At 70.7% G+C, this 44,317-nt stretch carries 37 protein-coding genes and 1 tRNA gene; 26 read left to right on the plus strand and 12 right to left on the minus strand.

From position 1 onward, the window contains the following. Window positions 1–151: 151 nt before the first annotated feature. The 3 genes from GQQ95_RS18035 to GQQ95_RS18045 all read left to right on the plus strand — a co-directional run bounded on the left by GQQ95_RS18035 (window position 152) and on the right by GQQ95_RS18045 (window position 4,820). Complete coding sequence (locus GQQ95_RS18035; protein WP_157428999.1) at window positions 152–352, plus strand: hypothetical protein; 201 nt, start codon at window positions 152–154, stop codon at window positions 350–352. 26 nt (window positions 353–378) lie between these two features. Next, window positions 379–1,833: a cardiolipin synthase gene (gene cls / locus GQQ95_RS18040; RefSeq protein ID WP_157429000.1), complete on the plus strand. Its 1,455-nt coding sequence runs from the start codon at window positions 379–381 to the stop codon at window positions 1,831–1,833. Window positions 1,834–2,237: 404 nt separating this feature from the next. Then, entirely contained in the window at window positions 2,238–4,820 is a 2,583-nt protein-coding gene (locus GQQ95_RS18045) for a M14 family zinc carboxypeptidase (RefSeq protein ID WP_170297120.1), read from the plus strand. Window positions 4,821–4,905: 85 nt separating this feature from the next. Here the strand turns inward: GQQ95_RS18045 and GQQ95_RS18050 are convergent, their stop codons facing one another. Next, a complete protein-coding gene (locus tag GQQ95_RS18050; protein WP_157429002.1) occupies window positions 4,906–5,961 on the minus strand; it encodes a pirin family protein in 1,056 nt (351 codons plus the stop codon). A gap of 56 nt (window positions 5,962–6,017) precedes the next feature. On the opposite strand from GQQ95_RS18050, the gene GQQ95_RS18055 reads away from it, so the two are divergent. After that, a complete protein-coding gene (locus GQQ95_RS18055) occupies window positions 6,018–6,488 on the plus strand; it encodes a hypothetical protein (protein ID WP_157429003.1) in 471 nt (156 codons plus the stop codon). Here the strand turns inward: GQQ95_RS18055 and GQQ95_RS18060 are convergent. Together GQQ95_RS18060 and GQQ95_RS18065 are read right to left on the minus strand one after the other, a co-directional pair. Continuing rightward, entirely contained in the window at window positions 6,481–6,723 is a 243-nt protein-coding gene (locus tag GQQ95_RS18060) for a helix-turn-helix domain-containing protein (protein ID WP_157429004.1), read from the minus strand. The two genes, GQQ95_RS18055 and GQQ95_RS18060, sit on opposite strands and share 8 nt — an antisense overlap. Continuing rightward, the gene (locus GQQ95_RS18065) at window positions 6,723–7,340 is read right to left on the minus strand and encodes a hypothetical protein (RefSeq protein WP_157429005.1); all 618 of its coding nucleotides are present in this window, start codon (window positions 7,338–7,340) and stop codon (window positions 6,723–6,725) included. Before GQQ95_RS18065 ends, GQQ95_RS18060 begins: the two co-directional genes overlap by 1 nt. 205 nt (window positions 7,341–7,545) lie before the next feature. Here GQQ95_RS18065 and GQQ95_RS18070 point away from each other — a divergent pair, with 205 nt between their 5' ends. The 4 genes from GQQ95_RS18070 (at window position 7,546) to GQQ95_RS18085 (ending at window position 12,008) form a co-directional block, all read left to right on the plus strand. Continuing rightward, window positions 7,546–10,065, plus strand: coding sequence for an ATP-dependent Clp protease ATP-binding subunit (locus tag GQQ95_RS18070; protein ID WP_157429006.1), 2,520 nt, complete (start codon window positions 7,546–7,548; stop codon window positions 10,063–10,065). Window positions 10,066–10,266: 201 nt separating this feature from the next. Further along, on the plus strand, window positions 10,267–10,773 hold the full coding sequence (locus tag GQQ95_RS18075) for an amino-acid N-acetyltransferase (protein ID WP_157429007.1): 507 nt from the start codon (window positions 10,267–10,269) through the stop codon (window positions 10,771–10,773). An 87-nt stretch (window positions 10,774–10,860) separates the two neighbouring features. After that, window positions 10,861–11,490, plus strand: a complete 630-nt coding sequence (locus GQQ95_RS18080; RefSeq protein ID WP_157429008.1) for a hypothetical protein — start codon at window positions 10,861–10,863, stop codon at window positions 11,488–11,490. Window positions 11,491–11,588: 98 nt separating this feature from the next. After that, window positions 11,589–12,008, plus strand: a complete 420-nt coding sequence (locus tag GQQ95_RS18085; RefSeq protein WP_157429009.1) for a dehydrogenase — start codon at window positions 11,589–11,591, stop codon at window positions 12,006–12,008. A gap of 20 nt (window positions 12,009–12,028) precedes the next feature. On the opposite strand, the gene radA is transcribed toward GQQ95_RS18085, so the two are convergent. Beyond that, window positions 12,029–13,390, minus strand: coding sequence for a DNA repair protein RadA (gene radA, locus GQQ95_RS18090; RefSeq protein WP_157429010.1), 1,362 nt, complete (start codon window positions 13,388–13,390; stop codon window positions 12,029–12,031). Between the two features lie 204 nt (window positions 13,391–13,594). Here radA and GQQ95_RS18095 point away from each other — a divergent pair. Beyond that, a tRNA-Ser gene (locus tag GQQ95_RS18095) sits at window positions 13,595–13,684 on the plus strand. Window positions 13,685–13,768: 84 nt separating this feature from the next. Here GQQ95_RS18095 and GQQ95_RS18100 read toward each other — a convergent pair. Next, window positions 13,769–14,605, minus strand: coding sequence for an alpha/beta fold hydrolase (locus tag GQQ95_RS18100; protein WP_246205788.1), 837 nt, complete (start codon window positions 14,603–14,605; stop codon window positions 13,769–13,771). 334 nt (window positions 14,606–14,939) lie between these two features. Here GQQ95_RS18100 and GQQ95_RS18105 point away from each other — a divergent pair, with 334 nt between their 5' ends. Continuing rightward, the gene (locus tag GQQ95_RS18105; RefSeq protein WP_157429011.1) at window positions 14,940–18,686 is read left to right on the plus strand and encodes a polysaccharide lyase domain-containing protein; all 3,747 of its coding nucleotides are present in this window, start codon (window positions 14,940–14,942) and stop codon (window positions 18,684–18,686) included. A 77-nt stretch (window positions 18,687–18,763) separates the two neighbouring features. On the opposite strand, the gene GQQ95_RS18110 is transcribed toward GQQ95_RS18105, so the two are convergent. Continuing rightward, complete coding sequence (locus tag GQQ95_RS18110; RefSeq protein ID WP_157429033.1) at window positions 18,764–20,290, minus strand: MFS transporter; 1,527 nt, start codon at window positions 20,288–20,290, stop codon at window positions 18,764–18,766. Between the two features lie 221 nt (window positions 20,291–20,511). On the opposite strand from GQQ95_RS18110, the gene GQQ95_RS18115 reads away from it, so the two are divergent. Further along, on the plus strand, window positions 20,512–21,672 hold the full coding sequence (locus tag GQQ95_RS18115; protein ID WP_212275579.1) for a DUF998 domain-containing protein: 1,161 nt from the start codon (window positions 20,512–20,514) through the stop codon (window positions 21,670–21,672). Between the two features lie 113 nt (window positions 21,673–21,785). Then, complete coding sequence (locus tag GQQ95_RS18120) at window positions 21,786–23,111, plus strand: DUF2252 domain-containing protein (RefSeq protein WP_212275582.1); 1,326 nt, start codon at window positions 21,786–21,788, stop codon at window positions 23,109–23,111. Between the two features lie 123 nt (window positions 23,112–23,234). Here the strand turns inward: GQQ95_RS18120 and GQQ95_RS18125 are convergent, their stop codons facing one another. From GQQ95_RS18125 to GQQ95_RS18135, 3 genes are read right to left on the minus strand one after another with little or no spacing between them, the layout of a single operon-like run. Then, window positions 23,235–23,942, minus strand: a complete 708-nt coding sequence (locus GQQ95_RS18125; RefSeq protein WP_157429013.1) for a DUF3618 domain-containing protein — start codon at window positions 23,940–23,942, stop codon at window positions 23,235–23,237. Further along, complete coding sequence (locus tag GQQ95_RS18130; protein ID WP_157429014.1) at window positions 23,939–24,376, minus strand: phage holin family protein; 438 nt, start codon at window positions 24,374–24,376, stop codon at window positions 23,939–23,941. The genes GQQ95_RS18125 and GQQ95_RS18130 overlap by 4 nt, the downstream gene beginning before the upstream one ends. Further along, a complete protein-coding gene (locus GQQ95_RS18135) occupies window positions 24,376–25,113 on the minus strand; it encodes a hypothetical protein (RefSeq protein WP_157429015.1) in 738 nt (245 codons plus the stop codon). The genes GQQ95_RS18130 and GQQ95_RS18135 overlap by 1 nt, the downstream gene beginning before the upstream one ends. Window positions 25,114–25,482: 369 nt before the next feature. Between GQQ95_RS18135 and GQQ95_RS18140 the strand changes: the two genes are divergently transcribed. Together GQQ95_RS18140 and GQQ95_RS18145 are read left to right on the plus strand one after the other, a co-directional pair. Then, window positions 25,483–26,364 (plus strand): manganese catalase, encoded by an 882-nt coding sequence (locus GQQ95_RS18140; protein ID WP_157429016.1) that lies wholly within the window; start codon window positions 25,483–25,485, stop codon window positions 26,362–26,364. An 83-nt stretch (window positions 26,365–26,447) separates the two neighbouring features. Continuing rightward, on the plus strand, window positions 26,448–27,260 hold the full coding sequence (locus tag GQQ95_RS18145) for a glycosyltransferase family 2 protein (protein WP_246205790.1): 813 nt from the start codon (window positions 26,448–26,450) through the stop codon (window positions 27,258–27,260). Here GQQ95_RS18145 and GQQ95_RS18150 read toward each other — a convergent pair. After that, window positions 27,223–28,119 carry an EamA family transporter gene (locus GQQ95_RS18150; RefSeq protein WP_157429018.1) on the minus strand — a complete coding sequence of 299 codons (897 nt, stop codon included), beginning with the start codon at window positions 28,117–28,119 and terminating at the stop codon, window positions 27,223–27,225. The two genes, GQQ95_RS18145 and GQQ95_RS18150, sit on opposite strands and share 38 nt — an antisense overlap. Before the next feature lie 225 nt (window positions 28,120–28,344). Continuing rightward, window positions 28,345–28,716 (minus strand): DUF2255 family protein, encoded by a 372-nt coding sequence (locus tag GQQ95_RS18155; RefSeq protein WP_170297121.1) that lies wholly within the window; start codon window positions 28,714–28,716, stop codon window positions 28,345–28,347. A 347-nt stretch (window positions 28,717–29,063) separates the two neighbouring features. On the opposite strand from GQQ95_RS18155, the gene GQQ95_RS18160 reads away from it, so the two are divergent. Beyond that, window positions 29,064–30,050, plus strand: a complete 987-nt coding sequence (locus GQQ95_RS18160; protein ID WP_157429020.1) for an aldo/keto reductase — start codon at window positions 29,064–29,066, stop codon at window positions 30,048–30,050. A 25-nt stretch (window positions 30,051–30,075) separates the two neighbouring features. On the opposite strand, the gene GQQ95_RS18165 is transcribed toward GQQ95_RS18160, so the two are convergent. Further along, window positions 30,076–30,972: a helix-turn-helix transcriptional regulator gene (locus tag GQQ95_RS18165; RefSeq protein ID WP_157429021.1), complete on the minus strand. Its 897-nt coding sequence runs from the start codon at window positions 30,970–30,972 to the stop codon at window positions 30,076–30,078. A 189-nt stretch (window positions 30,973–31,161) separates the two neighbouring features. Here GQQ95_RS18165 and GQQ95_RS18170 point away from each other — a divergent pair, with 189 nt between their 5' ends. The 11 genes from GQQ95_RS18170 (at window position 31,162) to GQQ95_RS18220 (ending at window position 44,030) form a co-directional block, all read left to right on the plus strand. Next, the gene (locus tag GQQ95_RS18170) at window positions 31,162–31,701 is read left to right on the plus strand and encodes a GNAT family N-acetyltransferase (protein WP_157429022.1); all 540 of its coding nucleotides are present in this window, start codon (window positions 31,162–31,164) and stop codon (window positions 31,699–31,701) included. 265 nt (window positions 31,702–31,966) lie between these two features. Then, the gene (locus GQQ95_RS18175; RefSeq protein ID WP_157429023.1) at window positions 31,967–33,979 is read left to right on the plus strand and encodes a glycoside hydrolase family 127 protein; all 2,013 of its coding nucleotides are present in this window, start codon (window positions 31,967–31,969) and stop codon (window positions 33,977–33,979) included. A gap of 129 nt (window positions 33,980–34,108) precedes the next feature. After that, window positions 34,109–35,803, plus strand: coding sequence for an ABC transporter substrate-binding protein (locus GQQ95_RS18180; protein WP_157429024.1), 1,695 nt, complete (start codon window positions 34,109–34,111; stop codon window positions 35,801–35,803). Window positions 35,804–35,808: 5 nt separating this feature from the next. Beyond that, the gene (locus GQQ95_RS18185; RefSeq protein ID WP_157429025.1) at window positions 35,809–36,768 is read left to right on the plus strand and encodes an ABC transporter permease; all 960 of its coding nucleotides are present in this window, start codon (window positions 35,809–35,811) and stop codon (window positions 36,766–36,768) included. Next, window positions 36,768–37,763, plus strand: coding sequence for an ABC transporter permease (locus tag GQQ95_RS18190; protein ID WP_157429026.1), 996 nt, complete (start codon window positions 36,768–36,770; stop codon window positions 37,761–37,763). The genes GQQ95_RS18185 and GQQ95_RS18190 overlap by 1 nt, the downstream gene beginning before the upstream one ends. Beyond that, window positions 37,760–38,620 (plus strand): ABC transporter ATP-binding protein, encoded by an 861-nt coding sequence (locus GQQ95_RS18195; protein ID WP_157429027.1) that lies wholly within the window; start codon window positions 37,760–37,762, stop codon window positions 38,618–38,620. Before GQQ95_RS18190 ends, GQQ95_RS18195 begins: the two co-directional genes overlap by 4 nt. Continuing rightward, the gene (locus tag GQQ95_RS18200; RefSeq protein WP_157429028.1) at window positions 38,617–39,465 is read left to right on the plus strand and encodes an ABC transporter ATP-binding protein; all 849 of its coding nucleotides are present in this window, start codon (window positions 38,617–38,619) and stop codon (window positions 39,463–39,465) included. The genes GQQ95_RS18195 and GQQ95_RS18200 overlap by 4 nt, the downstream gene beginning before the upstream one ends. Further along, window positions 39,462–40,781: an alpha/beta fold hydrolase gene (locus GQQ95_RS18205; RefSeq protein ID WP_246205792.1), complete on the plus strand. Its 1,320-nt coding sequence runs from the start codon at window positions 39,462–39,464 to the stop codon at window positions 40,779–40,781. Before GQQ95_RS18200 ends, GQQ95_RS18205 begins: the two co-directional genes overlap by 4 nt. Then, window positions 40,778–42,295, plus strand: a complete 1,518-nt coding sequence (locus GQQ95_RS18210; RefSeq protein ID WP_343032773.1) for an aminopeptidase P family protein — start codon at window positions 40,778–40,780, stop codon at window positions 42,293–42,295. Before GQQ95_RS18205 ends, GQQ95_RS18210 begins: the two co-directional genes overlap by 4 nt. 40 nt (window positions 42,296–42,335) lie before the next feature. Next, the gene (locus tag GQQ95_RS18215) at window positions 42,336–43,007 is read left to right on the plus strand and encodes a GntR family transcriptional regulator (protein ID WP_157429030.1); all 672 of its coding nucleotides are present in this window, start codon (window positions 42,336–42,338) and stop codon (window positions 43,005–43,007) included. A 426-nt stretch (window positions 43,008–43,433) separates the two neighbouring features. Then, window positions 43,434–44,030 carry a DUF4279 domain-containing protein gene (locus GQQ95_RS18220; protein WP_157429031.1) on the plus strand — a complete coding sequence of 199 codons (597 nt, stop codon included), beginning with the start codon at window positions 43,434–43,436 and terminating at the stop codon, window positions 44,028–44,030. Window positions 44,031–44,317: the final 287 nt, after the last annotated feature.

Raw genomic sequence — 44,317 nt, forward strand, 5'->3', positions numbered from 1 at the left:
GCACGCGGTGCGCGGTGCGCGGGCACGCGGTGCGCGGCGCCCGCCGCCCCGGCGTGCGGGTGCGCCAGCGCGCCAGCGCCGCAGCGCGAGAGCACCAGCGAGCACGGGCGCGCGGGAGCTTCGCAGCGAAACCCCGTAGTCTGGTGGCACTATGAACGATTTCTGGGCGAATGCGATCTGGTCGCTCGCGCCGACGGTGCTCATCGGACTCATCTTCTGGTTCGTGATGCGCGCGATCCTCCGCGCCGACCGCACCGAGCGTGCGGCGTACGCGCAGATCGAGGCCGAAGAGCGGGCGAAGCTCGGGCTTCCGCGTCGCCCTGAGCGCAACGCCGAGCGCACCGCCGACTGACGTCGATGACGTCGGAGGAGTCCGCGATGGTCGCGACGATCGTGACGTTCGCGCTGCTCGCGATCGACCTCGTCATCCGCGTCATCGCGGTCATCGTCGTGCCGCGCAACCGGCGCCCGACCGCCGGCATGGCGTGGCTGCTCGCGATCTTCTTCATCCCGTACATCGGCGTGCTGTTCTTCCTGCTCATCGGCAATCCGAAGCTGCCGAAGAAGCGCCGCGAGAAGCAGGCCCAGGTCGACGAGTTCATCCGCGACTCGACGCACGGCGTCGAGCGCGTGAGCGACTCGAGCAGTTGGCCGGCCTGGTTCGCAGGCATCGTGCAGTTAAACCGCAACCTCGGGTCGATGCCCCTGATCGGCTCGAACAGCGCCAGCCTCATCGGCGGCTACCAGGAGTCGCTCGACGAGATGACCCGAGCGGTCCGAGCGGCCACCCATCACGTGCACGTCGAGTTCTACATCCTCGCGCTCGACGACACGACCGAGCCGTTCTTCGCCGCCCTCGGCGAGGCGGTCGAGCGGGGCGTCAAGGTTCGCCTGCTGCTCGACCACATCGCGTCCCTGCGTTCCAAGGGGTACCGGCGCACGCTGAGGCGCCTGACCGCAATGGGCGTCGACTGGCGCCTGATGCTGCCGGTGCAGCCGTTCCGGGGCAGGTACCAGCGCCTCGACCTGCGCAACCACCGCAAGATCGTCGTCGTCGACGGGGATGTCGCCTTCATGGGCTCGCAGAACATGATCGACCGCAGCTACAACAAGCGGTCCAACATCCGTCGCGGGCTGAAGTGGAAGGAACTCGTGGTCCGGGTCGAGGGGCCGATCGTGTCGGGCCTCGACGCGATCTTCCGCACCGACTGGTACCTCGAGTCGGGTGAAGAGCTGACCCGCGACATCACGGACTCCTTCGACCAGCCGAGCGAGGCCCAGGATCTCGACTGCCAGGTCGTGCCGAGCGGTCCCGGGTTCCCGAACCAGAACAACCTCAAGCTCTTCCTCGCGCTGCTCTACGCCGCGCGCGAGAAGCTCATCATCACGAGCCCGTACTTCGTGCCCGACGAGGCGATGCTCCTGGCCATCAGCGGGGCGACGCAGCGCGGCATCCACGTCGAGCTGTTCGTCTCCGAGATCGGCGACCAGGCCCTCGTCTACCACGCGCAGCGCTCGTACTACGAGGCGCTCCTGCGCGCCGGCGTCAAGATCTACATGTACAAGGAGCCGTACATCCTGCACGCCAAGCACTTCACGATCGACGACGACGTGGCCGTCATCGGGTCGAGCAACATGGACATCCGCTCGTTCGAGCTGAACATGGAGGTCTCGCTCCTCGTGCGCGGACGCTCGTTCGTGCAGGAGATGCGGGCCGTCGAAGACGGTTATCGCGCCGACAGCCGCGAGCTCACGCTCGACGAGTGGATGCGCCAGCCCATCCGCTCGACGGTGCTCGACAACCTCGCTCGCCTCACCTCCGCACTGCAGTAACGAGCGGATGCCGCGACTCCTCGCCCGGCGGGAGCGAGCTGATGGCGCGACTCCTCGCCCCACGGGAGCGAGCGGATGCCGCGACGGGCCACGTCCGTCACGCGCCCGTAACGCGCGCCCACGTAGCCTCGTCATGACGGTGCGGGTCGAGCAGGCGAAGCCGCGATGCTCCCGGCGCCATGTCGTGCTGCGGCGAGGGAGACCCCGTGCAGCAAATGCGCAACAAAGTTGACCACGACGCAACGAATCGCTCTGGAATGCGCTTCTCGTCGCATGACAGAGTGTCGGTACCGCCTTGGACGCAGGATTCCCGCATCACACGGACTGCCGATGGCCGAAGGTGCCCTGCACACCCGCACGGCGCCCGACGCCGCACCATCCGAACACTCCAGAAACGGAGCACCATGTCGTTCCACCGCCTCATCGCCGGAGCGGGCATCGCCGCGGTCACCGCCGCGACGCTCCTCGTCGGCGCGGCGCCGGCGTCAGCGCTCGAGCCGCTGTCCGCCTCGCCGATCGTCACGCCGATCTCCTCGCTCGTCGAGCCGCCGGCCAAGTACCCGTCGCAGTCCGTGCTGCCGACCGTGCCCGATGACCCGACCGACGCGTCGATCGCCCGCGGCGTGACGCCGTACGACGAGATCGCGCCGTTCCTGAACGGCCTCATGGCCAAGAGCGACCGCATCTCGGCCCAGGTCGTCGGGCAGTCGGTGCTCGGGCGCGACATCCACCTCGTGACGCTGACGGCCAAGGAGACTCCTGCGCAGACGGCGAAGCAGACGGCGTGGCGCGAGCAGATCAAGGCCGACCCCGCCGCCGCCGCGAAGAACCGGCCCCTGATGAACCAGTACAAGGTCCCGATCTGGTTCAACGCGAACATCCACGGCAACGAGTGGGAGGGCACCGACGGCGTCCTGAACTACATCGAGCACCTGGCGACCGCCCCGTGGCCCGAGGTGCGCGACCTGCTGCAGGACTACCGCTTCTACTTCACGGTGACGAACAATCCCGACGGCCGGGCGCTCGGCCAGCGTGCGAACGCCGACGGCTTCGACGCCAACCGCGACATGATCACGGGAGCCACGCCCGAGTCGCGCATCATCCGCGACCTGTCCGGGGTCATCCAGCCGACCTTCTTCATCGACCTGCACGGCTACACGAGCGTGCTCCAGATCGAGCCCTGCGGCCCGCCGCACGGCGAGAACTACGAGTACGACCTGTTCCTGCCGCACGCCTACGCCGCGGCGCTGGAGATCGAGCAGGCCGTCGTCGACGCGAACATCCCCGGCAACACCTACCTCGCCGAGGACGGCAGCGCGACGCTCGAGAACACCGGCAAGATCAACATCCCCTACCGCGACATCCGCTCCGGCTGGGATGACTGGCCCCCCGTCTTCACGCCGCAGTACGTCGCGTACCAGGGCGCCATCACGAACACCGTCGAACTGCCCCTCGGCCGCACGAACAACCCGGCGACGAACCAGGCGAACTCGAAGGTCAACATCGAGGTCGCGGGCGTCGTCATCGACACGGCCGTCGACTACGTGGCGAACAACGCCGACACGCTCCTCGAGAACCAGATCGAGATCTTCCGCCGAGGCACCGCGGGCGAGCCGCTCGTGGTCACCCCGGCCGACGTCGACCCGGCGAGCGTGCCCGAGCCGAACCAGTGGGCCGAGATCTGGGACGAGACCGACGTGTACACGGCCGAGTTCCCCCGTGCCTACGTGATCCCGATGGACGGGACGCAGCGCTCGGTGACGGATGCCGCGACCCTCGTCGACCAGCTCATCGCGAACGGCGTCGAGGTCTCGCGTGCCGGGAGCGCCTTCACGGCCGACGGCGTCGAGTACGCCGAGGGCTCGTACGTGGTCGACATGCACCAGCCCCTGCGCGGCATGGCGAACGTGCTGCTGGCCGACGGCTCGGACATCTCCGACCGAGTCGCCGACATGTACGACATCTCCGCCTGGAGCCTCGCGCTCCTCTGGGGCGCCGATGTCGACGAGGTCGGGTCGACGACGGATGCCGCGCTCGACGTCGAACTCGAGCAGGTCTCCGAGTCGGGGCCGACCGGCTCCGTCCCGGCCGAGGGCTCCTACCTCGAACTCGCGACCTCGGGCGTCGCCGAGTACCAGGCGATCAACGCGCTGCTCGATGCCGGCATCGCGGTGTCGGCCTTCGATGACGGCTCCGTGATCCTCGGACCGGATGCCGCGTCCTACGACGCCGCGGCCGCCGTCGCCGACGACCTCGGGGTGGCGTTCACCGCATCCGACGGGTCCCGTCTCGCCGCCGAGGAGAGCGTCGGCCTCGACGACCTCACGGTCGCGTACTCGGGCAGCCAGGATGAGCGGGTCACGCTCGGCAAGCTCGGCTTCGACGACCTCGTGCAGGTCACGTCGGCGAACCTCTCGAGCGGCCAGGTGCAGCTCGACGACGTCGACGTGCTCTGGATCGGCGCCAACCTGGCGTTCAGCGCCGCGCAGGCCACGGGCCGCGCGGAGGTCGCCGAGTACCTGGCGGCCGGCCGGGGCGTCGCGGGCAAGGGCACGGCGATCGCGGGCTTCGCGAACGCCTTCGGCCTCGTCACCTCGACGGCGACGCAGGGCACCAGCGGCTCGAACGGCATCGTGACGGTCGAGAACCCCGCCGGCGGACTGCTGTCGACGTATCCGCAGGACACCGCCTTCGTCTACCCGGCGACCTGGTACACGGGCCTCGGTGCGAACGCCGTCGTCGAGCAGACGTACGCCGCCGGCGACCCGTTCATCTCGGGTCACTGGGCATCGACGCAGCCCGGACGCAGCATCGCGGATGCCGCGGGCAAGCCCTCGGTCGTCAGCGCCGAGTCGGCGACCGGGTCGAACGTGCTCATGTTCGGCACGTCGCTGAACTTCCGCACCCACCCGGTCGGGGCGTTCAGCCAGCTCGCGCGCGGCCTGTTCTGGGCCGGCAGTGAGGGAGCGGAGGTCCCCGCACCGTAGCGAGCGGATGCCTCGAACGGCGTCGTCCCGGAGCATCCGGGGCGGCGCCGTTCGTCGTGGCGAGGCTGCGCGGGCGGACGGGCCGTCAGCTGCGCGGCTTCAACCGCACGGTCGGAAGCTCGGGCGCCGGCAGCGGTGGACCGTCGAACCCGGACACGGTGCCGAAGCGCCCGTCGCCGTCACCCCTGGCGATGACGTCGGCCTGCCACTGGCGCCGGAACTCCGCGATCTCGTCGTGGTTGCGGCCGATGAAGTTCCACCACATGACGAGCTCCTCGCCGAACGGGATGCCCCCGATGAGCACGATCCGGGCGGGGGAGTGCGGGTCCGCCCGGAGGCGGACGCCCTCGTGGCCGGGCGCGAGGTAGCCGAGTTCGCTCCACGCGAGATGGGACGTGTGGCCGGCGACGGTGAGCGGGTCGGAATCGGCGGGTGCGTCATCGAGCTCGCTCTCGAGGGCCGCGACGGTCGCCGTGACGGGCCCGCGGTCGACGAGCAGGCCGTGCTCGAACGCGGGGTCGAGCTCGATCCAGGCCTCCCCGCCGGCGGGCAGTTCGATCTGGGCGCCGACGAGCGGCGAGAAGAGGGTGACGGATGCCTCGGCGCCGACGCCGGGCAGGGCCCCTGTGAAGACGCGCACGACCGCGTCGTCGACCTCGACGGGCTCGGTCTCGGCATGCTCGAAGAACGGCGCGACGCCGCGCGCGGCATCCGGCAGCGCGACCCAGAGCTGGACGCCGTGGAGGCGGCTCGTCGTCGGCGTCGAGACCTCCGAATGCGCGATGCCGCGGCCGGCCGTCATGAGGTTGACGGCACCCGGCCGCACGAACTCCGCGCTGCCCGTGCTGTCATGGTGCTCGATCTCGCCCTCGAAGAGCCAGCTCACGGTCTGCAGGCCCGTGTGCGGGTGGGGCGGGACGACCATGCCGCCGGATGCCGCGACGTCGTCGGGCCCGTAGTGGTCGGCGAAGCACCAGGCGCCGATCGTCGTGCGGCCACGCTGGGGCAGCGTACGGCGGACATTCATGGCCCGCGGCCCGCCGAGCGGCACGTCGCGCGGGGTGAGCACCTGGATCACGGCCGCCTGCGAGTGCTCGGGAGGACACACCAGCTCGATGGGGTCGCGTTCGAGATTGCTCATGCCCGCATGCTAGCCCCGACGCGCGCCGAGCGCGGTCGAACCGATACCATTGCGGCATGCACTCCTCCCTCACCCTCCGCCGCGCAGGCGTCGTGGCCGTGGCCGTGGCATCCGTCTTCCTGCTCTCGGCGTGCAACCCGAGTCCTCGTCCCATCGAGAACTTCCCCGGCATGCCCGTGAGCGACCACGCCGGCGAAGAGGGCACGGGCGACGACGAGGGCCACGCCGACGAGGAGACCGCCACCGAGGGCCTGTCGGCACAGTGGATCGGGCAGGGCGGCCAGCTCGCCGTCACGATCTCGGGCAGCTCGACCTGCCCGGCCGTCGGAACGCGGGTCAACGTGGTCGACCCCGCGGGCGAGGGCAACCGCGTCTCGGTCGACGTCGCCGAGCTGCCGGCCGACCAGGTCTGCACGATGGACTTCGTGCCGCACACCACGATCTTCTGGAGCCCGGTGTTCGTGACCACGACCGAGCCGCTCATCGTCGAGGTCGGCGACCAGTCGGTCACCGTCCCGATCAAGTAGTCGGGCGCGGCCGCCGCACCAGCAGTTCGCCGATCTCGCAGTCGAGGGCCTCGCAGATCGCCTGGAGCGTGGAGAAGCGGATGGCGCGTGCCCGGTCGTTCTTCAGCACGCTGAGGTTCACGACCGTGACGCCGACGAGTTCGCTCAGCCGGGCGAGGGTCATGCCTCGCGCCTCGAGCAGTTCGTCGAGTCGGCAGTGGACGTCCGAGGTCTCGTCGGGTTCGGCGGGCGCCATCAGACGAGGCCTTCGGTGTCGCGCTGCAGGCGTTCGCCGATCTGGAACGCCGCCCCGATCGCCCCGATCGCGAGGATCCCGAACATCGCGCCGAAGTTCGTGCCGAACGTGATGCCCTCGTACTGGTAGTCGCTGATGGCCGAGAGCGCGCCGTTCACGGACATCGTGGTGAACAGGCTGCCGACCACCCAGCCGATGGCCAGCGTGCCACCGCCCCAGCCGATGATGCGCACCGTGCTCCGGGTGAACGCGCGTCCCCGGGCGAGGTTCCAGCAGAGCAGCCCGAGCAGGGTGATGCCCACGATGATCGCGACGCCGTACACGATCGGTTCGGCGACGATCGCGAACTGGGTCGCCGCTGCGGGCTGCGGCACGATGACGGTCGCCTCATCGACGGCGACCGGGACGGGTGCGCCGCCGGGGCCGATGGGAAGGTCGGCGGTCTCGCCGATGAACGGCACCCGCACCGGGACATCCGTGCCCGGCAGCACTTCGACCAGCCTGGCGACCATCGTCCAGGCGGCGGCGCAGATTCCGATCAGGCCGAGCGCGATCGTCATGTACAGGCCGACGCGGTCGCTCCGCCCGAGACGCGTGCCGCCGGTGGTCGTGGACATGGTGACTCCTTCATCGGTTGCGCGGCTCAGTGCCGCAGCATATCGAAAAACGATGGTATCGATGTTCGATAGGGTACGAAGAGGGATGCCTCGCTGTCAAGGGTCGGTGCGGTGCGCCCACGGCGAACACCGGCCCACGGGGCATCCGGAGTGTTTACGCTCGATGTATCGGCGCCCCCTGCCCTGGGGTCGAGAGGAGTAGAGCATGTTCGAGAGATTCACCGACCGAGCCCGTCGTGTCGTCGTCCTGGCCCAAGAAGAGGCCAAGATGCTCAACCACAACTACATCGGCACCGAGCACATCCTGCTCGGGCTCATCCACGAGGGTGAAGGCGTCGCCGCCAAGGCGCTCGAGTCGCTCGGCATCTCGCTCGACGCGGTGCGCGAGCAGGTGCAGGACATCATCGGCCAGGGCCAGCAGCAGCCGACGGGGCACATCCCGTTCACGCCGCGCGCCAAGAAGGTGCTCGAGCTCTCGCTCCGCGAGGCGCTGCAGCTCGGCCACAACTACATCGGCACCGAGCACATCCTGCTCGGCCTCATCCGCGAGGGCGAGGGCGTCGCAGCCCAGGTGCTCGTCAAGCTGGGCGCCGACCTCAACCGCGTGCGCCAGCAGGTCATCCAGCTGCTCTCCGGCTACCAGGGCAAGGAGCAGGTGCAGGTCGGCGCGAACGACCAGCAGCAGCCCCAGGGCGGCTCGCAGATCCTCGACCAGTTCGGCCGCAACCTCACGCAGGCCGCGCGCGAGTCCAAGCTCGACCCCGTGATCGGGCGCGAGAAGGAAATCGAGCGGGTCATGCAGATCCTCTCGCGTCGTTCCAAGAACAACCCCGTCCTCATCGGCGAGCCCGGCGTCGGCAAGACCGCCGTCGTCGAGGGCCTCGCGCAGGCCATCGTCAAGAACGAGGTCCCCGAGACGCTGAAGGACAAGCAGCTCTACTCGCTCGACCTCGGCTCGCTCATCGCCGGCAGCCGGTACCGTGGCGACTTCGAGGAGCGCCTGAAGAAGGTGACCAAGGAGATCCGCACGCGCGGCGACATCATCGTCTTCATCGACGAGATCCACACCCTCGTGGGTGCCGGCGCCGCCGAGGGCGCGATCGACGCCGCCTCCATCCTGAAGCCGCTGCTCGCCCGCGGTGAGCTGCAGACCATCGGCGCCACCACGCTCGACGAGTACCGCAAGCACTTCGAGAAGGATGCCGCGCTCGAGCGCCGCTTCCAGCCCATCCAGGTGCAGGAGCCCTCGCTGCCCCACGCGATCAACATCCTCAAGGGGCTGCGCGACCGCTACGAGGCCCACCACAAGGTGTCCATCACCGACGGTGCCATCGTCGCGGCGGCGAACCTCGCCGACCGGTACATCAGCGACCGCTTCCTGCCCGACAAGGCGATCGACCTGATCGACGAGGCCGGCGCGCGGCTGCGCCTGTCGATCCTCTCGAGCCCGCCCGAGCTGCGCGAGTTCGACGAGAAGATCGCCGTGGTGCGCGCCGCCAAGGAGACCGCCATCGAGGAGCAGGACTTCGAGAAGGCCGCATCGCTCCGCGACGAGGAGAAGAACCTCCTCGGCGAGCGTCTGCGCCTCGAGAAGCAGTGGAAGGCGGGCGACGTCAAGACGACCGCCGTCGTCGACGAGGGCCTGATCGCCGAGGTGCTCGCGCAGGCCACCGGCATCCCCGTCTTCAAGCTCACCGAAGAGGAGAGCTCGCGCCTCGTCTTCATGGAGAAGGCCCTGCACGAGCGCGTCATCGGCCAGGAGGAGGCCATCTCGGCGCTCTCCAAGACGATCCGTCGCACCCGCGCCGGCCTGAAGGACCCGCACCGTCCCTCGGGTTCGTTCATCTTCGCCGGCCCCACGGGCGTCGGCAAGACCGAGCTCGCGAAGGCGCTCGCCGAGTTCCTCTTCGACGACGAGGCCGCCATGATCTCGCTCGACATGTCGGAGTACGGCGAGAAGCACACCGTCTCGCGGCTGTTCGGCGCCCCTCCCGGATTCGTCGGCTTCGAGGAGGGCGGCCAGCTCACCGAGAAGGTGCGGCGCAAGCCGTTCTCGGTCGTGCTGTTCGACGAGATCGAGAAGGCCCACCCCGACATCTTCAACTCGCTCCTGCAGATCCTCGAAGAGGGTCGCCTGACCGACGGCCAGGGTCGCGTGGTCGACTTCAAGAACACCGTCATCATCATGACGACGAACCTCGGTACGAAGGACATCTCGAGCGGGCCGGTCGGCTTCGCCCTCGAGGGCGACTCGCGCACCGGGTACGACCTCATGCGCGGCAAGGTGAAGGAGGAGCTGAAGAAGCACTTCAAGCCCGAGTTCCTGAACCGCGTCGACGAGATCATCGTCTTCCCGCAGCTGTCCAAGCCCGAGCTGCTGCAGATCGTCGACCTCTTCCTGAAGCGTCTCGGCGACCGCATGCTCGACCGCGACATGACCGTCGACCTGACCGTCCCGGCCAAGGAGCGGCTCATCGAGCTCGGCTACGACCCGGCACTGGGCGCTCGCCCGCTGCGCCGTGCCGTGCAGCGCGAGGTCGAGGACGCGCTGTCCGAGAGGATCCTGCACGGAGAGCTCAACTCCGGCGACCACGTGCACGTCGACTTCCAGAACGGGGAGTTCGTGTTCACGACCACCCAGCGGGCGCTGCCCGTCGGCGTCGGTGTCAACACGGGCGCGGCCATCGGCACGGGCCCGGCGACGCCGGACCTCGCCGCGAGCTGATCCACGGCGAGCGGATGCCGCGGCATCCGCTCGACCGACCGGGGTCGGGCCTTCGGGCCCGGCCCCTTCGTCGTGCCCGCCCGTGCCTGTCTGCGCGTTTCGGATATCCCGGCGACACGCCGCATCGCTGAGGCCGGCGCCCGGCGTGTCGTGCAGATCTCCGAATCCGGCAGACGTGCGCCGGGCGAATACGATGAACGGATGACCCGGTACAGGGTGCGCCCGGCGCGCACGAGTGATGTCGCCCAGATCATCTCCCTGGTGGAACCGCTCGTGTCCCGACGCATCCTGCTCGGAAAGGAGCGCGTCGACCTGTACGGCGCGATCCAGGAGTTCCGGGTGGCGGAGGTCGTCGACGACGGCACGATCATCGGCGCCGGCGCGCTGCACGCCATGTGGGAGGACCTCGGCGAGGTGCGCACCCTCGTCGTGGCCGACGACTGGCTGGGACACGGCGTCGGGCACGCGATCGTCGAACGCCTCGAGGCCGACGCCCGTGAGCTCGGCCTGAGCAGGCTGTTCTGCCTGACGTTCGAGGTGGACTTCTTCGCGCGGCACGGCTTCGAGGACATGGGCGAGGAGACCGTCGCTCCGGAGGTGTACGCCGAGCTCGTGCGCTCGCACGACGACGGTGTCGCGGAGTTCCTCGACCTGGCCAGGGTCAAGCAGAACACCCTCGGCAACACGCGCATGCTCAAACGGCTCTGATCGGGCCGTGAACCTCCCGTTCATCGGGCGTTTCGGCGCGCCGGGCGGATGCCGCCGGCATTCGTCCGCCGGTCGTACCCTGTGAGCATGTCGACGAATCAGGCACCGGCACGACGGCACTCGCCGCAGGTCTATCGCCGACGACGGCTGGTCGTGCTCATCGGCCTGTTCGCCGTGGTCGTCGCGATCGTGCTCATCATCGTGCGGCCGGGCGGCGCGCAGGGCGAGCCCAAGACCGAGCCGACCGCGCCGGCGACCAGCACTCCCGAGACGACCACGATCCCGACCGAGGCCACCGCGGTCGACGGCGACCCGTGCTCGCCCGAGCAGATCACCGTCGAACCCGTCACCGACAAGACGGTCTACGAGGCCGGTGAACAGCCGCAATTGAGCGTCACGGTCACGAACACCGGCAAGAACGTCTGCGTGCTGAACGCCGGCACCGCGGCCCAGGTCTTCACGATCAAGAGCGGCGAGGAGCAGTACTGGACCTCGACCGACTGCCTCGTCGACCCGGTCGACGCCGAGGTGTCGTTGAAGCCGGGAACGCCGGTGAGCTCCGCGGCACCGATCGTGTGGGACCGCACGCGGTCCACGCCAGAGACCTGCGAGGGCGCCCGTGAAGCCGTGCCGTCCGGGGGAGCGTCGTACCACCTGACGGTCTCCGTCGACGGCTACGAGTCGGCCGACCTGTCGAAGCAGTTCCAGCTGTACTGACCTGGGTCTCGCCCCGCGGGCAGGCCACAGGCACGGCGACCGACGCGCAGCGAGGGCCGCCGCGCCATGCCAGCCCTTCCGCTCGGTACGCTTGAGGGATGGCGCAGCGCAAGAAGTCGGGCAGGCCGGGCAAGGCCGCCGAGCCGATGGAGTTCACGTCGCCGGCGCTCGCCGCCGCGCTCGAGAAGCAGGACATCGCCGCCGTCGCGCTGGCCCTTCGCCACGGCAACACCGTCGTGCCGCTCGTGAAGCCGGGACCGCGCGACAAGCCCCTCGACGGCGGCGAGGTCTGGACGTATCGCGACCCGAACACGGGCGAGGTGGCGCTCCTGCTCTTCAGCGATGCCGCGAACAAGCCGGCCAACCTGCCGCCCGCCGTCGGGCTGCAGAGTCCGGCCTGGCTTCGCACGTTCCTGAAGCGCTACGAGTCGACGATCACGACCGTGTTCCTCGACATCGCCGGACCGCACCCGATGCAGGCCGCGCCCGCCGAGCTGCTCAAGGCACTCGACGCCTGAAGCCTCCCGAACGGGCGGGATCAGAACGCGGCGTCGAGCTCGCGCTCGCGAAGCGACGCGCCCGCGGCGAGCGCCTGGCCGACGGCGGCCTGCACGCTGCCGGCCTCGACGTCGAGGATCGTCGAGTAGCCGAGTCGGCGGGCCTCGCTGCCTCGCTGTCGCGCCGAGCTCACCGGACGCACCTCGCCGGCGAGGCTGATCTCGCCGAAGGCGGCGAGATCGTGCGGCACCGCTCGGTCGCGCATGGCGGAGGCGATGGCGATGGCGATCGCCAGGTCTGCGCCTGGCTCGACCAGGCGGACCCCGCCGACCGTGGAGACGTAGACGTCGTGCTCGCCGATCTGGCGGAGGCCCGCCCGGCGCTCGAGCACGGCGAGGATCATCGCGACGCGCGACGGGTCGACCCCGTTGACGACGCGGCGGGGCTGCGGCGCCTTCGTGGCCACGACGAGCGCCTGCACCTCGACGGGAAGCGCGCGGCGTCCCTCGAGGGCCACGGTCACGCACGTGCCGCTCACGCCGGCACCCCGGCTGAGGAACAACCCGCTCGGGTCGGGCACCTCGCTGATGCCGTCGCCGGTCATCTCGAAGCAGCCGACCTCGTCGGTGGGGCCGAAGCGGTTCTTCAGGGCGCGCACGAAGCGCAGCGCGGTCTGGCGGTCGCCCTCGAACTGGCACACGACGTCGACGAGGTGCTCGAGCAGGCGGGGGCCGGCGATGGTGCCGTCCTTCGTGACGTGCCCGACGAGCAGCACGGGGAGCTCCCGCTCCTTCGCGAGGCGGATGAGCGTCGAGGCGACCTCGCGAACCTGCCCTGGCTGACCTGCGATGCCGTCGTTGAGCGAACTCGTGACGGTCTGCACGGAGTCGACGATGAGCAGTTCGGGCTGCACGGCGTCGACCTGGCCGATGACGGTGGCGAGATCGGTCTCGGCGGCGAGGAAGAGCTCGGGCTGCATCGCCCCCGTGCGGCCGGCGCGCAGGCGCACCTGGGCCACCGACTCCTCGGCGCTGACGTAGAGCACGCGTCGGCCGGATGCCGCGACGCGGGCGGCCACGTCGAGCAGGAGGGTGGACTTGCCGACGCCGGGCTCCCCGCTCAGCAGGATGGCCGCGCCGGGCACGATGCCGCCGCCCAGCACCCGGTCGAACTCGCCGACCCCGCTTGGCCAGTGCCCGCGCTCTTCGGTGGTGACCTCGGTGATCGAGCGCGCGACCTGCGACGCGCCGATGGCCACGGGCTTGAGTGCCCGCGTGATGCCGGTCTGCTCGGAGGCCTCGACGACGGTGCCCCACTGCTGGCACTCGGCGCAGCGGCCCACCCACTTGACGGTGCTCCACCCGCACTCGGTGCAACGGAACGCGGAGACGGGTTTGGCCATGGTGCGAGCGTACGGGCGGCCGCCGACATCGACACGGCGACGGGCGGGCGACGGGCGGGCGACGGGCGGGCGCCCGGCGGGCGACGCGTCGCGGCATCCGCTCGACGCGTCGTTCGAGCTTCCTCCGAGCTCACGAGCGGAGGTGCGCAGCGCACGGGTCGCCTCGTTTTGGCCGATTGCGCGGTGTCGTCTACGATTGATCCCGGTACCGTGTCCGAGCGGCCGAAGGTGCAACTCTCGAAAAGTTGTGTGCGTGAAAGCGCACCGTGGGTTCAAATCCCACCGGTACCGCCACAGAACGCCCCGCCTCCCAGCATCTGCCGGGAGGCGGGGCGTTCGCCGTATCCGTGACGAGTGGGCGTCAGGCGGCCGTGCGGACTACTCCGCCGCGTCGAGGATCACGTCGACGACCTCGCCGGGGTGGCTCATCATGACCACGTGCGAACTGTCGATCTCGACCGTGGTCGACCCGGCGCGCACGGCCATCGCACGCTCGGCCTCCGGCGGGATCGTGTGATCCTGCGACGCCACGACGAACCAGCTCGGGATCTCCTTCCAAGCGGGCTCGCCAGACGGGGTGAACAGGGCCTGGAGGGCGGCCGGTCGCTGAGATGCCGCCATGACGGCGACCTGCTTCTTCGGCAGGTCGGCGGCGAACAGCTCGCGGAAGAAGGCGGGGTCGATGTAGCCGTCGGCATCGCCCTCGGGCGCCCCGGGATACGGGCGGATGACGAGGTGCTCGCCGAGCGAGGAGTGCCCGCCGCCCAGTTCGTTCGCATCGATGAGCCGCTCACCGGCGTCGAGGGCGTAGGCGGCCACGTAGACGAGCGAGACCACGTTCGGGTTGCCGGTCGCGGCGTTCGTGATGACGGCGCCGCCGTACGAGTGCCCGACGAGCACGATCGGGCCCTCGATCGTCGCGAGGATCGACTTCACGTACTCGGCGTCTGCGGCGAGGCCGCGTAGCGGGTTCGACGCCGCCAGCACCGGGTACCCGCGCTTCTGCAGGCGCTCGATGACGTCGTTCCATCCGGAGGAGTCGGCGAAGGCGCCGTGCACGAGCACGACGGTCGGCTTCGGCGTGGGTGCCGGGCGGCCGGTGTCGACTGCGGCGGCGGGAAGGGCGACCGAGACGGCGGTCAGGACGGCGGCGCCGGCCAGCGCGAGGGCGATGCGCATCGGACGCCGGCGTCCGCGGGCGGGTGGTGTTGGCATGGTCGTTCTCCTCGTATCGATGGAGACGGCGGCGGATGCCCGGAACGGGCGCGACCGTCACGACCAGCGTGGTGCGGGGCGTGACGGCGCCGAACCACGTGCCGCGCGTAGTCGTGGGCGCGCTCGCGCGAGATGCGCCGGAGCGCGAGCGGATGCGGCGGCGAAGCGGGCGAGCGGATGCCGCGGTGAAGCACGCGTGGGATGCCGGGGCGGGCCGAGCTCTTGACGGCCGAGGGGAAAGCGATTACCGTCATCATTCGTAGGCTGAGAAAGCGCTTTCTCGCGCGGTCTCGATGGTGCACCACTGCGTCTCGATGGGGAGAACATGACACCGATGGGCAAGACGCTGCGCGCGTCCCTGGCCGTGCTGGCGACCGCCGCACTGACCTTCTCGGCGGCGGTCGCCGCCGTCGCAATCGGCCCCGCGACGGCCCTGAACGCGAGCGACCTCGCCGTCGGCGACATCGCGACCGCGACGGACACCGGAACCGATTTCCGGATCCATGCCACCGACGCGAAGAAGGTCACCGTCGACGCGCACGAGCGCGTGTCCGACCGTGGCGAGACCTTCACGCAGCGGATCAAGCTCAACGGGTCGGGCACCGCCGACGCCCGGTCACTGCACTTCACCGTCGCCGAGGGCGAGGCTCCGACCCGGGTCCACGTGAACGCGCGCAGCGGCGGCAGCGCCGACCGCGCACTCGCGCTCTACGACGCGACCGGGGCCGAGGTGGGCCGGGTGCCGGCCCGCGCCGACCTCGCCACCGCCCCCGTGGAGACGGGCTCGTTCGACATCGCAGCGCCCGGGGCCTACTACCTCGCCTCGCCCAGCTCGGGCGTCAACGTCTACTTCGCCCAGGTCGGCGAGTTCGAGCCGGTGACCCGGGCGCCGTGGGCCGAGGTGGCCGCGCCCGTCATCGAGTCGGTCGAGGCCGACCCGGCCGACCCGGGCCGTCTCGTGGTGAGCTTCACCGGCGTGCTCGGCGTCGACGGCGGCGACGTCGCGCACGCGACGCTCCACGACGGCGCAGGTTCCGACGTGGACACCGCGATCGGCGTCGCCGACGGCGAGGGTGGCGCGCTGTCGCTGACGCCGCCGGCATCCGGCGACTACGAGGTCGAGGTCCGGCTGACGCGCTCCGGCGAGCCCGACGCCAAGGCCTCCGCGCGCGTCGCGGTCGACGGGTTCTCCCTGCCGCTCGCCGGGCCCTCCGTCACCGGCTCGCTGACGACCGCCATCTCGGGCGGCGTCGCCACCGTGACGCTGGACTGGTCCGCGAGCGCCGAAGCGGAGAGCTACTCCGTCGAGTCGAGTATCGGAGGTGCGGCCTTCACCCGGCTCGCCGACGGACTGACCGGGACCACCGCCGCCGTCGCGGGCTTCGTGCCAGGCACGACCCACCAGGTGCGCATCGTCGCGCACCGCGGCGCCGAAGAGGCGGCCGGGCCGACGCAGGACGTCGAGGTCGCGGCATCCGTCGAGCGCTGGCAGGTCGCGGACATCGGCTCCAACGCGGGCTCGGGCGGCCAGGTCACCGAGAACGCCGACGGGAGCATCACGTTCGACGCGCTCGCCAGCACCACGAAACTGGCCACCTCGGAGGACGGGTTCCAGTACTACTACACGAAGGTCGACCCCGCGACGGAGAACTTCACGCTCACGGCGACCTTCCGCGTCGATGACGCGGCCGCCAAGGACAACCAGTCGGGGTTCGGCGTGATCGCCGTCGACACGCTCGTGCCGGGCTCGTCGCCCGCTCGCTACTTCAACTCCGCGGGCGCCCTCCTCACGCGCTACGCGTGGGGGCCCGGCACCGGCGAGTGGCAGGACGGCACGCCCGGCGCGCGGTTCGTGCACGGCTACACCGGCGCACCGGACGACAGCGCTGCGGGCGTGCGCGACAGCAGCGACTCGGTGGCCTTCGACCGCGACTGGCGCCCGGAGGCGTCGGGTCCGAAGTTCGCGAACGGCGACGTCTTCACGCTGTCGCTGCGCAAGTCCAACACCGGGTTCCATGCCGTGTGGCATCGGGACGGCGAGGTGCTCGAGGTCATCCAGTACGACCCCGACATGCTGCAGCAGCAGGACTCCGAGGCGCTCTACGTCGGCATGGCGGCCGCCCGCAAGATCAAGGTCACCGTGACCGACTGGGACTTCAGCACGATCCATCCCGATGACGACGAGGAAGCCCAGCAGCCGCCGACCGAGTACGTGCCCGTGGAGCTCGCGGTCGACGTCACGTCCACGACCCCGCACCACCGCATCGACCTCCCGCTCGTGGCCAACGTGCACGGCACGGGCCAGATCCTGGGCGCCGACGGCGAGGTGATCGTCGACGGGCTCGCGCTGACCCCCGGCGAACGCGTGCTCGCAGGCGTCGACCTGGTCGACGGTGAGAACGAGTTCACCGCGCGGGTGCTGCCCGCGGCCGAGCAGCCGCAGCTCGGCGAGCGCGAGGAACTGGAGTCGAACGACCCGGTCGATGTGCCCGTCACCGTCACCGTCGACTCCTATGGCGAACCCGGCCAGTCGATCAGGGTCGCCCCCGATGGCTCGCCGACCGGCCACGGCACCGCGGCCTCCCCGATCGACCTGCACACCGCGGTGGCCTTCGCGCAGCCCGGCCAGCAGATCGTGCTGGAGGGCGGCGTCTACACCCCGCAGCGCGCCATCACGGTCGAACGCGGCCGCGACGGCACCCCCGAGGCTCCCATCACGCTGATGTCGGCACCGGGCGCGCGGGCCGTGCTCGACCTCGCCCAGTCGGCGGGCGGCGGCCTCGTGTTCCGCGGCGACTGGTGGCACGTGTACGACCTCGAGATCACGGGTTCGCAGGATCGCAGCAAGCCCATGCTCATCCAGGGCCACCACAACGTGGTGGAGCGGGTCGAGTCGCACCACAACCGCGACACCGGGATCCAGATCTCTGGGCTCGAGCGCGAGCCGTCGTCGATGTGGCCCTCCCACAATCTCGTCGTCTCCTCGGTGGCCCACGACAATGCCGACGCGCAGGGCAATGACGCCGACGGCTTCGCCGCGAAGCTCACCGTCGGCGAGGGCAACGTGTTCCGGCACAGCATCGCCCACCACAACATCGACGACGGCTGGGACCTCTACGCCAAGTCGACGACCGGCCCGATCGGCACCGTCGTGGTGGAGGACAGCGTCGCCTACGCCAACGGCTGGCTCGCGGCCGACCCCGCCCGCACCGGTGAGGGCAACGGCTTCAAGCTCGGCGGCGAGTCCGTGCCGGGCGACCACCTGCTGCGCAACTCGATCAGCTTCGGCAACCTGGCCACCGGCGTCACCTCGAACTCGGGACCCGACATCCGGCTCGAGGATGTCACGGCGGTCGGCAACGAGCGCAACATCCGGCTCTCGACCAACGCCCCCACGACCGCGTACGCGGCCACGGGCGTGCTGTCGTGGACCGCGACGGCGCGTGACGAGCTGGCCTTGAAGCAGGCCGACACCTCGCTGCTGACCGACCCGTCGAACCACTTCAACCTCGATTCGCCCGCGATCGGCGCAGGTCAGCCCGACGCCGGCTGGTTCGTGTCGACGGATGTCGACGGCGCCGCACCGACGATCGCCGCCGACGGCTCCGTCGACATGCACGGGCTCTTCGCCCCGACCGAGCGGATGCCGCTGGACACCGGTGCCCGGTTGTCGGCGATCGAGCACCCGACCGCGATCGAGGTGCTGCCCGAGGTCGTCGTCGCCCTGGAGAACACCGTCGCGCCCTCGATCGAGGGGGACGCGGTGAAGGGCCGGCAGCTCTCGGCCGACACCGGCGAGTGGTCCCGCGAGGACGCCGCCCTCACCGTGCGCTGGCTCCGCGACGGCGAACCGATCCCGGGTCGAGTCGGTCAGGGCGAGACGTACAAGGTTCGAGGTGCGGATGTCGGCCACGAGCTCTCGATCGAGGTCACCGCGAGCGTCGCCGGGCAGGACCCCGTCGTCGTGACCTCGCAGCCGGTCGTCGCCGGCGATCGCCCGAGCGTGGTCGACGCCGTGGTCGAGGGCCTGCGGTCGATCGTGACCTGGCTTCGCGGACTGTTCGGCTGGGCCTGGGCCTAAGCCGGGGCATAGGGCGATGAGGCGGGCGGCCCGGTCGGGGATCGGCCGCCCGTCCGTCGGTCGGGCGGGGCCCGGCGTCAGCCCAGCGTCATCCCCTCGACGGCCGCGTTCGGCTTGGGGTCGGGCTGGCGGCGCATGCGGAATCCGTTGACGAGGCCGAGCACGGCGGCGATGAGCGGGATGAGCAATGCCACCTGCAGGGCGATCGGCCGGGCCTCGGTGTTGATGCGCACGATCTCGTCGGCGATCTCCTCGGGCTGCTCGATCAGGAGCGCGTCGAGCGCCTCGTTCGACATGATCTCCGCGTCCTCCTCGAGAACCTGGGCGACCTGTTCCTTCTCATCGGGGGGAAGCACCTGGCTCGAATTCGACAGGCCGGTGAAGGTGAGCGAGAGCGTCGCGAGCATGATGGCGCCCGCGAACGCGAGCCCGAACGACAGGCCGAACGATCCGGCCGCCGAGTTCACGCCGGCCGCCTCGCTCACGCGTTCGTTCGAGATCGGCGAGAGGGTGTAGTTGTTCAGCTGCGAGACGAGGAGGCCGAGGCCGGTGCCCGCGACGACCAGCGGTCCGAAGAGCCACCAGCCGGAGTCCGCCCGCGGCACGATCGGGATCAGGATGAGCAGGCCGACGGCGAGGAGCACGAACCCCCAGAGGATGAGGTTCGCCGGCCGCCGCGCGCCCGCCTTCCGGCCGACGAGCATGGCCACGGCGAACATGCTCAAGGAGAGCGGTGCGATCGAGAGGCCCGCGAGCAGTGCGTTGTAGCCGAGCACCATCTGGAGGTAGATGGGGAGCACGATCATCGTGCCTCCGAGGGCGATCTGCTGGAGGAGCTGCCCGGTGATGCCGAGCTTGAAGAGCTTCGACCTGAACAGGGCAGGGTCGATGAGGGTCGGCTTGCCGCTCCGCTTGCGGCGCACGAGCCAGTACGCGAGGCCACCGAGGCCGACCAGGCCGACGGCGATCAGCGCCGCGACCGCCTCGCCGCCCTCCTGCCAGACGAGGATGCCGATCACGACACCGCCCATGCCGACGACCGACAGCAGCGCCCCGACGAGGTCGATGCGTCGGGGTCCGGTGTACGGGACGTCGTGCACGAGTCGGATGCCGCTGAGGACGACGACGATGATGACCGCCTCGAGCAGGAACGAGACGCGCCAGGAGAGGAAGGTCGTGATGACGCCGCCGATCAGCGGGCCGACGGCGGCCGCGATCGCGGCCGACGCGCCGACGAGTGCGTAGACCCTCGTCTGAGCCGCGCCCTCGAAGTTCCCGTGGATGAGCGACTGCATCGCCGGAAGGAGCAGCGACGCGCCGATGCCGCCGACGAGCGCCCAGAACAGGATGATCGGCACGAGGCTCTGCGCGAGGGTCATCGCGATGGCCCCCGTGGCGTAGCAGAGCAGCCCGATCACGTAGGCGCGCTTGCGCCCGATGAGGTCGCCGACCTTGCCGCCGATGAGGATGAACGCCGCCGACACCAGCGCCTCGAGGGCGATGGCGCCCTGCACGCCGCTCACCGTGGTGCCGATGTCCTCCACCACCGCCGAGATCGACACGTTCATGATCGAGGTGTCGACGACGAGGACGAACATCGCCATTGCGAGCAGGAGGGCGAGCTTGCCGTTGAAGGGCGCCGTTCCGCTGCTCGTCGGGGTCTCAGGTGCACTCACGTGGCTCTCCTCCGAGCAGGTGGCGTCGTACTCGACAACCTAGACCCAAAGTCGACGAAAAGTCATGCTTCGGCGCCCGCCTGCCGCTACGCTCCGAACTGGGAGCGCAGCTCGCAGCCCGCGGGCGCGCAGTCCCGCTGGAGGCCATCGTGAGTCAGTCGACATCCGTTCGTCGCATCCTCCACCGCCCGATGCGGGATGCCGAGTCACGCGAGTCCTCCGCCCTGCTCGTGGGCACCGTCGCCTTCGTGGCGGGTGCGATCCCGGCGCTCTTCGTCTTCTGGGGGCGAGACCTGCCGATCTCCGGCCGCGGCTCCTTCGGCGACGCCGCCGCCATCGGCGCCGCGGTCGCGGCGCTGCTCGCCTTCGGCTACGGATGCCTCCTGCGGAGGGCCGAGCGTCGTCGCGCGCTCCTCACGGACCCGGGCTCCGCGCCGACCTGGCGTCCACTGCGCTGGTTCGACATCGCGGCGCTGTGCCTCGCGCACGCCGTCATCGCGCTGCTCGGCTGGGTCTCGCTGGCGGCGATCTTCAGTGCGGGATTCGAGGGCGCCACGCTCTACACCACCGCGGCAGCGGTGCTCGTCGGCGTCGTGGTCGCGATCACGGCCTATGCGGCGTACCTCTCGGCCGTGAACCTCACTCCCATGCTGCTGTCGATCGTGCTCGCGCTCTTCCTCGTGGTCGGCACGCTCGCGAGCACGCTGAGCGCGACCGATCCGCTGTGGTGGCAGAAGAACCTCAGCACGCTCGGCATCAGCGACGACGTCTCGGCACTGACCTTCAACCTCACGCTCATCATCGCGGGCGTCATGGTGACGACCATCTCGCACTACGCCACGGCCGGCCTTCCGGCGACCACGCCGGCGGAGGTCCGTGGCCGTACCCTCGTGCGCGCGGGACTGATCGTAATCGGCATCCTCCTCGCCTGCGTCGGCCTGTTCCCCGTCGACGAGTTCCTCCAGATGCACAACCTGTCCGCCACGGGGATGGCCATCGTCTACGTGGTGATGGTCGTCGCGCTGAGCGTCCTCGTGCCCGCGATGCCCAGGGTCTTCATCCTGCTCGGGTACGTGTTCGTCGGCGTGATCGTGGTCCTGGCTGCCTTCTTCATCACCGGCTACTACAACCTGACCGCGGTGGAGCTCGTCGCGTTCTCCCTCATCTTCGGCTGGCTCATCATGTTCCTGCGGAGCGCGGGGTCGATCACCGCGGCCACCCCGTCCGATGCGGCGATGGCCGTCGACGGCGGCGACGTCGTGGCGCCCGGTGCGGCGACCGCCCCGGAGCGACCCGGGGTCGACGCGTGAGCTTCGGGGATCCCGCCTCCGTCGCTCGCCTCCCACCCCAATCGTCGGACTTCGCCGCCCGACGCACGGCCGGACGCGATGCCCGCCAGGCGGCGCCCCGCGCTGAACAGGCCGTGTGGAGGCCTTCGCCGACGCGCCCCGATCCCGTGGCGCTGCTCGAGGACCAGGCCGCGGTGCGAGACCCCGAGCTGGTGCCGATCAGGCACGCGCGGATGCGGGCCTCGCCGTTCGCCTTCTTCCGGGGTGCGGCCCTGATCATGGCCGCCGACCTCGCGACCACGCGCGACAGCGGTCTCGTCGTGCAACTCTGCGGCGACGCCCACCTCTCGAACTTCGGGCTGTTCGCGTCGGCCGAGCGCCGGCTCGTGTTCGACATCAACGACTTCGACGAGACCCTCCCCGGTCCCTTCGAATGGGACGTCAAGCGGTTGGTCGCGAGCGTCGAGGTCGCCGGTCGGCATCGCGGCTTCGGGGATCGCGATCGACGCGACCTCCGGCTGTCGGCGGCGCGGGGATACCGCGAGCAGATGCTGGCCTCGGCCGAGGCATCCGTGCTCGACGCCTGGTACGACACGCTCAGTGCCGAGCGGGTGCAGGAGTGGCTGCGCCGGGAGCGGAACGCCGACCGCGCCGGGAAACGGCAGGTGAACGGCTTCGACGAGATCGTGGCGAAGGCCCGCTCGAAGGACCGCATGAGCGCGATCTCCAAGCTCGTCGCATTCGAGCACGACCGGATGCGGATCATCGCCGATCCTCCGCTCGTCGTCCCGGTCGAGGACTTCGTGGCGGGGGCCGAGACGGAGACCGCCGAGCTCATGCGCGAGGCGCTCGCCTCGTACCGCAGCACGCTTCCGGCCGGCCGCCATCCGCTCGCGGAGTACACCTACGTCCACATGGCGCGCCGCGTCTCGGGGGTCGGCAGCGTCGGCATCCGGTCGTGGATCATGCTGCTGCGGGGGAGGGATGACACCGATCCCCTCCTGCTGCAGGCGAAGGAAGCCCAGGCCTCGGTCCTCGAGCGGTTCCTCGGCGCCAGCGAATACGCCAGTCACGGCGAGCGCGTGGTGCGCGGCCAGCGGATGATGCAGGCCTCCGGCGACATCTTCCTCGGCTGGCACCGGGGCGCCGCCGACGCCGCGGGCGATCGGCGCGACTTCCACCTCCGTCAGCTCCGCGACTGGAAGGGCTCGTTCGACCCCGAGCGGATGGTGCCGCACGGGGCGGAGCTCTTCGCCCGCCTGTGCGGGGCAACCCTCGCCAGGGCGCATGCGCGCTCGGGCGATCGCGTCGCGATCGCGGCCTACCTGGGCGCGTCCCGCACGTTCGACGAGGCCGTGGCCGAGTTCGCCGAGTCGTACGCCGATCAGACCGATCGCGACTTCGGCGCATTCGAGCGGGCCCTCGACGTGGGCCGCCTCTCGTCCGCCGACGGGGCCTGACGATGCGGAGGGCCGGACGCAGGCGTCCGGCCCTCCACAGGATCCTGCGCCCGTCGGGGGGATGACGGGCGCAGGTGTCCTCGCGATCGGCCGGTGGCAGTGCCGCGACCGGCCGTCACATGCTCAGCCCGCCGGGGGCGGACTTCCTGCCGTGGTGGTCGGCGCGGGGGCGGTCGGCGTGGTGGAACCGCCCAGGCCGGAGGTCCCCGTACCGGCGCCGGAGGTGCCGGTGCCGGAGGTGCCGGTGCCGGACGTGCCGGATCCGGAACCCTGCCCCTGCATGGCGTGCTGCGCATCGCTGCGGACCTGGCCGGCTGCGGACTCGCCTTCGCCGCGAACGGTCTCGGCCGCCTCGGTCGCGCGTTCCTTCACGGCGTCGACGGCGTCCTTGGCCGGCTCGCGGAGGTGGTCGGCCGCCTCGGCGGCGACATCCTTCACCTGGTCCACGAGTGGCGCTGCGGCATCCTTCGCCTGGTCGGCGGCACGCTGCTCGATCTTCGATGCGGGGATCAGCGACGATGCGAGCCAGCCCACCCCGAAGGCGATCAGCCCGACGGCGAGCGGGTTCCCCCGCGTGCTCGAGGCCAACTTGTGCGGGGCATCGGCGACGGCCTCGCCCGCGTGCCCGACGGCGTCGTGGGCGGACCCTGCGACGTCGGACGCGGTGCCCATCACGCGATCCTTCACCGAGCCGAGCCTCCGGCGCAGGTGCCGGGTCTTGCGCTCGGCGATCTTCGAGGGGTTCACCTTGTCGGCGAGTGCGTCGACGTCCTGGCCGAGCTCCGCCCGGGTGCGTTCGATGTCGTCGCGGATCTCATCGGGGGTGCTCATCGGTTCTCCTCATTCCTCTTCAGTGCGTCGGGGATCTCCTTGACGGTCTCCACGGTCTGCGGGACCCCGGAGACCTCCTTGATCTCCTTGCGGCCGGTCATCGCCAGGATCAGGGCGACGATGCCCCAGACGGCCGCGACGATCACGGCCGACCAGGCGTTGCCCATCAGGTAACCCAGCGCCCACCACAGGGCGATGGACAGGAAGAGCAGGGCGAGGATGCCGGCGATGCCGGCCCCGCCGAGCAATCCCGCTCCGCGACCGGCCTGCTTGGCCGAATCCCGGATCTCCGCCTTGGCGAGCTCGACCTCCTGGCGCATCAGCGTCGAGATGTCGCGGGACACCTCGGAGAGCAGCTCGCCGAGCGAGTTCCGCTCAGCCTGGCGCTCCGACGGCGTGGACGACGGGTCGAATGTCGGTCGTGGATCGCTCATCACACACCACCTGCACCCGTCGGCAGGCCGGAGGGGTCGGGGGTGACCGGACGAGCCGTACCGGTGGCGCCGAGCCCGCCGCCCGCAGTACCGACCGTGGTGACCCCGGTCTGGGGCACCTCGGTCACCGGGGGCACGGGCGGGGCGGAGAAGCCGTCGGTCCCCGTGCGGGCGCTCGAGACCGGGCGACGGCCCTCAGCGCTGGAGCCCGTGCTGGAGCCCGAGTCCTCCGACGGCGTCGCGATGGCCCTGGTCAGCCGACCGGCGACCACGCCGGCGCCGACGGCGATGGCGATGAAGACGCCCGGACGCCGCCTCGCGAAGCGCTTGACCTCCTCGACGAGGGAACCGGGGTCGCGGTCGTCGAGCCACCGCGCTGCGGCATCCGCTCGCTCGCCGGCCCCGCGCACGAGGTCGACGGCGAAGCCGGAGCGAGAGCCGTCGCCGGCCATGCCCGAGAACTCGGAGCCGACCGAGCGCAGGCCCTCGGCGATCCTGGACTGCTGCGTCGAGGCCTGGGAGCTCAGCTCGTCGCCGACCTGGCCCATGAACCGGCGTGCCTGGCGGCCCGTCTCGGAGGCGACGCCCCTGGACTCGCCCTTCGCGACGTCGACGACGTGACGGCCGGCGTCACCGGCCTCCGAGGCGAGCGCCGAGGCCTTCTCGCCCACGCCGCCGCTCGTGCCGGTGCTGCTCGTGGCGTCGCCCCGGGGGTTCGTAAGCGGACTGTTGGTCATCGGTGATCCTCCTCCTGGAGTTGCGACCGGGGAGGGCCTCCGCATGGGAGATGCGGCTCACCCGGTTCGATGTGACGCCACCGTAGGTCGAGAACGGCGCCCCCAAGAAGGGACTTGCCAAGGGGAAACCGCGGGGGCATAATCCCGCGCGCCAGCGGCCGCCCGCGGCGCCGACCCGCCCGCCGTCGGAGCGCACGCGGCCGCGACATCCGGGCGCGACGGCGGATTGTCGCATCTCGGCGCGGCGAGCGGAACCCCCGCGACAAGGGCGCAGGTGTCGCGTTGACTCACGGCATCGTCACCGAAGCGGGGCCGCCCTCCGGCCCGCACCCGGCGCGGACGCGGCACGGACGACACGAAGGAGCCCACATGTTCTTCCACCGACAGGAACTCCAGCACAAGGCCACACCGGATGCGCCGGACGCCGTCTACGCCCGCAAGCTGCAGGAGGTCCTCGGCGGCCAGTACGGCGAGATCACCGTCGCCCTGCAGTACCAGTTCCAGGCGTGGAACATGCACATCCCCGGCAAGTACCGCGACCTCGTCTTCGGCATCGGCGCGGAGGAGATGGGGCACGTCGAGATGCTCGCGATCATGATCGCGCAGCTCCTCGAGAAGGCCCCATTGGGCATCACCGACGACGCGGTCCAGGACGACCCGACCGTGGCCGCGATCGTCGGCGGCACGGACGTGCAGCAGGCCATCGTCGCGGGCGCGGGCGCCCGTCCGGTCGACAGCAACGGCAACCCGTGGCAGGGCAGCTACATCACGGGCAGCGGCAACCTCCTCGCCGACTTCACCGCGAACGCGAACGCCGAGATGCAGGGGCGTGTGCAGGTGGCTCGGCTCTACCACATGACCGATGACCACGGCGTGCGCGACCTGCTCGCATTCCTCCTCGCCCGCGACACCATGCACCAGAACCAGTGGATCGCGGCGGCCGCCGAACTGCGCGAGGAAGGCGCTGAGGACCTGCCGGTGCCGAGCAACTTCCCGCTCTCGAAGGAGGACCGCGACGTGTCGTACCAGTACCTCAACTTCTCGGACGGCCCGCTGGCCGCCGACGGCACCTGGGCCAGTGGTCCGACGCCGGATGGGAAGGGCGAGTTCACCTACCACGACGGGCCCACATCGTCGGCGCCGATGCCGCCGCCCACGCATCCGGACGCCCGGTTCTACGGCACGACCGAGCTGCCGAACCTCGTCGAGAAGGCGGCCGGCGGCATCCAGGACGCGATGCGGAAGGAATGAGACGGACCAAGGGGGGACCCGCGACCGGCGATCGAGGCGCGGGCGACCCCCGAGACGGAGGATCGGCGACGGATGCCCCGAGGGTGTCCGTCGTCATCCCCGCCAAGGACGATGCCGCGCTGCTCGCCCGGTGCTTGGGGGCGCTGGCCGAGCAGCGCGTGCGCGCGTGGGAGGTCATCGTCGTCGACAACGCCTCGCGCGACGAGACGGCGGACGTCGCGGCCGGTTATGGCGCTCGCGTGGTGTTCGAGCCGTCCCCCGGCATCCCGGCGGCGGCCGCGACGGGACTCGACCACGCGACCGGCGACGTGATCGCACGGCTCGATGCCGACTGCGTGCCCCCGCCCGACTGGATCGAGCGGATCACCGGCGCCTTCGTCGAGGACCCCGATCTCGCCGCACTGACGGGCACGGCGAGGTTCGCGGGCGGGCCCCCGTGGCTCCGGCGACCGCTGTCGTCCGCCTACCTCGGCGCCTACGTCGCGCTCGTCGGTTCGGCGCTCGGTCACGTGCCGCTGTTCGGCTCCAACTACGCCATCCGCCGCACGGCCTGGCTGGCGGTGCGCGACGAGGTGCACCGCCACGACCAGCTCATGCACGACGACATGGACGTCTCGATCCACCTCGGGCCGTGCCGCCGGATCGTCCGCGACCCCGACCTCTCGGTCGACATGTCGACCAGGGCCCTGCGGGGCGGTGGGATGCTGCGGGTGCGTCGCGGATTCCACACGGTCGTGTCGCACTGGCCCCGCGAGTTGCCCTGGCTCAGGTGGCACCGCCGCATCCGCCACGCGCGGGCGGCCGGGAGGTCGAGCGACCGCGCGGCGCTCGGCGCGGCCGGCGAGGGCGGGCCGGGCATCAGGACGCCATCAGCGCCACCCCGGCGAGCACCATGACGGATGCCGCGACCCGCCACCCGGCGCGGCCCTCGCGGAGCACGATCGCACCGAAGACGCTCACGAGCACGACGCTCACCTCGCGCATGGGCGCCACCAGGGCGACCGGGGCCATCGTCATCGCGACGAGCACGAGGATGTACGACAGGGGCGAGAGCAGGCCGAACAGCAGCACCCGCGGCCACTGGGCGCGGGCGACGGCGCCGATCTCGCGCCAGCGGCCCCCGAGGGCCGCGCCGTAGAGCACGATCTCGCCGAGCGTGCAGCCGACCATGAACGCGACGGGGGCGACCGCCCATTCGCGCACGGCGTGGGCGTCCCAGATCGTGTAGGCGGCGATCGCGACGCCGGTGACGAGGCCCCATGCGACGCCGGCATCGATGCGGGGGAGGAGACGACGTCGGGCGATCGGACGGAGGCCCGAGGCATCCGGCCGACCGCGGTCGATGAGGCCGATCGCCACGACGGCGGCGATGATGACGCCGACGCCCACGAGCGCCATCCCGGAGGGGCGTTCGCCGAGCACGAGCACCGCCACGATCACGCTGATGGTCGGGCCCGTGCCGCGCGCCGTCGCGTACACCGTCGACAGCCGGCCCGTCGCGTAGCCGCGCTGCAGCACGAGCATGTACGCGCAGTGCAGCACCGCCGAGACCCCCACGGCGAGCAGGAAATGCCCCGCGGATGCCCCGCCGAAGCCTCCGGTGAGCGGGACGACCGGGAGCCAGAGCACCGTGGCGGCGACGGCGCCGAGCCAGAGGAACGGGAGCCCGATGCGGCTCACGCCGTGGGCCAGGATGTTCCATGCCGCGTGGCAGACGGCGGCGGTGAGGACGAGGACGAGTGCGGTGGCGGACACGGCGGGACCCTTCAGGCCGCCGCGGGCGCGACGAACCGGGTCCTCCGGGCTTTTGTCCTGTCAGATGACGCCCGCCGTCGGACGGCGGACGTGGCGCCGCTCGGACCAGGCGGACCTCACGATCCCGGAACCCTAGGCGCTATCGCGCGTGACGCTAGCACACCGGCGTGAACGGCTCGGGGCGGCTGTCTCCGGTGCCCGCCTCGGGTGGCCGCCTCGGGGTTGTCAGCTCGGGTCGATGCGGAGCGTCGTCTGCTTCGCGACGGCGCTCGTGATCGCCTGGCTCGAGGAGCCGCGACCGTACTTGGCGAAGTACGCGTCGTCGATCGCGTCGTCGTGCGAGCCGTCGAGCGTGTACGTGACGTCGCGTGTCTGCCCGCCCCACGTGATGGCCCCCGCGCCGTGGCGCATGACGCCCACGAACCACTTGCCCTCCGGCCCGCGCACGGACCTCGCGTAGAGGGCGCCGTCGACGACGACGTGCCAGATGATGACGGGCCTGCGGAGGGATCCGTCGTCGCGGCGGCCCGCGACGCGGATCTCCCCGGTGCGGTCGAGGGCGTCGAGTTCATCGGCGGTCCAGGCGGTGGTGGTCATGGCGTTCCTCCCGGTCTGACGCTCGCGCGCGGCATCCGCCGTGCTGCGGCATCCGATCGCCATGATCCTCGCGTCGGACCGGATGAGGCAGGGTCTGGCGGTACCTGTTCCGTCAGGGGCTCCCGGGCGCTCGCCCGTGCGCGTGGAATGGACTCGTCGCGATGCCGGCCGGCGCGCGACGGTTCGAACGAGAGGATCCCATGAAGGCGACCTTCATGTACGGCGCGGGCGACGTCCGCGTCGAGCAGGTGCCCTCTCTTCGGGAAGAACGCCCGCGAGGCGCTGAAGGTCATGGTCGCCTTCTGAACCCCGCGGGTCCATGATCGAACACGGAGAAGGAGCACGAGATGCACACGCGAACACTCGGCCAGGGCCTCGAGGTCTCGGCCATCGGCCTCGGCGCCATGGGCATGTCCATGAGCTACGGGCCCAATCCCGGCGACCGCGACGACATGATCGGCGTGCTCCGGTACGCCGTCGACCAGGGCGTGACCCTCATCGACACGGCCGAGGTCTACGGCCCCTGGGTCAACGAGGAACTCGTCGGCGAGGCCATCGCGCCGATCCGCGACCGGGTCGTCGTGGCCACCAAGTTCGGGTTCGAGATCGTCGACGGGCGGATGCGCGGCACCGACTCGCGCCCCGACCACATCAGGGAGGTCGCGGATGCCTCGCTGCGACGCCTGGGCATCGACGTGCTCGACCTGTTCTACCAGCACCGCGTCGACCCCGACGTTCCCATCGAGGACGTGGCCGGGACGGTCGGAGAGCTCGTCGCCGAGGGCAAGGTGCGCCACTTCGGCCTCTCGGAGGCGGGCGCCGCGACGATCCGCCGGGCGCACGCCGTGCACCCGGTCACCGCGGTGCAGAGCGAGTACTCGCTCTGGACCCGCGACCCCGAGGCAGAGGTGCTGCCGACCGTCGCCGAGCTCGGCATCGGGTTCGTCCCGTTCAGCCCGCTCGGCAAGGGGTTCCTCACCGGATCGGTCACGCCCGACGCGACCTTCGCGGAGGGGGAGATCCGGGCCAGGGTGCCCAGATTCGAACGCGAGAACCTCGCGGCGAACCAGGCCCTGGTCGATCACGTGCGCGCGCTCGCCGAGGGCCGCGGCGCGACGCCCGGACAGGTCGCGCTCGCATGGCTGCTGGCGCAGCATCCGTTCATCGTGCCGATCCCCGGGACGCGCCGTCGCGAGCGCATCGACGAGAACGCCGGCGCGACCGCGGTCGCCCTCTCGGCCGACGACGTCGCCGACCTCGACGCGCTCGTCGAGCGCCTCGGCGTCGCGGGCGACCGCTACGACGCGGCCGGGATGGCCGCGGTCGGCCTGTGAGCCTTGGGAGCCCGCGTCGCTGTCGCTAGTCGGCCGCCGTGGGCGCCACGATCGGCGCGTCGGCCATGAGCGCCGCCTCGTTCGTCGCCGCCCAGGACGCGAGCAGCTTCAGCGCGTCGGCCGACGCGGAGCCCGCGGGCGCCGTGTAGACGTTCAGGACGAGGCCGGGCTCGCTCGGCAGGTCCATCGACTCGTAGTTCAGGTCGAGGTCGCCGACGACCGGATGGTGCAGCCGCTTGAGTCCGCTGCGGTGGAACTTCACGTCGCGCGACGCCCAACGCTCGCGGAACAGCTCGCTCTGCGTCGACAGCTCCCCGACGAGGCGGATCAGGTCGGGGTCGTGCGGGGTGCGCCCGGCCTCCAGGCGGAGCATCGCGGCGGCGTCGTGGGTGATCTGGTCGTAGTCGCGCCAGAACTCGCGCGCGGCCGGGTTCAGGTACGCGAAGCGCGTGGTGTTCACCGGGCGGCGGGGATCGTCGAAGACGGGGGAGTAGAGCGCGCGGGCGAGCAGGTTCGCCGCGAGGATGTCGTGCCGGCCGTTGCGCACCCACGCCGGCGCGTCTCCGATCGCGTCGAGCACCTGGCGCACCGCCGGTCGCACGGTGCTCTTCGGCCGCGGCGCCCGCCGCGGCGCCGGGCCGGCGGCGCGGGCCAGGTCGTGGAGGTACTCGCGCTCGGCGTCGTCGAGCTGGAGCGTCCGGGCCAACGCATCCAGCACGCCCTCGGATGCCCCGGCGAGGTCGCCGCGCTCGAGGCGCACGTAGTAGTCGACCGACACGCCCGCGAGCATCGCGACCTCCTCCCGTCGGAGCCCAGGCACGCGGCGATTGCCGCCGTAGGCCGGCAGCCCGGCCTGGTCGGGGGTGATGCGTGCCCGCCGGGAACTCAGGAACTCCCGGATGTCGGCGCGGACGTCTTCCATGCCGTCAACGCTACGTCGGACCGCTCGTGGATGGCAGGCCCTGGGAGGACCCCCGTTGTTGCCCGATCCGCGCCGCGGTATCCGACTCGACGCGGGCCCCAGGCACGCGGTCCTGCCCGTCGCGGCGGCTGCTAGCGTGGTTCGCTGCCGCGCGGCATCCGCGGTGCGCGACGTGAGGAGAGGGCTCGCATGCACAACCCGGTCGAACTCGACGGCGGCGTCGTGGTGCGCGTGATCGAGGCCGGCGACGGCCCCGCGCTCGCCGAGGCCTACCGGCGCAATCGCGAGCACCTCGCCCCGTGGGAGCCCGAGCGCTCCGAGGGGTTCTTCGCCGATGCGGTGCACGTTCGCGAGGCGGCGGCATTCGTCGAGCGGTACGAGGCCGGAACGGCGATCCCCCTGGTGCTCGTCGAGGGCGAGGAGATCGTCGGTCGGGTGAACCTCTCCGACCTCGTGCGCGGCGCGTTCCAGAACGCCCACCTCGGCTACTGGATCGACGCCGAGCGCACGGGACGCGGGCTCGCGACCATGGCCGTCGGCGTCGCCCTACACGCCGCTCGCGAGGCGAAGCTGCACCGCGTCCAGGCGGGCACCCTCGTGCACAACGCGGCCTCGCAGGCAGTGCTCGAGCGCAACGGGTTCGATCGGTTCGGGCTCGCGCACCGGTACCTGCGCATCGCCGGTCGCTGGCAGGATCACATTTTGTTCGAGCGGCTCCTCGAGGACTGAGCCCGCCCGGGCCGGGCGCCGCACGCCGTCTCGCCTTCGGCGCGGTCGCGCCCGCGGCGGTCGCACGCGATCGTCCGCGCGCCCCTGCTCGGCGCCGCCCGTCGATCCATCCTCGTCCGGCGGCGCGAAGATTTCGATCGCGTTAAGCGTCGTCCGATCGTCCGCTCGGGGCTTGACCGCTCCACCCGGCCCATGAGTAATATGTCACCCACTACAAAGTGCCATAGTGTGATGTGTCACACGGTACAGAAGGGCCTGAATCGTCATGTCAGACAACGTCGTCGCGTCGAGCGCGACCGCGAACCGCGCCGAGAGCGCGGCCGGCACCGCCGCGGCGGCGGTCTCCGCTCCGTCCCGTCGCCCTGCCGTCGCCCCGCTCGCCGGCCCCCGGATGCCACTCGGCACCGGCGCCGTGACGATCACCGGCGGCACCCTCGCCGGCTGGCAGCGCCGCAACCGCGAGGCGACCGTGCCGCACACCCTCGGGGAGCTGCGCCGGGCCGGCAACCTCGACAACCTGCGCCGCATCGCCGAGCCCGCCACGCTCGACGACACGGCGTACCGCGGCCGCTACCCGTTCCTGGACACCGACGTGTTCAAGACGCTCGAGGGCCTCGCCTACGAGCTGGCGCGTCAGGGCGAGCAGCGAGCGGATGCCGCGACCGAGGCCTTCTTCGAGGAGGCCGTCGACCTCATCGAGCGCGCGCAGCGCGAGGACGGGTACCTCAACTCGTACTACCAGGCGCCCGACGTGCCCAAGGATCCGTGGGAGGACCTGGCGTGGGGCCACGAGCTGTACAACCTCGGCCACCTCATCCAGGCCGCCGTCGCGGCATCCCGCCAGCTCGGCGACGATCGGCTGCTCACGGTCGCCCGTCGCTTCGCCGACCTCGCGGTCGAGCGCTTCGGCCCCGGCGGCGATGAGGTCGTCTGCGGTCACCCCGAGATCGAGATGGCCCTCGTCGAGCTCACGCGGGAGACGGGCGACGACCGCTACCTCGACCTCGCGGCCCGTTTCATCGATCGCCGCGGGCACGGCACGGTCGAGTTGCGGGTCTTCCCGGCCGAGTACTTCCAGGACGGCGCACCGCTCCGCGAACTCGATGCTGTGACCGGTCACGCCGTGCGCATGGCGTACCTCGCGGCCGGCGCGACCGACGTCGCGCTCGAGCAGGGCGACCGCTCGCTCGACGTCGCGCTGCGCCGGCTCTGGGCCGACATGCGCGACTCGAAGCTCTACGTCACGGGCGGGCTCGGCTCGCGCCACTCCGACGAGGCCATCGGCGACCGCTTCGAGCTGCCGTCGGAGCGCTCCTACAGCGAGACCTGCGCCGCGATCGCGACGATGCAGTGGGGCTGGCGCATGTTCCTCGCCTCGGGCGAGGCCGGCTACCTGGACCTGTTCGAGACCGTGCTCTACAACGCGTACGCCGCCGGGCTCTCCGACGACGGGCGCGCGTTCTTCTACGACAACCCGCTGCAGCGGCGCCCCGACCACCAGCAGCGCACGGGTGCGGAGCCCGAGGGCGAACTGCTGCGCCGGGCCTGGTTCGTCTGCCCGTGCTGCCCGCCGAACATCATCCGCTGGACCGCCGAGCTCCAGGACCACCTCGCCGTCGTCGAGGGCGACACGCTGTTCATCGCCCAGTACGCCGAGGCCGAGGTCGAGGGCCTCTCGCTGCGCATCACCACCGACTACCCCTGGGACGGGAGCGTCCGCATCGAGGTGCTCGAGTCCGAGGGCGCCACGCGTCTGGCGCTGCGAATCCCGGCCTGGTGCCGCGACGCGACCCTCACCGTCAACGGCGAGCAGGTCGAGGCGGATGCCGCGGCCGGATGGCTGCGCGTGGACCGTGGCCTCGCGGCGGGCGACCGCCTCGACCTCCGGCTCCCGATGCCCGTGCGCGCCCACGGAGCCGACCCCCGCGTCGACGGCCTGCGCGCCTCGCTCGCGCTCGCCCGCGGCCCGGTCGTGTACTGCGCCGAGCAGGGCGACAACGTCGCCGACCTCGACCTCGTGCTGGTGTCCCCGGTCGACGTGCCCGCGGCCCGCGCCGAGGCCCGCCGGGTCACGCCGAACAGCGAGCCGGGCACCCGCGTCGTGACGCTCGACGCCGGCGTCGCCCCCCTGCCGACCGGCGGGCTCTACCCCGAGCTCGTCGCCGATCGGGTGACGGATGCCGCGGCATCCGGAACCACCACCGTCACGTTGGTGCCCTACCACCTCTGGGGCAACCGCGGGGCGGCGGCCATGCGCGTCTGGCTGCGCCGGGCCTGAACCCGCACCACCGAAGACAGCACCACCCGAACACCGAAGCACCTGAACACAGAAGCACCTGAACACAGAAGCACCCGAACACCGAAGCACCCGAACACCGAAGCACCCGAACAAGAGAGCAGAGACAGCATGAAGAGACGCACAGCGTTCCTCGGACTCGCGATCGCGACGTCCATCGCCCTGGTGGGTTGCACCGCCGCCGACACCGGGTCAGGGTCGACCGAGGGCGTCGGCGGCGAACCGGTCACCGGCGGCACCCTCCAGGTGCTGCAGAACACCGACTTCTCGCACCTCGATCCCGCGCAGGGCTTCGACGGCGGCGTGAACAACTTCTACCGCCTCATCTACCGCACCCTCACGACGCAGGGCGTGGGCGAGGGCGCCGAGGGCACCGAGATCGTGCCCGACCTCGCGACCGACACGGGCACGCCGAACGAGGATGCCACCGTCTGGACCTTCACCCTGAAGGACGACATCTTCTTCGAGGACGGCACGCCCATCACGAGCGCGGACGTGAAGTTCGGCGTCGAGCGCTCGCTCGACCCCTCGATCTCGATCGGCTCGCCCTACGCGAAGATCGTGCTCTACATGCCGGAGGACTACCAGGGCTTCTACATCTCGGGGCCGCTCGACACGATCGAGACGCCCGACGAGAAGACCATCGTCTTCCACCTGAACCAGCCCTACGCCGATTTCGCGGCCGTGGTCGGCCAGGCGCCGTTCACGCCGTTCCCCGCCGACGACGAGAGCGTGACGACGACCTCGATCGACCAGCAGCCGATCGCCTCCGGCCCGTACCGGGTCACCGAGTACCAGCGCGGCAGCACCCTCGTGCTCGAGCGGAACGAGCACTGGGACGCCTCGACCGATGACGTGCGCAAGGCCTACCCCGACTCCTTCGAGTGGACCTTCGGCCTCGACGGCGCCACCATCGACGAGCGCATGATCGCCGGCCAGGGCGATGACCAGAACGCCATCGCGGGCTCGGTGCAGGCGGCCTCGATCGCCCGCATCCAGACGCCCGAGATCCAGGAGCGCACCATCCAGGGCCTGCAGGGCTGCACCACGTACATGCCGCTGAACACCACGAAGCCCGGCATGGACGACCCGCTCGTGCGCCAGGCCATCAACCTCGCGGTGAACAAGCAGGCCGTGAAGGACGGTACCGGCGGCAGCCAGCTCGCCGACATCGCCACGACGATGATGCCGCCGACCGTCGCCGGCTTCACCGAGTTCGACCTCTACCCGAGCGAGGACTTCGAGGGCGACCCCGAGGCCGCGAAGGAACTGCTCGCCGAGGCCGGCTACCCCGACGGCTTCGAGTTCACGCTCGACATCCGGAACAACCCGAAGATGCAGGCGCAGGCCGAGGCGATCCAGCAGTCGCTCGCCCAGGCCGGCATCACGGTGAACTTCAACCTCATCGACTCGGCGACCTTCTACGAGGTCATCGGCACGACGTCGCAGCAGCACGACGCGGCGATCACGGGCTGGTGCCCGGACTGGGCCTCCGGTGCGACCTTCCTGCCGCCGCTGTTCGAGGGCACGCAGATCTTCGAGAAGGGCAACTCCAACGTCGCGCAGCTGAACGACCCCGCGGTCAACGAGCGCATCGCCGAGATCCGCGCCATGACCGACGTCGAGGAGGCCAACGCGGCCTGGGGCGCGCTCGACGAGCAGATCATGGAGCTCGCACCCGCCGTGCCGCTCCTCTTCGAGAAGGCCGTGATGGTCGTCGGGTCCAACGTCGCGGGCGCGTACGCGCACGCGGGCTTCTCGGGCGGCATCGACTACGTGTCGGTCGGCCTGGCCAGCGCCGAGTAGGTCCCATGTCGACGGTTCCCAGCGAGCTGGCCGTCGAGACGGAGCCGAAGGGGGTGCTGCCCACGGGCAGCGCCCCCACGCCCGCTCGACGCGTGATCTCCACGCTCAGAAAGTCCCCCGCGGTCGTCTTCAGCGTCTGCGTCATCGTGTTCATCGTGCTGCTCGCGGTGTTCGCACCCGTGCTCGCGGCGATCACCGGCTGGGATCCGTACGAATTCGACCCGACCGCCATCGACTCCGACCTCGGCGGCGTCCCGATCGGCCCGTTCGGCGGCATCAGCTCGTCGCACTGGCTGGGCGTCGAGCCCGGCAACGGCCGCGACATCCTCGTGCGCATCGCCTACGGCGCCCGCGTCTCGCTCATGATCGCCGTCTCGGCCACCCTCATCACGACCACGTTCGGCGTCGTCCTCGGCATGGTCGCGGGCTTCTTCGGGGGCCTGGCCGACCAGATCATCTCGCGCGTCATGGACTTCCTCATGGCGTTCCCGTCGCTCATCTTCATGATCGCGCTGCTGTCGGCGCTGCCCGCGGGCAATCGCCCGGCGCTGCTCGTGCTCGTGCTCAGCATCTTCGGGTGGCCGTACACCGCCCGCGTCATCCGTGGCCAGGCCATGTCGCTGCGCAACTCCGAGTTCGTCGAGGCGGCGAGGGCGTCGGGCGCCCGCCCGGTCAAGATCGTGTTCCGCGAGGTGCTCCCCAACCTGAGAGGCACCATCATCGTGCTCGCAACGCTCGCCGTGCCGAGCTACATCGGCACCGAGGCCGGGCTCTCCTTCCTCGGCGTCGGCGTCATGCCGCCGACGCCCTCGTGGGGCCAGATGATCTCGACCGCGGTCGGCTGGTACGCCGTCGACCCGATGTTCTTCCTGATCCCCGGCACGTTCCTCTTCCTCACGGTGTTCGCGTTCACCGTGCTGGGCGACAACCTGCGCCGAGTGCTCGATGCGGGGGATGCCGCGTAATGGCCATCACCATCCTCCGTCGCCTCCTCGCCGCCGTCGGCGTGCTGCTGCTCATCTCGCTGTTCACGTTCATGATCTTCTTCTGGCTCTCGCCCGACCCGGCGGTCCAGATCTGCGGCAAGACGTGCACGCCCGAGCGCATCGACCAGATCCGCTCGCAGCTCGGCCTCGACCTGCCGTTCTGGCAGCAGTACTGGCAGTTCCTCTCCGGGATCTTCACGGGCCGCACCTACGGCGAGGGCGCGGCCGCGATCACGTGCGCCGCCCCGTGCCTCGGGTTCAGCTTCCAGACGAACGAGTCGGTCACCGACATGATCGTCGCGCGCATGCCCGTGTCGGTCACGCTCGCTGTCGGCGCCGCCGCGCTGTGGCTGCTCGCCGGCATCGGCGGCGGCCTCCTCAGCGCGGTCAAGCAGGGCACGGGGTGGGACCGCGCGGTCATGACCACGGCCCTGGCCGGCATCAGCCTGCCGAACTACTTCGTCGCGCTGCTCCTGCAGTACCTGCTCGTGGTGCAGCTGCGCTGGCTGCCGTTCCCGCAGTCGGTGACGTTCACCGAGGACCCGCTGCTCTGGTTCCAGTCGTACCTGATGCCGTGGCTCGTGCTCGCCTTCGGGTACGCCGCGATGTACTCGCGCATCGTGCGCACGAACGTCATCGACACGCTCGGCCAGAACTTCATGCGCACTGCGAAGGCCAAGGGCCTCGACGCGCCCGTCGTCCTGCGACGGCACGCGCTTCGCCCGTCGCTGACGCCCGTGGTGACCCTGTTCGGCATGGACTTCGCGGGCCTCCTCGGCGGCGCGCTCATCACCGAGACCGTCTTCGGACTGAACGGCGTGGGCAAGCTCACCGCCGATTCGATCGCGAAGAACGACCAGCCCGTGATCATGGGCGTGACGCTCCTCGCGGCCGCCCTCGTGGTGGTCGCGAACATCCTCGTCGACGTCACGTACACGTACCTCGACCCGAGAGTGAGGGTGAAGTCCGCATGAGCCTGACCGCACCGCGAACCATCTCGATCCCCGTGGCGGGATCGACCCTCCTCGAGGTCGACCACCTCACCGTCACCTTCCCGACCTCGTCCGGCCCGGTCGAGGTCGTGAAGGACGCCTCGTTCCGCGTCGAGTCCGGTGACACCCTCGGCATCGTCGGCGAGTCTGGCTCGGGCAAGTCGATGACCTCCCTCGCGATCATGGGCCTCCTGCCGCGCGGCGGCACGGCCACCGGCAGCATCCGCCTCAACGGGCACGAGCTGCTGGGGCGCAGCGACCGCGAGATGCGGCGCGTGCGCGGCGACAAGGTCGCGATGGTCTTCCAGGACCCGCTCTCGTCGCTGAACCCGTACTACACGGTCGGGCTGCAGATCGAGGAGGCCTACCGCGCGCACAACGGCGGCAGCCGCAGGGACGCCCGCCGGGTCACGATCGAGGCGCTCGAGCGTGTGCGCATCGCGGATGCCTCGCGGCGCGTCGACCACTACCCGCACCAGTTCTCGGGCGGCATGCGCCAGCGCATCATGATCGCGATGGCGCTGTGCCTCGAGCCCGACCTGCTCATCGCGGACGAGCCGACCACGGCGTTGGACGTCACCGTGCAGGCGCAGATCCTCGAGCTGCTGGCCGACCTGCAGCGCGAGACGGGCACGGGCATGATCTTCATCACCCACGACCTCGCCGTCGTCAGCCAGGTCGCGCAGGACGTGCTCGTCATGAAGGACGGCGAGCAGGTCGAGGCGGGCACGGCCGAACAGGTGTTCTCGAATCCGCGGGCCGCCTACACGCGCGCCCTGCTCGCCGCGCTGCCCCGCATCGACGATCCGTTCGACGAGCTGAAGGGGACGAGCCGATGACTGATGCCATCCTGACGGCCAGGCACCTGACCAAGCAGTTCACGACCCGCGGCGACGGGGCGTTCATCGCCGGCACGAGCACCTTCACGGCCGTCGACGACGTGAGCTTCGAGGTTCCGCGGGGCCGGACCCTCGGCATCGTCGGGGAGTCGGGGTCGGGCAAGTCGACGACCGCGCGCATCGTCGCGAAGCTCATCGACGCCACGAGCGGCACGCTCGAGTTCGACGGCGTCGACGTGACGCAGGCGAGGGGCCGGGCTCTGGCGGCCTTCCGGTCGAACGTGCAGGTCGTCTTCCAGGACCCGTTCTCCTCGCTCAACCCGCGGCACACGGTCGAGAAGATCATCACGGCGCCCCTCGACTACCAGGGCATCTCGCCGGCGGGCGGCAAGCGCGCGCTCGTCCGCGAGCTGCTCGAGCGGGTCGGCCTGAACCCCGACCACGCCCAGCGGTATCCCGCCCAGTTCTCGGGCGGCCAGGCGCAGCGCATCGGCATCGCCAGGGCGCTCGCCGTGAGCCCGAAGCTCGTGATCTGCGACGAGGCGGTCTCCGCGCTCGACGTCTCCGTGCAGGCGAAGGTCATCAACCTCCTGAACTCGCTGCAGGCCGAGCTCGGCCTCAGCTACGTGTTCATCGCGCACGACCTCGCGGTGGTGCGCCAGATCGCCGACACCGTCGCAGTCATGAGCCGGGGCCGTATCGTCGAACAGGGCGACCGCGATGCGATCTTCGAGCGGCCGCAGCACGACTACACGAAGGCGCTGCTCGCCGCGGTGCCGAAGATCGACCCCGAATGGGAGCTCCGACGTGCTCGGATGCTCGCCGAGGAAGGAGCCGGCGCGTGATCACCGCCGAGTACACGATTCCGGGCATGCACGTGCGCGACCACGTCGTCGAGGTGCCGCTGAACTGGTTCGACGACACCGACGCCCGCACGATCCAGGTCTTCGCGCGCGAGCTCGTCGACCCGCTCAAGCGCCGCGACGACCTGCCGGTGCTGGTCTACCTCCAGGGCGGACCGGGCGGCAAGGGGCCGCGGCCGACCGGGCCCGACGGCTGGGTCGGCGAGGCGTTGAAGGAGCACCGGGTCGTGCTGCTCGACCAGCGCGGCACGGGCCGCAGCTCTCGTGTCGACGGGCGCGTCATCGCCGGCGTGGGCGACGCGGCCGCACAGGCCGAGTACCTGACCCGCTTCCGCGCGGACTCGATCGTCGCCGACGCCGAGCACCTGCGCAAGACCGTGTTCGGCGGTCGGCGCTGGTCGACGCTCGGCCAGAGCTACGGCGGCTTCCTGACGCTGACGTACCTGTCGCAGGCTCCCGAGGGGCTCGCCGCGAGCTACGTCACCGGCGGGCTCGCGAGCGTCCGGCCGGACGCCGCGGAGGTGTACCGGCGCACGTACCCGCGCGTCGAGGCGAAGAACCGCGAGTTCCTCGCCAGGTATCCCCACCACGCCGACACGCTCGCGCGCATCGCCGACCGGCTCTCGGCCGGCGACGTGGTGTTGCCGGGCGGCGACCTGCTCACGGTGCGGCGGTTCCAGAGCCTCGGCATCGACTTCGGCATGAAGCCCGGCTTCGAGCGCATGCACTTCCTCATCGACGAGGCGTTCGACGTGGCATCCGACGACCTCACCGGCACCTTCCTCGCCCAGGTCGAGGCGCGCAGCTCGTACAGCGACAACCCGCTGTTCGCGGTCATGCAGGAGTCGATCTACGCGTCGGATGCCACGGGCGCGACGAACTGGGCGGCGCAGGCCGAGCGCGACCGGCTGCCGCAGTTCGCCGAGGCGGCCCGGCCGCTGCTCATGACCGGCGAGATGATGTACCCCTGGATGTTCCGGGAGATCCGGGCCCTGCAGCCGTTCGAGGCGGCCGTCGAGCTGCTCGCCGAGCGCACCGAGTGGAGTGCGCTCTACGACCTCGACCGGCTCGCCGCCAACGAGGTGCCCCTCTCCGCGGCCGTGTACTTCGACGACATGTACGTCGACGCGGGCCTGCAGTTGGAGACCGCCGACCACGTCGGCAACGCCCGCGCCTGGGTGACGAACGAGTACGAACACGACGGCATCGGCGCGGAGCGGGTCGTCCCGCGACTGTTCCGGCTCGTCGACGAGCTCGGCGGACCCCTCCGCGAGCAGACGGAGGAGCGAGCGGCATGAGCGAGACGACGATGAACCAGCACGGGCACGCGGGGCACGCGCACGCCGCGCACGCGGGGCACGGTCATGGGGGAGCAGCGCCCGCGGGCTCGGCATCCTCCATGCCGGCCCCGGCCACGCGCGACCCGCGGCTGCCGCGCCTGCGCGAGGTGCCCGCGTTCCTCGAGTACATGGCGACCGGCTGGGACGTGCCCGATCGCACGCCGCCGGTCGAGCCCGGCGTGGCTGCGGCATCCGCCGCCCATCGCGCGCGCCTGAGCGCGGCGCTGCCCGGTCGCACGATCGTCGTGGCCTCGGGAGCCGCGCCGGTGCGGGCGAACGACACGAACTACGACTTCCGGCCCGACAGCGACTTCTTCTGGCTGAGCGGATGCTCCGCGGAGGGCGCCGTGCTCGTGCTGACGCCCGCCGGGGCCGGCCACGACGCCACGCTGTTCATCCCGGCGCCGGCGTATCCCGGCGACCCCGACTTCTTCGCCAACGCCGCGCACGGCGAGCTGTGGGTCGGATCCGCGCCCGGCACGGGCGACTGGGCGGCGGCGCTCGAACTCGACGTGCGGACGCTCGACCGGCTCGCCGAGGTCGTCGGCCGGTCGCGCGACGTGCTGCTGACCGGGACCCTGAACTCGGGGCACCCGGCGCTCGCGGGCGTGCCGCGCTCGGCGGAGCTCGGCCGCGTGCTCGCCGAGCTCCGCATGATCAAGGACGAGTGGGAGGTCGAGGAACTGCGCCGCGCGGTCGACGCCACCGTCGAGGGCTTCCGCAGCGTCATCCGCGAGGTGCCCAACGCGATCGGGTTCGGCGGGGAGCGCTGGCTCCAGGGCACGTTCGACCGTCATGCCCGCACGTTCGGCAACGGCCCGGGGTACGCGACGATCGTCGGCTCGGCCGAGCATGCGCCGACCCTGCACTGGGTGCGCTGCGACGGACCCGTGAAGCCCGACGAACTGCTCCTGCTCGACATGGGCGTCGAGAACCGCACGTACTACACGGCGGACGTCACGCGCACCTTCCCCGCGTCCGGCGCCTTCAGCGCGGCCCAGCGCGAGGCCCACGACCTCGTCGAGCGCTCCCACCGGGCCGGACTCGCGGCCGTCGCCCCCGGCCGGCCGTTCACCGACTTCCACACCGCCGCGATGGAGGTCATCGCGACCGGGCTGTCCGACTGGGGACTGCTGCCCGTCTCGGTCGACGAGGCGCTCTCGCCCGAGGGCCAGCACCACCGCCGCTACCTCGTCTGCGGCATCGGCCACCACCTCGGCCTCGACGTGCACGACTGCGCCAGGTCGAGCTACGAGGCCTATCAGGGCAACGTGATGACCCCCGGCATGGTGCTGACGGTCGAGCCCGGCCTGTACTTCCACGCGTTCGACACGACCGTGCCCCCGGAGCTGCGTGGTGTCGGAGTTCGACTCGAAGACGATATTTTGGTCACGACCGGCGGATCCGAGGTGCTGTCGGCGGCGTTGCCGATCGACGCGACCGGCATCGAGCAGTGGATGCGGGCGCAGTGACCGGCTCGGCATCGGCACCTCCCACAGAGAGGACATCGAGATGGCCGTCACGGCGATCCGACCGGTCGAGGCGCAGCTGAGCCTTCGCGCACGCGTGGAGCAGGCGCTCTCGGCGGCGATCATCTCGGGAGAGCTCGCGCCGGGTGAGCTGCTGACGGTGCCCACGCTCGCCACCCAGTTCGACGTCTCGGCGACCCCGGTGCGCGAGGCGATGCTCGACCTCGAGAGCCGGGGCTTCGTCGAGCCCGTGCGCAACAAGGGCTTCCGCGTGACGACCGTCAGCCCCGAGGCGCTGCGCGAGATCGTCGAGGTTCGTCAGCTGCTGGAGCCGCCCGCCATGGAGGAACTGGCCCGCCGGTTCCCGGCCGAGCAGCTGCCCGGGCTGCAGGCGCTCGCCGAGCAGATCGTCGAGGGGGCGAGGTCGGGCGACCTGCGCAGCTACCTCGAGGCCGACCTCGAGTTCCACCTCACGCTCACGAGGCTGCTCGGCAACCGGCTGCTCGTCGCCACGGTCGCCGACCTGCGCTCGCGCACGCGCCTCGTCGGGCTGTCGGACATGCTCGAGTCCAAGCGCCTCGACGAGTCGGCCGCCGAGCACCTCGTGCTCCTGCAGCACCTGGCCGAGGGCGACGCGCAGGGCGCGCGGGCGCTCATGCACCGGCACATCCACCACACGCTCGGCTGGTGGGCGGGCAACCCCGAGGCGGAGTAGCTGTAGGTTCCGCTCGGAGATGTCGCTATGGCCCGGAATTCACGGCATTTGTCAGCGGCGGAGATGGCGGAATTCCATGGTAGATGGCAAATTCCTACACCTTGGCCGGCATCGGCGAGCGGCCCGCCGCGGCCCGTAAGCGGATCCACCTGCGGACGTTCGCTCGACGACCGGCTTGCGGGCAGCCGCTCTATGCGCCGACCGCTGTACAGAGTCGCGAGGCAGGCGTAGCGTCCGATCATGGGATGGTTCATAGGCATTGGGGCTCTGATTGCGGTGGTCCTCGCAGTGGCCGGTGGCCGCGATGAACTCCGCGCATTCCGCTCCACTAGGAATGGAGACAAGTTGATGCTTCCGGGTCGCCCTAAGAAGCGGAGCGCGGCCTCCACCGCATCGCGGCACGACAACTGACAACGAACGCCCGGAATGGATCCCCTTCTGCGCGCGGCCACTCGGTTCGCGTATGCCAAGGACGCCGAACGGCTGAGTCAGCGGAGCATGGGCCTCAAGGCCGCCCCGCTTGCCTTCACGTTGAACGCCACGCAAGCTTGGTCGGTGCGCATCCGCCAATTCGTCGATTTCAGCCTTTACAGCAAGACCATTTCAGCGGTCGCGATAACGGACGCGCTTGGTGTTGAACCGGATAGGTCCTCTGTGCGAGGCAGCAAGCGCGACAACCCGCCGGTTCCGGTCGAGCACCTTTGGGGGCTCCGGTGTGATGAGCCGGGGCTCACCGGTGATCACCAGGTCGAAAGAGTGATTCACCGCGTTCGCCCGCTCGCGGACCGGATCCGCGAACTCGTCACAAGTACCGACGTTAGTGCGCAACTTGGGATCGTCCGCTACTTCGATGCTGAGGATGGCGAACAAGAGAACCTCGATGATGCAGTCTGCCCAACCGGCGACGTGCTCACGAAGTTGGCTGGTCAGCATCAACTCCTCGGTTGGCATCTCGAGGCTGAGACCCTCGCGCTTCTGGCGAGCCTGGGAGCTGGCATCGACTGCGACGAATACGGCGACTAGGACCTTCTGGCTGTGCCGCTGCTTGAGCGGTATCGGTGCGAGAACGGAGCCCGCAAGCCGGTCGCGCAGCGGGCGCAACCCGATCTTCGAGTGAGCTCGCTGTGCCTGGCGGATGAGGTGCCCGTTTACCCGGCCCGATGAAATCGCCCGCACAGGCACGGGCGGATTCTGATGATCGACGCAACAGGACAGGTGGTTGCAGGCTATCGGAGTGCTGGTTGCGGGGTGCGGTGTTCGTGTTTCAGGCGTCGTGCTGGGGTGTCGTAGTCGAGGGTCTTCCGTGGGCG

The sequence above is a fragment of the Agromyces salentinus genome, from assembly GCF_009749395.1.
Lineage (GTDB): Bacteria > Actinomycetota > Actinomycetes > Actinomycetales > Microbacteriaceae > Agromyces > Agromyces salentinus.

Bases quoted from the DNA above. Each gene is read 5' to 3' on its own strand.
- GQQ95_RS18035 (WP_157428999.1), top strand. From the start codon at position 152: ATGAACGATTTCTGGGCGAATGCGATCTGGTCGCTCGCGCCGACGGTG.
- cls (WP_157429000.1), top strand. From the start codon at position 379: ATGGTCGCGACGATCGTGACGTTCGCGCTGCTCGCGATCGACCTCGTC.
- GQQ95_RS18045 (WP_170297120.1), top strand. From the start codon at position 2,238: ATGTCGTTCCACCGCCTCATCGCCGGAGCGGGCATCGCCGCGGTCACC.
- GQQ95_RS18050 (WP_157429002.1), bottom strand. From the start codon at position 5,961: ATGAGCAATCTCGAACGCGACCCCATCGAGCTGGTGTGTCCTCCCGAG.
- GQQ95_RS18055 (WP_157429003.1), top strand. From the start codon at position 6,018: ATGCACTCCTCCCTCACCCTCCGCCGCGCAGGCGTCGTGGCCGTGGCC.
- GQQ95_RS18060 (WP_157429004.1), bottom strand. From the start codon at position 6,723: ATGGCGCCCGCCGAACCCGACGAGACCTCGGACGTCCACTGCCGACTC.
- GQQ95_RS18065 (WP_157429005.1), bottom strand. From the start codon at position 7,340: ATGTCCACGACCACCGGCGGCACGCGTCTCGGGCGGAGCGACCGCGTC.
- GQQ95_RS18070 (WP_157429006.1), top strand. From the start codon at position 7,546: ATGTTCGAGAGATTCACCGACCGAGCCCGTCGTGTCGTCGTCCTGGCC.
- GQQ95_RS18075 (WP_157429007.1), top strand. From the start codon at position 10,267: ATGACCCGGTACAGGGTGCGCCCGGCGCGCACGAGTGATGTCGCCCAG.
- GQQ95_RS18080 (WP_157429008.1), top strand. From the start codon at position 10,861: ATGTCGACGAATCAGGCACCGGCACGACGGCACTCGCCGCAGGTCTAT.
- GQQ95_RS18085 (WP_157429009.1), top strand. From the start codon at position 11,589: ATGGCGCAGCGCAAGAAGTCGGGCAGGCCGGGCAAGGCCGCCGAGCCG.
- radA (WP_157429010.1), bottom strand. From the start codon at position 13,390: ATGGCCAAACCCGTCTCCGCGTTCCGTTGCACCGAGTGCGGGTGGAGC.
- GQQ95_RS18100 (WP_246205788.1), bottom strand. From the start codon at position 14,605: ATGCCAACACCACCCGCCCGCGGACGCCGGCGTCCGATGCGCATCGCC.
- GQQ95_RS18105 (WP_157429011.1), top strand. From the start codon at position 14,940: ATGGGCAAGACGCTGCGCGCGTCCCTGGCCGTGCTGGCGACCGCCGCA.
- GQQ95_RS18110 (WP_157429033.1), bottom strand. From the start codon at position 20,290: ATGGCGATGTTCGTCCTCGTCGTCGACACCTCGATCATGAACGTGTCG.
- GQQ95_RS18125 (WP_157429013.1), bottom strand. From the start codon at position 23,942: ATGAGCACCCCCGATGAGATCCGCGACGACATCGAACGCACCCGGGCG.
- GQQ95_RS18130 (WP_157429014.1), bottom strand. From the start codon at position 24,376: ATGAGCGATCCACGACCGACATTCGACCCGTCGTCCACGCCGTCGGAG.
- GQQ95_RS18135 (WP_157429015.1), bottom strand. From the start codon at position 25,113: ATGACCAACAGTCCGCTTACGAACCCCCGGGGCGACGCCACGAGCAGC.
- GQQ95_RS18140 (WP_157429016.1), top strand. From the start codon at position 25,483: ATGTTCTTCCACCGACAGGAACTCCAGCACAAGGCCACACCGGATGCG.
- GQQ95_RS18155 (WP_170297121.1), bottom strand. From the start codon at position 28,716: ATGACCACCACCGCCTGGACCGCCGATGAACTCGACGCCCTCGACCGC.
- GQQ95_RS18160 (WP_157429020.1), top strand. From the start codon at position 29,064: ATGCACACGCGAACACTCGGCCAGGGCCTCGAGGTCTCGGCCATCGGC.
- GQQ95_RS18165 (WP_157429021.1), bottom strand. From the start codon at position 30,972: ATGGAAGACGTCCGCGCCGACATCCGGGAGTTCCTGAGTTCCCGGCGG.
- GQQ95_RS18170 (WP_157429022.1), top strand. From the start codon at position 31,162: ATGCACAACCCGGTCGAACTCGACGGCGGCGTCGTGGTGCGCGTGATC.
- GQQ95_RS18175 (WP_157429023.1), top strand. From the start codon at position 31,967: ATGTCAGACAACGTCGTCGCGTCGAGCGCGACCGCGAACCGCGCCGAG.
- GQQ95_RS18180 (WP_157429024.1), top strand. From the start codon at position 34,109: ATGAAGAGACGCACAGCGTTCCTCGGACTCGCGATCGCGACGTCCATC.
- GQQ95_RS18185 (WP_157429025.1), top strand. From the start codon at position 35,809: ATGTCGACGGTTCCCAGCGAGCTGGCCGTCGAGACGGAGCCGAAGGGG.
- GQQ95_RS18190 (WP_157429026.1), top strand. From the start codon at position 36,768: ATGGCCATCACCATCCTCCGTCGCCTCCTCGCCGCCGTCGGCGTGCTG.
- GQQ95_RS18195 (WP_157429027.1), top strand. From the start codon at position 37,760: ATGAGCCTGACCGCACCGCGAACCATCTCGATCCCCGTGGCGGGATCG.
- GQQ95_RS18200 (WP_157429028.1), top strand. From the start codon at position 38,617: ATGACTGATGCCATCCTGACGGCCAGGCACCTGACCAAGCAGTTCACG.
- GQQ95_RS18210 (WP_343032773.1), top strand. From the start codon at position 40,778: ATGAGCGAGACGACGATGAACCAGCACGGGCACGCGGGGCACGCGCAC.
- GQQ95_RS18215 (WP_157429030.1), top strand. From the start codon at position 42,336: ATGGCCGTCACGGCGATCCGACCGGTCGAGGCGCAGCTGAGCCTTCGC.
- GQQ95_RS18220 (WP_157429031.1), top strand. From the start codon at position 43,434: ATGGATCCCCTTCTGCGCGCGGCCACTCGGTTCGCGTATGCCAAGGAC.